This window comes from Streptomyces sp. NBC_00620 (assembly GCF_026341825.1).
GTDB lineage: Bacteria > Actinomycetota > Actinomycetes > Streptomycetales > Streptomycetaceae > Streptomyces.
On the sequence record NZ_JAPENY010000002.1, the window covers coordinates 1,615,704 to 1,673,374 of the forward strand.

Sequence of the window (57,671 nt, forward strand, 5' to 3'; positions counted from 1 at the left end):
GGGTGCTCGTCAGGGTCCAGGACCGTCCGGTGTCGTCGCTGATGGTGTCGCCCTCTTTCACCGGCCACGTCTGCGGGTCCAGGCGCACGTTCCATGACCCGTCGGGCTGCTCGAGGACCGACCCGGGCCAGGTTCCGCGCGCGGCGGGGCGCACGTTGGGGTTCGGGGGGACGGGCACACCGTTGGCGTCGCGCTCCCACGGGTGGGCGAGCACGTACACAGTGAGCAGCGCGTTCGACATGACCACGGCCACGGCCAGCAGTTCCCTTCGTCAGCGACTGCGGTAGCGGGCGGAGGAGTACGGCCATGGCTCGCGGGTCGGCCGGTTGAGAGGCTGGAACAGGCGGCGCTTCAACGGGGACAGGGTGTCGATGGTGGGCGGGGCGCCGGCCTGGCCGGTGGCGGGTGTCGACTCGTAGGAGATCGACTGTCCCTCCGCGCTGACGGAGGAAACGCGGCGGCTCTGGGATCCGACACCGCCGGGGCGTTGCCGCTCGGACTCAGCAGCGTGAGCAACGACGTAACGCACCACCGGGTCCTCTGCGGCGCCGTCGAGGCCGATGATGAAGTCGACGTCGTACGTGCCGTCGCCGCGGTCCCGGTACGCGGAGACCTGCACCAGATCATCAACCTCGATGGGCCATGACTCGGCGTCGTTCAGGTCCTCGTGGGGGCGCCAGTACGGTGTGATGGCGGTTCGGGTGACGAGTCGCGGAATGACGGGCTGGCGCAGGTAGGCGACAACGTCCGACTGTGCCTTGCGGATTGCCGTCTCGAGGGCATCGCGCTGCGCGGGCGTGAGCGGGAGAGGTACACCGAGGTCGTCGGCGACTGCTTCCGGTGAGGCAACGAGGCCCAGCCCAAGGGGAAGGTCCAGACGCAGGGACTGGTCCTTGACGGGCTGGGCGCCGCCGCTGGGGGTGAAGGTGACGATGGCCCAGTAGCGGCCGGGCGCCACGTCCGGCAGCGTGAACCGGTATGCCCCGGGCCGCAGTCGGGTGCCCGGCCCTGCCGCGGCAACCTCGGTGGTGCGGTCCGGGCCGATGTAGAGGACGAGGCTGGTGACCTGCCCGCCGGCCGGTTCGGGGTCGTAGTGCGCCCCGCCGTACATGGGTTCGTAGTCGTATGCCGACACCCCGGGCCTCCCTTACTGCTCGGTGGCGGTAGCGGTCACTTGGGCGACGAGGCGTTCGCGGATGCGGGCTGCAACGCTTTCGGAGACCTGGGCGCCCTTGGGCTGCAAGAGGCGGTGGATAGGAGTGCGGTGCGGGCCGAGGAACGTCCGCTCGACCAGGCGCACGGTGCACACAAGGGTGGAGCCGTACTCAGTGAGGGGCCGGAAGACCGCCTCTGGGTCGGTCGGGGGCTGCTTGGTGGCGTCGTCGAGGATGACCTCGGAGAGGTTCTCGTCGTCGGGGATGACCTCGGTCGGGGTGGCGTAGACGGGCTCTTCGGGTGCGGCCGGGGGCTCGTGGACGGCCGGCGGCTCGAGCGGGGCCGTGTCGGGTGCCGTCGGGGAGCTGTCGGCGGCCGGAGTGGGCTCGTTGGCCGCCGCGGTGGTGGAGTCGGCGGTGGCCGCGGTCTTCTCGGCAGGGGGCTTGCGGGTTGCGGTTCGGCTGGTGGCCATGGGGTGGCTCCCTCTCGGGGTGATGTTCCGGTCGGCGCGCACCCTGCACACCGGGCGGCGCTTGTGTCGCGCCCTGCCTCGAGCAGCCGGGCGCACGCGAGTTGATCCCAGGGCAGCCCCTGCGCATGTGCGGAGGGGCTGCCCTGTTACGCGGATCAGGCGTAGGTGTAGCCGCCGGTCTTGGTGACGTTGCCGGCGTCGTCGACGAGGACGACGTCCTTCGCCCCGGCGGTGCCAGCCGGGGCGGTGACGGTCAGCTTCTTGGCGGACAGGATGGTCAGGGCCATGCCCGCCGTCGCGCCGAAGTTGACTGCCGACACCCCGTCCAGGTTGGTGCCGGTGATGGTGACGACAGTGCCGCCCGCCACCGGTCCCGTAGCCGGGCTGACCGTGGCGATGGTCGCGGCCGGGTACAGCTTGTCGATCTCGGACTGACGCAGCACGGCACCCGCCTTGTAGGCCAGGGTCTTGATCGACCCTTCGGGCTGCTGGTCGCCATCGGTGGTGTACGGGCGGGTGCTGTAGATGTCCTGAGAGACGACCTTCTCCGGATCGGTGACGGCGGTCGCCGGGAACGCCGCCTTGGTGATCCGGGTGCCGTCTGCCTTGTAGAGGCCCATGAGGGGGTCCTTCCTCGTGTGATGGTCGCGGAAGGATGAGGTACGGGGTCGGCTTGGGTCGCGCACTACCGGGATCCGGCGCACTTGCCCAATTGGGCAAGAATGATCTTGATGTGGTGTCGCTAGGGTCGCCCGCTGCTGTACTGCTTGCCGGGGCCGCGGCGTCGCTCGTCCTGGGCACGCTGCAGCTCGCTGAACCGCTTGCCATCCTGCTTCTTCTGCAGGTGCTTGATGTTGTTGGCAGGCAGTCCGACGCGCTGCGGCCCCAGGATCGATATGAGGTCGCCCAGGTCGCCGCGCGACGTGTACCCGGCCCGCTCGACGGATTCCTCGTCGGGGAAGACGTCGACGTGCCGCTCGGTCTCGAGGTCGATCAGGTGGTCCTCACGGCCGCCGAGGGAGTACACCCACTTGAAGTTGGCCGGCGGGTCCGGCTCCACGTACTCGCGGAAGAGGGAAACGCTCTTGGTGTACGCGTAGAACGTCACGTCGGGCGCAGACCTCATAATGCGGAGCCAGGCCTGGATGTACCCCGGGCTGAAGAAGTCTCCAGCGTCGTGACAGCGGACGTACTTCCCGCCCCGGTACCGCTTGTGCTCGAGCTCGGCGGTCATCGCCGCTTCCCAGCCGGGCAGGTCGTCCAGAACCATCATCAGGTTGGCTTCGTGGGCGGCCTTCACGGTGCGGAACTGGTAGGTGCCGGTGCGGGCGTAACACAGCGGGGCACAGACCGAAGCCCCCGGGCACGTGTTGTAGTTGCGGCCGTCCGGCAGAGTCCCCGCCCACGCGGGCAAGGTCCACTTGAAGGTGTCGGCGTATCCGCCCTGCTTGTAGGTGGTCAGAAGCCACTTTCTCGTTGAAGTCATGGCGTAGACCGTGAGGTTCCGCCATGGCTTGCGTCGCGCTTACCGCACGAAGGGATGCCGCTACCTAGTCGGCGGCGGCCTCCAGGAGGGCCCCGACGCTGCATCGGGGGCCTCGGTGAGCGGCGGGGGCGCCGGTGAGGGCATCCAGTTCTTCCGCGAGGCCTATGGGTTGTTTCTCAATCACCAGCGTCCTCCGTCATCGTGATGGTGGTACGTGGGAGGGGGCGCCCATGATTCGGGGCACCCCCTCACTCGCCTCTGGATCAGCCGGTGGGCGCAGTCCAGGTACCGATGACGAAGCTCTCGGGGCGCGGGACCTCGAGGGCCAGGCGCTCGTCGGCGCGGAAAGTGATCAGGCCCTTCTCAAAGTTCTCGGCGTTCTCCGAGGAGACGGTGACCGACACCGTCTCGCGGTCGTGGAGCTGTGCGCCCAGCCCGAAGGCACCGATCAGGAAGTCGGTGTCCGCCATGGCGGTCGTCTCGACCACGTTCAAGCGCCACACCTTTTTCTCGGCGCCGATGGCGACGGCGATAGCGACGCGGAAGGCGCCGTTCTTGTCCTCCTCGACCTCGACGTGCTCCCACATCGTCGGGCTGAGGACGATGCCGGTCGGGTCGTACTCGGCGAGCAGCGCCTTGGTGATGGAGCGCCGGATCTGTACGGAGTACTGGTCGGTGGCGAGACCCGTGTACTGCTGGACGCCCGGGGTGTTGTAGAGGCCGGTGAGGGACTGGCCGTCGCCAACGGAGTGCAGAAGGTCCCAGTCCTCCGAGTACTTGACGCCCTCGACCATGCGGGTGTTGATGAACGTCTTGAGTCTCGGCTCGTCGCTGAGGATGTTCTTGTGCGCGTCGAGGAGGTGCGCGACTTCCGCGACCGGGTACATCACCGGCGTCAGCGTGAGCTTCGACCGCGGGGCGCGGCCCCAGGTGTCGGTGTCCGCGCCGGTCGCAGGGGAGACACCGTCGGCGGCGTAACGCTCCTTGACCTGCTTGGCGTTGTTGGTCCAGCCGGTCTCACGCGCGCCGTAGAGGACGGCCTGCTTGGTCGAGGACTTCGGGAACAGGTCCCGAATGTGGAACTTGCGGAACGGGCGCTCGGCGATGCCCAGGTTCTGAGCCGAACCGAGGGTCTGGTGCGTGACCGTGCCGGCGGACAGGGAGAAAATCGACTTCCCCTCGATGTCGGCACGGATGTACGGGCGGTCCCGGAACCCGCCGCCGGTGGCACGCTGGAAGGATTCGGAGTCGACGAACAGGTCACCGAGGGACTTCTCCTCCATCGTCGGCCGCTGGCCGAAGTGGGTGGCCGCGGCCGGTGGGGCGTCCGGGGCGTCCAGGTACTGCCTGATCTCGGTCAGACCCTGCTCGGCGTCGATCAGACCCTTGATCTCCTGCGCCTCGCGGGACACAGTCCGGAAGGCGGTGGCCTGCTCGGTGGAGACGACGAACTGGCCGCCGTCCTCGACCTTGAAGGTCTGGCTGATGCGCTCAGCCTCGGCGGACTTCTCCTGGAGCCGGCGCTGGAGTTCTGTGATGCGTGCGGTGGCGGGCATTGCTTGCTCTCCCTGGTGCTGGGTGCGGTTGACGTGCGTCGCTCGCCCGGCCAGCACCGGGACGCCTCAACGCGAGGCGGAATGGAAGAGGGAGAGAGCAGTTAACGTCGCGTGCTGCCTGCTCCAGATGTCTGGAGCGGACAGCACATGGGGTTTGACCTGGTGTTTTGTTGTTGTGTCGGTGAGGCTCGCCGCAGGCGTGGGGGTGATGCTGAGTCGCGCGACTCAGCCCTGCATCAGAGCGAGTGCAGACTTCACTTCCTCCGCGTCCAGGCGCACGGTGTCCTCCGCCTCGGCGACGGATTCCGGGTCGGCGTCCTCCTCGTCGTCGTCGAAGGTGTCTTCGTCCCAGAGGTCCATCCCGAGCGGGTTGGCCGCAGGTGTCGGCCTGCGGTCGGGCTTGGAGTCGTCGGAGGTGGCGTCGAGGCCCTTCGCAGACAGTGCCTGGATCAACTCGCGCACCCTGTCGCGTACGCTCTCGAGCTGCTCCGGGCCCGCGGTGGTGCTGCTGACGCGCGCGGTGGCGTCGGTGATCGCGCCGATGGTGGGCTGGACGACCCGGGCATCGACGTCCTCGGCGTCGGTGGCTGCGCGGTGGGCGGTGGTTCCCTCCGGCACCACGATGGTGGCGAGTTCGACGGGCTGAGGCTTGTCCAGGGTGATGTCGCCCGTGCCCGTGACCGTGTACGGGATCGCGTAGTGGCTGCTGCTGTTCGGGCTGGGGCCTTCGGTGTGCACGGACACGATGACGTGGTCCGGGTAGGTGCCCTCAATGCACGTCCACGTGTCGCCGCCTTGGTCGAGGAGTTCGCGGACACTGTCGGCGAGGCGGGTGCGGAACTGCTCCTGAGACTCGGGCAGGGGCTTGGGGGACATTGCGGAGACCTCCGAGAGGGGTGTGAGACGGCTCTTGGCTTCGGCGACCATGGAGCGGGCCGACTTGTGCTCGATGCGCGGCAGGCGGGCCCGAGCGGCGTTCACCGCGGCGCGCGCTGACTTCTCCTCTGCACCGCCAAGGGCGCGGTAGCGGGCCATCACTCCGTCGGCGAATTCCTTCGGGGTGGCGGCGGGTTTCGTGGGCGGGCCTTGCGGAAGGGTCGCGCCGGCCAGGAGTGACCAGGGAGTCTCCCGGCACTCGGGGCGCAGGAGCGGCATGTCGGGGAGTGCGGTGATCGGCCACCAGGCGGTGACTTCTGTGGCGTCGCCCTTGGGGTCGTCGGGGTTGGCTATGCGCCGCTCGTCGTGGGGACGGTTGAGCGGCATGTGGGACTCGCCGGGGATGACGGCGACGTAGCCGCGGTAGATGCCGGTCGGGGCCGTCCACGAGCCGACGATGCTGGTCGTCCCGGGGAGTGTCGAGCCGGTCTCTTCCTCCCACTCGCGCAGCGCGGCGGCGAGTGCGTCCTCTCCGTCCTCCAGGTGCCCGCCGGGGAACTCCCACATCCCGGCGGCCGGATCGTCGTCGTCGAGAGCGCGCTGGATCAACAGCACCCGCCCGGTGCCTTCGGCCTTTACCGCCAGGCCCGCGACCTTGATGGTGTCCTCGATCTTCGGTGCAACGACGTCGATTTCGACGCTCGAGGGTGTCGCCTTGTACTCCATGCCGTCGTGCTCGGTGGAGGACTTGACCTCGAGTGCCCGGGTCAGGGGGTGCGCGCCGTGCAGGACGGGGCTGACTTCGAAGAGGTCGAGTTTGTGGATGACGCGGACGCCGTCGCCGCGGCGGGTGGCTCCGTCGGTCGGTACGCGGTAGCCGATGGAGAACGCGGCTTCACCGTGTTCGTGCCATTGCTTGACCTGCTCGTAGGTGTCGCGGCCTTTGGTGGTGCGGCGGTTGTAGGCGACGGTCGCGACGAGCGCGCCGGCCTCCTTGGGCCAGTTGGGGATGTCGGCGAAACGGCGGTCGCCGGGCAGCCACTCCTCAACGTCGAGGACGACACCGACGGCGTCTTTCCACTCGTGGTGCCAGGCGGCTTTGACGCGGCGGGTGGCGAGGGTGTTGGCGAATGCCCCCGGAACGATGAGGTCGTTGACCTCGTCGACCACGCCAGTAACGGCGTAGATTGCCCGGCTGGTGCCTCGCAGCGTGCTGGGGTGTGACGATCTGGTGGGTGGAGCGCTCGGCACGGCGGGAAACCTCCGGCGGTGGACAGTGGGCCGCCGGGCACCGTGCCTTTTGCGTCTGCCTACTGTCCTGTGCTGGCCGCAGGCTCCGGCCGCGCGCTCTCAGCCTCTGAGCGGGCCATGGACCAGCCGCGGGACCAGTAGCGGTAACCGAACTGCTGCTCCCGGTCGCCGAGTCGGTTGTAGGGGCAGGCGTCGGAGGGGTCTCCGGCCCCGTAGGCGGCCTTCCCCTCGTTGAGGAGGGTTTGGCAAGCCTGGCGATTGAGCTGCACTTCGTCGCTCCTCACTGGTTCGCGAACATCGAGTCCTGGACACCGCGGTCATTCGGTTGTGCTGGATCGCTCGGTGCGGCCGGGCCGGCGGCGCCGCTCTCTTCGGCTCGGCTGTGCGTGCGGGTCATCTGCGCGTCGTCCACCTCGATCGCCCACGTGTCCGGGGAGTTGTAGCGCCACACCTGGCCCGTGGAGTCGCGTACCCACCCGGTCAGTGTGCCGTCCGGTGCCTGATCGAGCCAAGCCTGTTCTCCTTCGCTGCCGGTGTACGCGGCGAAAGCCCCCTCCGGATCGGTCTCGTCGCCCTCGTCGTACATGTCACCGGACCAGGGGCGAGCGTCGTCGGCGGGGGGCGGCGGGGCCTCGCCCGACAGTTCGCTGCCGCCCTCCTCCGAGATCGCGGCATCCTCTCCTGGAGGCCCCGCGGGATCTGCGGGATCGGTGTTGGCGCCCGGGTCCTCGGCGGGGTCCGTGGGGGGCTCGATGGCTGGCGCGCCGAGGTCGGCGCCTCCGAGCTCGTCCTCCTCGGCGCCCGCTTTCTCGTCGTCTTCGTCCCCGAACGGCTGACCGCCCTTGGGGAGAGCCTTGATGGCGAATCCGTATCTGGTCACGGGCGGAGGATGGACAGGCGGACCGGCTTGTGTCGCCGCCATGGCCACCCCCAGCCTGACCAAGATCATTCTTGCCCAATTGTGCAAGCCTCCGGATCAGCTCCCCGGAACGCGTGCCTGCCTCGGCGCCCCCGGGCCCTCCTCGATGACGTTGCTGTGCTCACGCAGCACGGCAAGCACTGTCGCTTCGTCGTCTCCGGACACGGCCCGCACAGGACCCGTTGGAGAGAGGGGGACCGGCTCGCCCTGGTGGAGCTCCACGAGGGCAGCGGCCCGGTGCGACCCGATCACCGGGCGATCGGACCGCCCGGTGATCTGCACCGTGTAGGTCGCCCCGTCGTCGAACGCGCCGGTAACGGTGAACGGCATCGCTGCCTCCTATCGCGTGGCGAGCAAGCCCAGGAGGAACGCGCGCAAGTCGTCGTCCTGGTACCAGTCGCCGGTAAACATCGCCTGAATGGATCTTGCGAGGGTGTCACCGGTTTCCGGTTGCGTCTGCTGCCGGGACAGCAGGCGGCTGAGGGCGCTGCGCCGCATGCGGCGGGCGCCGGGGCGGCCGGTGTGGGTGCGCGTGAACCAGAACGCCCGCTGAGCGGCGTCCAGGTCCCCGATGTGCTGGGCAAGGTGCTGCGCCAGGGCATGCCCGGCGGTCCCCAGCCCGTCGTCTGCGAGGTCGGCGACCGTGATCCGCTGCCCCTCCGGCTCGTAGCTGCCCTGTGTGCCGCCCACAGCGGTCACGCGGCGCGCGGCGGGGGTGTTGAGCCACGTGCGCGGGATGAGGTGTTGCACGCCCCGCACTGCCCGTTCGGCGTCCGGATCGGTGTCCGGGCCGAAGACGATGCCGGCGTTGCCCTCGGGGCCCATCTCACGGACGTCGGCGAGGGCGGCCGCCACGGCGTCGGGCACCGCGGCGGCGTACCGGGTCCGCAGGTCCCCCCACTCGCGGCGTGCGTCCCTCAACTCCATGCGGGCCGCGGTGATCTCGACCTCGAGGTCCGGGTCATCGGGGATGGTGGCGCCGCTGCGGGCCGCCTGCAGGTTGACGAGGCGCCGCTCGCTGGTGGCCACGTGGTTGTCGGCGAGCTGCAGCGTGGCATGCGGGTCGTCGCCGAAGTCGTCGCCGAGGGCGGCCGCCAGACGACGGGTCACGTCCTGGTCGACGTCGTTGCCGGCTGCCCGCAGGGCAGCCATGTGGCGGAGTGCTGTCAGGCCGGGACCGCCATCGGTCGCCCGGTCGGGCGTCCACTGAATACGGTCCGACCGGTCCGGGAGCCGTCCGGCAGCAAGCTGACCCCACGTGGTGGGACGCCACCAGGTGACACGGCGGGAGGCTTGGCCGAACCGTCCGGGCTCCGGCATCAGCCCTGCCCAGTGGGCGACCCGGGCGGCCATCGACTCGCCGTCCGCCGCGGGCAGGTTGACGGCACGGTGCAGGCGGGCGAGGCGCCGGGACTCCGGCCAGTGCCTTACCCGGGTCACCAGGCGGCCGATGAAGGCTCGCAGCCTTGCCAGGCGTTCCCGGCTGTCCTGCCACTTCTCCGCGATCTTCCGGGCTGCGGCCTTGACTATCTCCGCGAGGCGTTTGGCGAGACGGATGAGGAGGGCGACGATCCGGGCGAGGAGCCCAGGCTGCCGTCCCGCGGCCGGTGATGCGGCGGCGATGCGCTGCGCGATCCGGCGGGCGGTGGCCTGCCGGGACCCGTTGAGATTGCCGGTCAGAAGACGTGCGATCCTCTCGGCGTCTCCGGCGTTGAATCCGGCTGCCTGAAGCTGCTGCAGGAGTGTGTTCACGGCATCGTTGGTGTGCCCCGCGACGGCGCGCGCCACGTCCCTGTCGCCGTCGGCGTCCGGACGTGTCTGGCGGTCGCCGATCTGGTTGGGGATGAGGCGCAGCAAGTCCCGCGCCCGTGCGGCGAGTTCCTCCTCGGTCTCGTCTGGCAGGGGTTCGAGGTCGTTGATGGTGCGCAGGGCTGCTTTCACGGTCGCGGTGTGGGCGTCCTGCCGCGCCTGCTTGAGTGCCGCCTTCGCGGCGTCCCGCTCGGGCCCCGTAATGCCTGCGGCGTTGAGGGCGTCGTTCGCCTCCTGCCGGGCCGCCTGTCGGGCATCGCGCAGGGCCTCGGCGGTGAGGCGCTGGGCGATCTGCTCGCGCAGGGCGTGGATGTCACCTGGGGGTTCGGTACCGGCAATCGCTTCGTCGATGATGCGCGCGGCGACCGCCCGGGGGTGGTCGGCGACGATCCGGTCGGCGGCGGACTGCGGGATCGGGTTGGGGTCGCGGGGGGCTCCGGCCGGCGGAAGGGCCGGGGTGGGCCGGTTCCGCTCGTACACGTTGACGTCACGGCCGTTGTGCAGCCCGAAATCATGCACGTTGCCGTCGTCGTCAACGCCGGTGAGCTGCATCCACCAGCCCTGACGATGCGGCGGGCTGATGATCGTCAGCCTCCGGTGACCGTTGAACTGGTAGCCGGTCCGGGAGACCGGTGCGTCGATGACGTCGCCCACCCGGAGGCTTCCCGGGAGAACCCTGGCCACGGGCAACATCGGCGCGTCCGGCGTGCTCGAGGGGGCCGGGCTGCTCGGGGTACTTGGAGCGCTCGGGCTCGGCGTGTTCGGAGCGGCAGGGGCCGGCGCATCGTCGTCGACGTCAGGCGGGGTGGGGGCCTCGGGTTCCGCCTCGGGAAGCAGCCACACGGGCATGGCTCCATGTACGACCCGGCGCCGCCACTGCTTGTTCTCGTCCTCCAGGAGCAGGCGGCGCACACCGCCAGGGCCTTCCTCGGCATCGATGACGCGGAAGACCCGCACCCGGTCGCCGCGGCGTTCGTCCGGCATGGCCACCATGTCGCCCTCGCCGAGCTGCGCCACGTTCGACGGACGGGGCCGGTCGAGGCCGGCGGGCGGGGTCCGGCCAGCTGCCTGGTCGAGGTGGTCAGCAGCCCGCAATGCGGCCCGTCCTTCCGCCGTCGACGGATCGGCAGACGCGCGGAGTTGCGTAGCGAGCGCGGTGGCTTGTTCCGGCGTGACGGGGAGGTCCGAGGTGATACGGACCGCAGCCTGATGTGCGTCCGGGTCGTCGTCCGGGCCGTCGGCCTGGTCATCGATGACGGTCCGGTCGCCCATCGTGAGTTCCGGGTCGCCCGTCGTGCCGGTGACGGGATCCACGGGTTGCGGCGGGTCATGAACGGTCAGGTCGTCGTCCGTATCGGGGGCGTCTTCCGGCCCCAGTTCGGGACTGCTCGAGTCGGAGCCCTGGGCCCTCGGAAGGACCGCGGAAGCATCCAGGTCGATCTGCCCCATCTCGCCCGTGGTCGTGTCGGCGTACTCGATGGTGACCCGGTCGCCGTCGCGCCTGGTGCCGGTCACGGAGACGGTGGCGAGTTCGCCGTCGAGGTCCAGGACCACGACGTCGCCCTCCTTCAGGTCGGCGGCGGCCGGGTTGTCGATGCCGGTCACCGCGGCTGTGTCGGGGGCGTCGTCGCGGACTTCACCGGAGACACGGAGGTCTCCGGCGCTGCGCGTAACGGTGCCTTCGGCAGTGGTGATGGTGACGCGGTCGCCGTTGACCTCGTCGACAGGTCCGAGCAGGGCGCCATCGGTGTCGGTGACGACGTGCCGCGGGGTCACGCGCTGACCGTACGCCGTCCAGCCGTCGGGGCGGTCGCCGCCGGTCACCGTGAGGGCGGTCGGCGGGAGCGCATCGTCGGTGTCGCCGTTGTCCCAGCGCACCGCCACAGTGGTGTTGGTGGCGCCAGTGATGGTGCCCTCCCGGCGGCGAAGCCCGTCGACGCCGATGACGGTGCTGCCGGGGAACAGGCCGCGGCCGTTGCGGTCCGCGGGGATCACGTCGGGCAAGCTGCCGGTCTGGACGCTGCTCTGGGCGCCGCTGACCGGTGACCCGGGCACGACGTCGTCGGGCGCCTCCGCACGCGCCACGGTCGCGTTCAGCGGCGTGAAGACGTTCCCGGCCTTGCCGGTACCGTCTGGGTTCTCGGTGACCCAGGTCCGCCACATGTGCTCGGTTCGGCCGCGGCGGGTGACTTCCACGCGCACGGGCGAGGTGAAGACGTACCCGGCTCGAGTGACAGCGCGGCCGTTCTTGGTGGCGCCGTCCATACGGACCATGTCACCGGGTACCAGGTCCCCGACCCGGGCCCAGTGTGCGGGCTTGCCGCCGACGGGCTCGGGCGTGCCCTGTGGTTCCTCTGCCGGGGCTTCTGGGGTGGCAGGTTCTGGCGTGTCGGGCGCACTGTCCGGGGTGGGCTCCGGGCGCGGTGTGGGGGGCGGGGTGGGCGACGGCTCCGGCTGAGGCGTGTCCTTCCGGTCGTTCTGCTCTTCCTCACCGGGGCGTGGCCGGCGGAATGCCGTGGGCCGTTCCGGGGTGTTGCGGAAGAAGAACGAGTCGAATATGGACTGCCTGGTCGGCTCCTCCTTGGATGGGTCGGTCTCCTCAATCCGTTCCTCGGTCCTCACGCTGTAGTCCGAGCCGTTCGTGAAGGGCCACGTACCGGTGCGGTTGGATTGCCGCGCTTTCAGGGGCTCCCTAGCACGACCGCGGTTGGTCACCGGCCGGTCGAAGTCAGCGACGCTGAGAGCCGTGATGTCGTCGCCGGGCTGAACGTCCTCCACATCGACGGGAATCGTGTAACCGTCCGCCTCCTGCTGCGCACGCCACGCGTCGTAGTAGCCGTCAATCGCGCTTTCCTGAAGGTGTCGGCGCTGGGAATCCCGCTGCCAGAACTTGTCCAGGCCCTCATCCGCGCCGCGATCGGTCATCTGCCGGGCAACGGTGGCCCCGAGCGATTCCCCGTCGGGCCCCCGGAAGGCAAGGGCGCGCTCTGCGGCGTCCGGCGCGTCCCACAGGAAGGGGCGGCCGTCCTCGTCGCGGACACCTTCCAGAACACGCGCAAAGGCAAGCGCATCCTCGCGGTTGAAGGCATGTGCGAGCACCTCCATCGAACCGGGCGCGTACACCCTCCAACCATCGCCATTCGGAAGCCATTCCATGATCGCCAGGCGTCCGCCTTCGGACATTTCCAGCGTCGGGCCATTGGCAGTTATCGCCAGATTCTGCGGATCCACGGCCATGGTGGGGTGGCTCGGCTTATCCAGCTCACCGCGCCTGATCCGCTCACGGATCTCGTCGACGTTGGTGAAGCGCGGTGCGCCCGTACCCATCTCCGCCACGTCGTCGGCAACGCCCGCCTCCGGTACGCCGTCGGGAGCGACGTCGGGCTCCGGTACATCGTCGGGAGCGACGTCGGGCTCGGGAACGGTGTCGGTGTTCGACTGCGCGGCCGCGGCCTGCTGCGCCTCGTACTCCTCCTTGTAGCGGCGCTCTTCAGCGCGGCGCTGCAGCTTGAACTGGTTGAAGGTCTGGCGGCCGCCGTTGTTGTCGAACCACTCGAGCAGCTCGGGGCTGGCGTACTTCTCCCACAGGCCGAAGGCGGACAGGCTTCCACCCGAGAACAAGTCCCGCTCGCTGGGGAGGCCATCGGCGTACTTGTACTTGCGCTTGAAGAAGTAGCCGTTCGTGAACTCCAGAGCGGCCTGGTAGCGGGCCTCGTCGATGTCGGCGAACTCCGCGCGCAGAGCCTCCTCACGGGTGCGCTGGGGACGTGTGAAGTCGGTGTTCCCGAAGCCGAGGGCGTCGTCCATGGCCTTGCCGCGGCGCTCCGCATCTGCGGCGTCCGCCGGCGGGGTGTCCGGCACGGCGTCGCGGACGCGCTGGTCGGGATCGTCACGGCGGTCCATCTCCGCCATCACGCGCAGCATGTCGTCTTGGGTCAGGGGCTGACTGACGAGCTCGTCGAGGTCGAGGTCGCTGAGCTGCGTCAGGTCCTCAGGCAGCTCAGGGGCCGCCGTGGTCGCACGCTGCTGCTCGAAGTCGTCCCGGGCGGCGCGGAGAGCACTCGGCAGGTTGCGGCCTTCACTGTCACGCCACTGCGCCACGGTGCTGGGGCCCCACGCCTGGTGCCAGTCGAAGGGCTGCCCGTCGCTGCCGGCGAGCGCCTCGAACCGTCCGGCGAGTGCGCGGGCCTCCTCCTGGTCGTCGGAGGTCAGCGTGATGCCGGGCAGGTTGGTGCCGTTGCGGGCCTGTGCGAAGCGCCACAGGGTGCTGCCGTCGTCCTGCGGCTCGGGCCACGTCACGAGTCCGCTCTCGGGGGACAGCGTGAGGCCCTCACGGTCCGCGGCCTGGGTCAGAAGGGCGCGCCGCTCGGGGGTGTCCTCGGCCGGGCTGAGGCCGTCGCCGTTGCGCCAGGCGTTCCGCAGGGAGGCGACGCCGCTGTGCCGGGGGCGGGATCTGCCGCCGTCACTGTCGTCGTTGCCCGTGGTGGTGGGGTCGTTGGACTCCGGCAGGTTCAGGCGCGGCAGGCCGGGCCCGCCAGGACCGCCCCCGGGGCCGCCGTTGCCGCCCCCACGTTCGCGGCGACGACGCCGACGCCGTTGCCCGTTCTCGTCAGTCTCGGGTGCGTCCTGTTCGTCGTCGGCGCTGTCGGGGCCGTCGTCGTTGCTGCTCGAGTCGCTGCTGTCGCCGGGTGGTTCGGGCGTGCCTGTGCCGCTGGCGTCGGGCTCGCCGTCCGGGTCAGCCGCCTCGCCGTCGATGTCCCCGTTGCCGTCGCGGCGCTCCTCGTCGTCCTGTCCGCCGCCCTGCTGGTCGTCGTCTTCGTTCTCCGGGGTGCCCTCTTCTTGGGTCTCGTCGCGGCTGTCGTCGTCCTGTCCGTCGCGGTTCTCTCCGTCGACGCGCTGGTTGTCGCTGTCGTCCTGCTCGCCGCGGGCGATACGCGCGGCCCGTCGGAACAGGTCGGCCGCGTGCTCGCCTTGGGGGCCCGCGAGTTCGTACTGCTCGGCGAGCGCGTCCAGGCGCTCGCCGATACCGTCGAACGCTCGCGGATCGTGGTCGCTTCGTGCCAGTGCCCCTTCGATGTCGTGGCGAAGCTGCCGCATCTCGGGCAGGGAACCGCCGTCTGTGACGTCGGTTGCTTCTTCTACCAAGCGCAGCATGCGCAAGGTCCGTATGGTCAGCGTGGCCACGTCCGCGGGCGGCGCCTCGGAGACGTGGGTGTCGCTGCGCTCCAGGTCATCCACCGGCACGCCGTGCTGCACCAGGGGCTTGCGGTTGACATAGTGGAATTCGACGTCCGCGACCCGCATGGTGTTGTGCGGATCGAGGCCGATGGGTGTGTCGTAGATCTTCTTGATCACGCCCCGGAGCCCGGGCTGCGGGGTGTAGGAGACCGACTCTCCCTCCGCCAGCGGCTCCCCGCCGGGCCTGTCCGTGTCGTCGGGTGCCGCGTGTGGGCTGTCGTCGGGTCCGTCGGGACTTGCACCGACGTTCTGGAAGTCCGGGTGGGCGAGGGCGGCCTCTGCTTTCCTGTGTGCGGCCGTGGCCCACGACTTGCGGTTTCTGGTCTCGTGCGGCAGATCCGGGTTGGCGAACTGCCCCTCGAGCCACGCGGCCTCGTCGCGGATGCGGCGGAGGTCGCCCTGCAGGTCATCGCTGTTGCCGTCCCCCACGCGCCGGATCAGCACGCCGAGGTGCAGGATCCGCTCCGGGTCCTCAAGTCCCTCCAAACCCCGCAGGGTGGCGATGTCGTCGCCAATGTCGGCCATCTGGAGACGGAGTTCGTGCCGCCACTCCGGCGTCGGCTCCGGCCGCGTACGGTCATCGGCCCACGCGAACGTGTCGTCGGGGCGGCTCAGGAAGAGGGGGCTGATGTCCGACCGTGAGCCGTTGAGGTTGGCGACGGAGACGACCATCGTCCCGTTGTCGTTCCGGTTGACGCCGGTGACGCGCATCGGGGCCCGCCACGCCACGGGGTACGGCCTGCCGTCCCGGCCGCTGTGCGTGATCGGCACGCGGATGATGTCGTTCTCGGCGACGTCGTCGCGGTCGCCGAGAACCCATCCGTCGGGGATCTCCCTTCGGGCCTGGTCTTGCTGGGCTAGCCGGTCGGCCTGCTCGCGGCGGAAGTCGTCGACCCGAACGAGGTGCGCCACAGCACCATCCCGGGTGGAATGCATCAGGCCTGACGAGCCGCCATCGGCGTGGTTCCACTCCCACTTTCCGCCCAGCTTGCGGACCGTGCCGACTTCCGGCCGGCCGTCGACGTTCACGGGGTAGGCCCCGTCAGCGTTCCGTTTGCCGATCTCCGCCCGTGCGAGCGCTTCGGCCTTCTCCCGTGCCTCTTTCTCCCGCCGCCTCTGCTTGTCGTTGTCGTTGCTGCGCTTACGGGCCTCGTCCAGGAGGGCTCCTCGCCGGGACCCGATTTCGCGCGCCACTTCACTCGCTTCACGAATGGGCAGTGACGGCCCTTCCGCACCCCTCACGACGTGCCGCAACCGCCACGCCTCCATGGCCTCCAGCTCGGCCGCGATGGCAGCGTCATCCATGTCCGCCGGCGACGTCTCCCCGATCGGGGCGGGTGGCACCTCGAGGGTGTCCGTGGACGAGTCGGCGGTTCTGGACTGCTCCGGCCTCTGCCAGGCGTCCCACTGCTCCTGAGTGAACCGCTCTACAAGTCCGCGCGGCGGCATCGTGACGGTGTGCTGGCTCTGGTCGTTCTCCCACCTTTGCCGGTCGTCGTTCCAGCGCAGGCTCTGGTACGTCACCAGCGTTCGGCCCTGTTCTCCGGACGCCGAGGAGGCCCGTCCGCGGAAGGTGCCGTAGTACGTGGCGAGGCTGCGCTCGCGGTCGGCGGGGTTGTGCGCGTCGAAGCGGACCAGGTCCCCGTCATTGAGATCCCACGGGTGGAACAGCGTGCCGCCGTTGGGGCCGTCCCCCAGCGGCTGCGGGTCACGGTCGGGCAGTGCAGCAAGGGCCTGGTCCAGGGCCTGACCCAGGTCGAGGAGGGCCGACCGCGCGGCAAGCGCCTCGGCGGCGTCGGGCACCAGGTCCGGGCTCAACCGGCCGAAGACGAAGTCGAGTTGCTCACGGACGCGCCGCAGGTCTTCCCGCGCGTCACCTGTGGGCGGGTCTCCGGCGAGGATCCCCTCCAGGGACTGCCGGATCTTGGCGTGGTCTTCGCGGAGGCGCCGGACGCTGTCCTTGTCCTGTCGGGACAGGCCGGCGAGGCTCGGGAGCTGCGGGAGCTCTGGCAGCCCGTCGAGGACCATGCGGGCCGCCGCTGTCTCGTCGCCGACAGCGTTATCGGCGGCACCGTTGGCGATCAGGTCCGGTGGTCCGAACTCGTCAGTGGGCCGCGGGGCGTTCGGGTCCCCACCCGCGGCCGGAAGCTCGTCCTGGCCGAAGTCCTCCGGCCGCATCTGCTGCCAGGGCATGCCGCCGCCGGCCTCGCTGCGCTCACGCTCGGGCACCGTGCCGGGCTTGGACGCGCCGAACGTGGCGTCGGTACGCGGCACTTCAAGCGTGACGTCCTCGTCGCCGCGGCGGCCGGACAGGATGACCTGGCCCATGCCGTCGCGGCGCACCTCAGTGACCTCGAGTGGTTCCGACCAGCCGGTGATTGTGCGTCCTCGGCCGGTCGGGGACGGGCCCAGTTCGGGCACGCGGATAGTGTCGCCCGCTTGGACGTCGTCCCACGCCGAATGCTTCCAGCCCTCCCCGGCCCGCTCGTTGCGCGCGTCGTTGAGCTTGTTGAGCGCGGTGATGGCGGCCGCGCGGGTTGGGACGGTGAGGGGGGTGTCGACGCCCTTGTTGGGTGTGCGGCCGTCACGGTCGACGAAGCTCCACTTCCCCTTTTTCTCCTGGTAGACGATGCCGATGGGCGCGCCGTCCCTGCCCTGGACCTGCTCGGCCTTCTTCGCGGCGAGCCGGGCCGGGTCGCGTACAAGGCCAGACTGGTCGCGGCGGTTGATCTCGTCTCGTTGGCGGGCATAGATCCGGGCGGCCTGAGTTTCGGTCAGAGCACGGATGCGGGCGGTGACTTGGCGGCGCACGGTCCGGGCCGTCGGGTCGTTGCCTTCTGGCAGGGTGGCGTTGCGGAGGTGAGTGAGCTCCTCCGTAATCTGCTCGTCCCGCATCACAATGGGGTCGGTGGCTCCCGGGCGGGGGGTGCCGTCGTCGGCCGGCTCGTCGAACATCGTTCTGATCTCGCCGCCGCGGCGGCGGGCGAGAACGCTGTCGTACGGCGTGGAGCCGCGGGATTGCAGGCGCAGGTTCTTCGGGCCGATCGAGTCGACGGTGTCCCAGCTCCGTCCGGTCCACACCTCGTCGCCCGGCTGGAAGTCGGTGACCGCCCAGGTTCCGGCCGGGGCGGAGTAGCGCCCCTTGAGCTGTTCGAGTTGCTCCTCAGAGAGCTCCGGCTTCTCGGTGCTCTCCTCAGGGGCCTGGTAGGCGACGTTCCGCCCATCCAGCCACTTCTTGAGCTTCTGCACCCTGTCGTCGCGGCGGGACAACGTCATGTTGCTCTGCAGGTAGAAGAACCGTGGCTTCGTCCTGTCCCTGCTGGCCTTGAAGCCCAGGCTTCGCAGCACGGCGAACCATTCGTCGCTGACCATGCCGTTCGGCGTGGGGAAGCGGACGACGGTCCCGGTGCCGCTGTGGTCGATGGTGATCTGGTCCGGGGCCGTGGTGGGCTCGGCGCCCGCCGGAGCGTCGGCATCGTCCGAGGCCGGGGTCTCCGCCTCCGGTCCTTCGATCTCCGGGTCGTCGTCCGCCGGCGTCTCGCCCTCCGGGGCGTCCGTGGACGGGGCATCGCTCTCCGGGGCGTCTGCGTCGAGAGTGTTGCCCTCGGGGGCGTTCGCCTCCGACGCCTCGGAGGCTTCCTCGTCGGGGTGCAGCACGCGCAGCTCGTTGTCCGGGTTGAGGAAATGCTCCCGGCCGTCCTCGTCGACGACGCGTACGCGTCCGCGGCCGGTACGCACGGGCTTGTCGGCCACGGTGTGCGTGCGCCCGTCTGCGGCGACGAACCGGTCCCCGACCTCGAAGTCCAGGGGTGCACGGGTCTGCGGGGGGCGGAGCTTGCTGGTGTCGCGGCCCTCGGCGGCGGCGATCATGTCCGGCGTGCCAGTCGGGTCGTCCGGCTGGTCATACGGGTTGTCCGGGTCCGCAAACGTCGGCTGCGGGGCGTCAGCCTGGTCAACGTTGAACAGGCCACCGGGCTCCTCCGCGGGCGCCTTGGGCTTCGGCTTCGGCTCCTCCTTCGGCTTCCGGCCGGCACGGCGGGCTTCCTCCGCCTCGAGGACCCGCAAGCGGGTGGTGTCGACGCCATCGAGCTGTCCGCCGTTGGCCATCTCCCGCTCCATCAGGGAGACGATCTCGTCGCGGATTTCGCCGTCGTCCATCGCGGACGGGGCCTTGGACGCGCGTGCGGCCGCCGCTGGTGCGTTGACCTCGTCGGGGCTTAGCGTGACCTCGTCCGGGCCGTCCGGGGGCGGGGTGCTCTCGTCGGCCGCGGCCTGCGCGGCGTCCGGCCGCCAGGGGCGGAATCCGTTCTTGGTCCGCAGCTCGCTGGCCTGGAACGTCTCGGACCGGCCGAGCGGTGCGTCGTCGTACAGCGGTTCCTTGCGCACGTTGATCGTGCCGTCGTCGTTCCCGCTGATGACGATGTACGTCTCGCCGAACCGGGTGGTGACCGGTTCGCCGACGCCAAAGCGGCCAGCGATGTCGCGGCTCACGCCCTGTGGAGTCCGGTAGTACGTGAGCCTCCCGTTGGCGTCGGTCTGCTGCTGAAGGCTGGGATCGTAGGCTTCCGGCTCGCCTGCAGGCTCGGCGTTGCTTGCGCCTTCCCCGCTCTCGTTCCCGCGGCGCTCCAGCTCCGCCTCGATGGCGGCCATGCGCTGCCTGCGGGCCTCGGCGACGTTGTCGGTCTCGTACGACGAGCGGGTGCGGGCGAGCTCGGCCTGCTCTGCGCGGAGTTGCTCGTCGTCGAGGTCCGCGACGGGCCGGCGGGATCGCAGCTGCGCCAATCCCTGCTGCTCCTGGGCAGCGGCCCGGCGTTCCCGCTTTTCCTTGATCGCATCCGCGGTATGGCCAGCGAGTTCCTGGTCGAAGACCTCAGTAAGGGAGCGATTGTCCTCGGAGCGCCAGTCCGTGACCGACAGGTCCGGGTCAGAGAGATCCAGCGGTTCGCCATCCCGGCCGCGGACCGCAGACGCGACCAACTGGTTGACGACGTCCTGGGCGTCGCGCTGCCTCGCGAACGCCCGCCCGAACGGCGTGGCGTTGCCAGTGGCGACAAGCTGCCACAATCCATCTCGTCGCTTGGCGAGAACGACCTGTCCGTCCCCGGCCAGCTTGAGCTGACGATTGGCCAGCAGGACGTCGAGGTTCTTCTGATCCCTCGGAGACGCGGTCTCCCGCAGGGTTGTCCAGTGGGTGCGAACGTCCTTGAGGGTCTTGAACCGTTGCCCCGGTGTAGCGCTGGGAGGCGCGGCAGTCGCCTTCCGTGCCCCGGAGGGGGCGGGATCGTTGTCGAACTCGGCGCGAGCGCGGACGATCGCGGCCCGGATGTCCTCGTCGTTGCTGGAGCGCCAGCCGCGGGCCGCCTGGTCGAGGTCAGGATCGGAGAAGTCGAACGGCGCGTTGCCCGTGCCGCCGGCGCGGATGGTGTTGTCCAGGTGGGCGGCGAACCGGGCGGCATCCTGCGGGCTGTCGAAGTCGCCAGCGGCGTCCATGCGCTGCCCAGTGCCGGTAGGGGTCAGGTACCAGCGGCCGGTCTCGTCGTCGCGGAGGATGACCAGGCGGCCGGACGGGGTGACCTGCAGATCGTCGTCGAGTGCGACGGACCGCAGAAATTGGGCCATCTTCGGCTTCTGGCCGGGCCGGTCGGCGAGCTGGGTGAAGTGGCGGCGGACGGCAGCGGTATCGGCGAAGCGGGCCCCGGCCGCATGCTGCTGATTGGGCAGCGCATCAGCGCTGACGGGGTGCGCGCCGTCGGCGGGTTCGTCCTGGTCGTCATCGTCGTCGGGGCCGTCGCCGTCGTCGTCACCGATGGGGCGGCCCTGGTCGTCGCTGTCGTGCGGATCGTTGGGGGTGTCGGGGTCGCCGTCGTCGTCCCGGGCCACGCCGTTGCCGCGGCGCGGGTCCTTGTTCCGCTTTTCGTCCTCCGCGACGACCTTGCTTTCGCTTTCGGTGGGCGCGGAGCCGTCGGGGCGGGCGACCATGGACACCCACTTGGCGCTGGTGGTGTGCCTGCGGCCGTTGAACTCGTTCGGGCCGGTCTGGTCCTCGACGAGGATCCGGTCGTTGGGGAGCGCGCGGACAACGCGCGCGAGCTGGCCGCCCCACAACCTGACGGTTCCGCCAGTCTCGATAAAGCGGCCCTTGCTGTCGCGCGGGTGCAGGGCGGGGTTCCATTTACGGCGGGCGGCCTTGACCTCGAGGTCGGCGCTTAGATCCTGCAACTCAGCGTGCGCAGCAGCGGGGCGATTCAGCATGCCGCGGACCATGCACATCGCTGGTGGTTAGCGTCGCGCCCTGATCCGCCACTACGCTGCACGCGCTACGGATTCATCTCTCGCAGCACCGGGGAGTCTTCGGCCGTGCCCTCCGCCTCCAGCTCTGGGTGCGACCGTCGGGGCTCCCCGTTCGCTTACATCGTCTCGGTGAGGATGTGGATGGCGAACCAGCCGGAGAATCCGAGCCAGACGACAGCGAATATCGCTCTGCCGACCTTGCTGGTGCGGGTGCGGAACAGGCGGCGGAAGTTCTCGGAGAGGGTGTCGCCGTCACGCTTGTTGGCCAGGGCGATGCCCTCGGCGACGGCGAAGAACACGGTCCAGGCGATCCAGGCAGTGGTCCACATTGGGGGCTATTCCTTGTCGGTGGCGTAGTGAAGTCGGCATCGGCAGTTCACGGTGAGGGCAATCGGCGCGAAGGGGTCGCCGGGGTAGCGGAGGTTGAATCCGTCGACGGTGTACGGGGTGCCGACGGTCAGCGTCCTGCCGTGCAGGGCCTTGTGCGCGGGTCGCACGCGGGCGTCTCTGCGGGTGACCCAAGTCCGTACAACGCCGGGGCCGGCGCTCTCCGCTGCGGCGTCTGCCGCGCCGTTGACGGTTGCGACGGCGCACGCTTCGGCGACTCGGGCAATCAGCGCGGGCTCGGCCGACTCGTAGAAGCTGATCACGGCGTGCTCGAGGTCCGAGATGCTCTCGGCCTCGTGCTGCGCGGCGCGGAGGGTTTCGGCGAGCTCGCCGAGGAACACGGTGACGGCCTCGCCCGCGTACACGGCGGTCACGAGGGCGGCCGCGTACGCGGCGGGGGAAACGGTATCGGTGCCGGCGAGGGCCTGGCTCACCTTGCGGGCCGTCGCAGTGGCGGTCTGCTGCAGGATCGGGGCCAGGGTGTTGGCGGTCTCCTCCGCCCAGCGCGCGGCGCTGATGACGCGGTCCTGGTCGAGGTCCGCGTCACCTCGGCGGACGTCGTTATCGTCCTCCGGCTCCCAGAAGCGGGTGTACTTGCGGAGTTTCGGGGCGCGAAGCCGGGCGAGAATGACGCCTTCCTGGCGTGCCAGGAGGGCGGTGATGGCGGCGGCCACGGCCATGGAGAGGCTGTCGAAGTCGGCGTCGCTGACTTCGTATCCGTCGTCCTGGGGAAGGGCCTTGGCCTCGAGGCGGCCGCGGGCCGCCTCAACGTCAGCGGCAGCCTCTCCGGGCTGGGACTGACCGGTTGCGGTGCGGGCGCGCGCGACGTCCGCGGCCGCATCCCCAGGGACGGTGTCGGTCATGCCGACGCGCGCCTGGGCCACAGCTTTTGCGGCCGTCCCTGCCGGGCCCGCGGGCAGCGCGAGGGGCGCCTGCGCTTGGGCTGCTGCGACGGCGGCCGCGGCGTCCTGGCCGGGCTCCAGTGCGCGGGCGTCGGCGACCGCCGCGGTGGCGGACTCGTCAGCGCCTGCGCCGGGCAGCGGGGCACCGGGGAGGACGCCGGCGGCCGGATCCGGGCCGAGGCCGAGAGCGGCAGCATCCTGCTCGTTGGCGGGGATGGGCGCCTTCTGCGGGCTGATCCACAGAGCGCGGGACTGGGGGACGTTGAACGCTCGCCGCCCGGCAAGTTGCCGGTACTCGTCGATGGTGATCAGCCCGGCCTCGAACTCCTTGCGGGCTTCCTCGCGTGCCTGGCGGCGGGGGAACTCGAGGGCCTGGACGCGTGAGGTGTCGTATCGGACGGTCCAGTCGTCATCAAGGTCCGTGTCGAACGCGGAGGCGATCAGGTTGAGGTGGGGCAGCTCGGTGTGGTCCCAGAACGTCCACTCCTCGCGGTCCGCGTTCGCGTACGTCCGCTCGGAGGCGTTGCCGACGATGGACTCGGGAACGCCGAACGCCGCGAGGATCTCACCCTTCGAGGTGCTCGCCAGCGTCTCGTAGGCCATTTCCCGCGGCCGGGCGGAGGTGTCGACGTAGGTGACGCCGCCGGGTCCGGTGCCGACGAGGGTTAGCTGACCGGCGTTGTGTGCGCCCGGCGCGAGCCGCCTCTGGATCCGGTCGACTTCCCGCGCGTCGACGCCGTCGAGGTCGATGCCGATGACACCGCCGGGGCGCCCGTCGTTGTCGATGAAGCTGATGTTGTAGGTGCGGGCCTTGACGTCCAGGTCGACGGACAGCCCTGCGGCCTCGAGCGGGGTGACGCCGCAGAACGGATCGGTGGGGTGCGGGTCGCGCAGCCAAATGACGTGCTCCAGCTGCAACTCCCGCATCTGGCCGGCGTAGTTCGTGAACTCGAAGTGCTTGATGTAGTCGCCGTTGAGGTCGTCCGGGATGGTCTGGACGCGGTCCGGTGGCAGCAGGTCGAGGCGGGTGAGAGTGCCGCCGCGGCTGTAGGTCTTCTCGATGAACGCGCCCTTCTTCGACAGAAGGAGTTGCGCGCTCAGCCGCTTCTTGAAGACGTCGCCGGTTTCGAGCGGATTGGCCTGCACGTTCAGCAGCCGCAGAAGCGGGTGGTCGTCGAGGGTCTCCGCGAAGCGCCGTTCATCACCGCCCCGCCCGATCTCTATGGGAAGGGTGCTGGCGTGTTTGCTGATCGCCTCAACGCTCTTGAAGGTCCAGATGGAACGCTCGTAGCCCTCGACGATGACGCGTTCCATGTCCCAGCCGTCAGCGCGGCCGGGCGTGCCCCACACATTGGAGACGCCGGCGTACGACATCGACACGTACGAGTTGCCTGCGAGGAGGTCCTTCGCCTCCGTGGCGGGCGGTGGGGGCGGAGCCGTTCGTGGCACGAGCAGGCCCCGGAACGCGGGGAAGAACTGGCGGGGCATCAGACTCCCCCGTGCTCACGGGTGGCGAGCCACAGACCGGTAGTGACGGCCGACAGGGAGATGCCGATCCAGCCGAGGGGAATGCACAGAGCAAATGCGCAGCCGGTCAATCCGCCGTACCCAGCGACGCAGACCCCTGCACGGAACACGTGGGCCCAGCGTGGTGCGGACGGCTTCGGAGCGATCCGGAGGCCTGCGGCGAGAATGCCCACCGCGGCGGTGGACAGGCCTGCAGCCCAGTGGAGTGCCCCCAACGCAACGAGGACGCCGAGCGTGCCGAACGCGGTGAGGAACAGGCCGGCGGCTTCGCGAGCGAGCGCCCAGGAGGGTCGCTGAGTCGTAGTCACGCCGCGCACCCTGGAGGGCGTGCGGCGTTAGTGTCGCCCGGTCAGCGCGGTGGCCGTGAGACACCGGACATGTAGGCGCCGATGCCCCGGCGCTGGATGGTGCCGCCGGGAATGAGGCGCGACTTCTTCGGCGGAGTAGGGATCTTCCTCTTCGCGCGTGTGGTCTGATCGCCACCGATCAAGTGCCGGTTGTCGATCTTCTCGGCGCAGTCCTGGCCCGTGACTTCGTCGTATGGGCGTCGGCATCCCCTGCAATAGACCTCGAGCGCGTCAACTCGCAGGCCCTCAGTCGCCTTGAAACTCCCTCGGTAGTCGGCCGTCTTCGCAATCTTCGGTGTGACCGCGATTTCGGCGGCCACTACCCAGACGTGCGAGAGGTTGGGGGCCTCTGGCTCCTCTGGGTAGAACGGCTCGAGCGGGGGAGCGGACTCGGCGGGCCCTTCGAGTGGCGGAGCGGCCTTCTGCTCAGGTTCGGGCGTTGTATCGGGGGCGAGCCAGGAGAACAGGCTCTCCTGCAGGTGCGACCGGCCGATCTCGGGTGAAAGGGGAGCCGTCGCTGTAGTCACCGTTCCTCCGAAGCGCTGCGGGGTTGACGCAAAGCTCAAGCCCCTCGTACCGCTCCAAACGCCGACGGCCGTGTTCTGTTACAGGTAGAGCTCGGCGCCCCCTTTTTCCTCCCAGCCGTGCACGGTGAACGGGTCGCCCTTGAGGTAGCGCGCGACCCCCAGGGCCTTGTACGGAACGGTGTTGTCCGGGAGTCGGTCAGGCAAGTGCCAGGACAGGACCGAGCACTTGAGCGATTCGGCGCTGTACGGCTCGCCATCCCAGGAAGTGACGGTGAAGAAGCAGCCGATACTCCGTGTGCACCTGGGCTGAGGCAGTGCATGGCATGTACGGGACGAAGGGTGGCAGGGTCGATCTTGCCGGAGGGAAGGTCGGAACTTACGGCGGCCTACTCAGCCGTCACGACGATCAGTCTGAGGACTTCGTCACGGAGCTTAACCATCGCCTGATCGGTGGGCGCTTCGGCAGTCAGGCGGACGACGGGGGCGATGTTGGAGGGGCGGAGGTTGAACCAGCAGCCATCGCCGAGGGAGACCGATAAGCCATCGAGCCGGTCGATGAACCCGCGTCCCTCGAAGGCCTCCTCGACTGCTTTGAGTACCGCAGTGGCGTCTCTCACCTGCCGGTTGACCTCTCCTGAGGAGGCGTAGCGCCGGTAGGGGGCGATTGCCTCAGACACGGGCTGGTCGCTGTGGCCGAGGGCGTCCAGAACGTGCAGGGCCGCGAGGGGTCCGGAGTCGGCGTGCCAGAAGTTGCCGAAGTAGTAGTGGCCGGACGCCTCCCCGCCGAGGGCTGCGCCGTGGGCCTCCATCGCTAGCTTGACGAAGGCGTGTCCCACACGAGAGCGGACGGGTGTGCCGCCCGCTTCCGTGATGGCTTCGATGGTGGCGGCGGACGTGAGTACGTCGTGGACGATCGTGGAGCCATGTCTGCGGGCGAGGAATCGCGCAGCCAACCAGGCAAGCAGTGCGCAGGGCGATACAGGGGCACCGTGTTCGTCGATGATGAAGCAGCGGTCGGCGTCGCCGTCGAAGGCGATCCCGAGATCGGCCCCGCAGCCGACGACGGCGGCTTGCAGGTCGGTGAGGTTGGCAGGGTTCATGGGGTCGGCATCATGATGGGGGAAGGTGCCGTCCAGGTCGAAGTACAGGGGGACGACTGCGAGGGGCAGGCCTTCTAGGAGGTCGGGGAGAACGTGGCCCGCCATGCCGTTGCCCGCGTCGATGACGACCTTCAGCGGGCGCATGCCGACGAGGTCGACCAGGCCGCGCAAGTAGTAGGTGTATGCGTCGTGGAGGTCTGCGGGGTGTACGCACCCTGCGGAGGTAGGGGCCTGGGCAGAGTGTGACTGGTGTGGGAGCCGGCCGGTATGGAGGTAGGTGTGGATGTCCTCCAGTCCGGTGTCCCGGGCGATCGGGCTGGCTCCTGGGCCCACCAGTTTGATGCCGTTGTCCGAGGCGGGGTTGTGGCTCGCGGTGATCATCGCTGCGGGCAGGTCCAGGGTGCCGGAGGCGAAGTAGAGCTGGTCGGTACTGGCCAGACCGAGGGCGATGACATCCGTGCCTGTAGCTGTGACGCCACCGGTGAAAGCGGCGGCCAGGGCGGGGGAGGTGGCACGCATGTCGTGGGCGACGACGATCGTCTTGGCCTCGGTGAGGTAGGCGAAGGACTGGCCCACGGCGCGGGCGAGCTCGGGGGTGACGTCGTCAACGTGACCGCGGATGTCGTACGCCTTGATCGGGTGGCAAAGGTGCATGATCCCCTTCTTCGAATCTGTCCCGGTGCGACGGGCCGCCTGTGCCTTGCGGCGGACTGGGGTGTTGGTAACAACGCTGCGGGTGTTCTGCGTGGTGGTGGTGAGTCCCGGCATGATGGCTGTTTCTGCCGACTTCTCTGGATGCACGAGGGACAAGCCGTATGACGAACACCGCTGAGGTGTCCGCGGGGTACAAGCGCGACTGCTGGCCGATGGCCTCGGGTGTGCTGATCATGGACCGTGACGAGAAGGTCCTGCTGGTGCACCCGAACTACCACAAGGACCGGTGGCTCTTCCCGGGCGGGGGGATGGAGAGCGCGCAGCAGGACACCCCGCAGCGGGCTGCCGCCCGCGAGGTCGCAGAGGAACTGGGCGTCGCTTTGCCTGTCGGCCGGATGCTGGTCTCGGACTGGGTGATGAAGGAGGGACGCTTCTTCGAGGAACAGGTCTTCGTCTTCGACGGCGGTGTGGTCGACGAGGAGACCAAGGAGCGGTTCCGTACGCCAGATGACGAACTGCGCGGGTGGGCGTTCCTGGACCCGGGTGAGGCGGTGGCCCGGCTGGCGCCTCCGGATGCCCGTCGGCTTCAGGAGGCGCTGGCGGCGAAGAAGTCCGGTGTCCCGGTCTACCTTGAGCACGGGCATCCCGCCCCTGAGCAGGTCACCGGGCTCGTCCCCTAGTCCCACCCTGGCGGCGGGTCCGGGCGTGCGCGAGGACCAGGTCCGCGAGCGCGTCGGCGGCATCGGGGTGTCCCAGCGCACGGGCCTTGGCCGCCATATCGGCACGCAGCGGGGCATCAGCGATCATGGATTGCAGGCTCTCGCCCAGTCGTCGAGCGGTGACGTTCGGCCTCGTGATCGCGATGGCTGCGCCGTGTCCAGCGAGGTACTCGGCGTTGTGGCGCTGTTCGTCGGCGGCCGTGGGCTCCAGAGGGATGAGGACGGAGGGCTTGCCGATGGCGGTCAGCTCGGCGAGGGTGCCGGCGCCTGCCCGGGAGACGATCAGGTCGGCCGCGGCGAAGACGTCGGCGAGTTCGCCGTCGATGTAGGGCACGGGCCGGTACCGGTGGGCCAAGTGCACGTCGAGGCCAGCGGCGTGGCCGAGCATCCGCTGATGGTGGTCGGGGCCGCACTGGTGCAGGACCTGGCAGGTTGGGAGCAGGGTGGGGAGGATGTCGGTGATGAGGGCGTTGATCTGCGCGCTGCCCTGGGCGCCGCCGGTGACGTAGATCAGGGGCACGGCCGGGTCGAGGCCATAGGCGGCTCGGGCTTTGCCTGCGTCGCCGTGCAGCAGGGCGTACCGCACGGGGTTTCCGGTGGTCTTGGCTCGTGAGCGGGCGCGTCGTGGCAGGGCGTCGCGGGAGGAGTCGTGGCTGAGGGCGACGGCCGTCGCGACTCGGGCCAGGACGCGGTTGGCCAGGCCCACGGCGGTGATCTGTTCGTGCATGACCAGGGGACGGCGGGTGAGGGCGGCGCCGAGTCCGACGGGGACGGCGACGTATCCGCCGGTGGACAGGACGACGTCGGGGCGGTGGCGGGCGAGCGAACCGGCGGCTTGGAGGATGCCGTAGGGGACGCGGGCCATGTCGGTGAGGGTGCGTAGGACGGCTGCCGGTTTGAGGGAGCGGCGGACCTTGCCGGTCGCGATCGGGCGGAAGGTGATGTCGTGCGTCTGGCAGATGCGGGCTTCGAGGCCCTGGGCGTCGCCGTACCAGGTGACGTTCAGCGTGGTGCCCTGCTGTGCGAGGCGGTCGCGGAGGGTCGTGATGGTGGTGAGGGCGGGGTAGGTGTGGCCGCCGGTGCCGCCGCCCGTGACGGCCAGGTTGAGGGTGCGGTGTGAGGTCATGATTGGGGGCTCTCGGGGTCGTGGCGGTGCCGGCCTTGCGTGCGTGGCACCTTCGTGAGCGGTCGGGGGTCAGGCTGCTGCGGTGGGGTCCTGGGGGTGGAAGCGTTCGTGGGCGCGGGCGAGGCTGGTCTCGTCCTTGACGGCCTCCCAGTCGCTGACGGTGTGTGCCGTGCCGTGGTGGCAGCCTGCGAGCGCCTGGTTGATGGCCTCTTCATAGTCTCCGAGCTGCCGTGTCGCCTGGGCGATTTGGGCTATGAAGGAACCTCCGGCGAGGTGGTGTATCCAGATGTTGACGAGGCGGCCGGGCGGGCAGCCGCCGTGCGGACGTTCGACGATGCGCAGTAGGTCGACGGTGCCCGGGTGGAAGTCGAGCATCCCGCCGACGAAGGTGTGCTCCAGGACGAACGCGGCCACAGTCACCCCCAGGGCGGGGGCCGTGTCGGCCATCGTGGCGTAGGTGTCGTCGGGGACGATGTCGGTGATTCCGCACAGGAATGCCGCCTCGCGGTCCGTGATGCGTTCGAGGCCGGTGGCAGCCGCGGCGTGAGCGTCCGGGCCCTCTTGAAGGACGACCTCGATCTGCTCCGGGTCGGGTACGGCTGCGGCGATCTCGTGGACACGGTCTTCGTTGTGCCGTCCGGCGACGACGACGATCTCGGTGACGCCGGCGAGGCGGGCCTGCCGGATGTGTCGGGCGAGCAGCGTCTCGCCGCCGAAGAGGAGGGTTGGCTTGTCGCGGCCGAGGCGGGTGCCGCGGCCTGCGGCCAGGAGTACGGCGGTCGTGGTGCTCATGGGGAAACTCCCTGGGTGAGGGCGTCGGTGACGAGCTCGGCGACGCGGTGGACGTCGGGAATCCGTAGCGTGGGGTGGTAGGGGATGCAGACCATGCGCTCGAGGACCTCGAAGAGGTCGGCCTGGTACAACCGGTCGCTGGACAGGGCGGGGTAGCCGGTCCACGGCCAGTCGAACATCACGGTCGTCGCGATGCCGTTCTTCGCCATGCGTTCACGGGTCTGGCGGGCGATGGCGGGCGTGGAGAGGTCGATAGTGAAGCGCCCCCAGGTGTCTTGAGGGGTGCGTCCGGAAGGCAGCGCCGGGCAGCCGCGGGCCGCGAAGAGGCCGGTGTAGGCGCTGGCGAGGTGGTGGAGTGAGGCGCGGGTCTCGGCGCGGTGCTGCCATTGCCAGTAGGCGACGGCGGCTGCGAACTCGGTGATGGCTCGTCCTCGGTGGAAGCGGTCACCACGGAGCCATCGGTTCTCTTGGCCGCTGTGGGAGCGGCGCCCGCGCACGTGCTCGGCGTCCGCCTCGTTGCGCAGCAGTGCGATGCCGCCGCCGTCGCCGCTGATCGGTTTGGTCGGGGCGTAGGAGAACAGGGCCATGTCACCCCAGGTGCCAGGGCCGTCTCTGGGCTGGTCACCCGGGAGTAGGTAGGCGCAGTCCTCGATCACGGTGCAGCCCGAGTCGCGCAGAGCGCTGATAGCGCAGCGGGCGTACGGGGCGACCATGCCGACGTGGTGGACCCACACAACGATGGGCCGGACCGCGGTGGCGACAAGTTCGGGCACATGGCCGGCCATGGCCAGGTGTACCGGGTCGACAGGCACGGGCCATAGGCGGGCGCCGAGTTGGTCCGCGAGTGCTGGGATGGACGGGAAGCAGTTGACCGGGATCAGTACGTCGCGACCTCGAGCATCGGATGCTTCGAGGAGGAGCTCGAGGGCGTCCATGCCGGAGGAGACGGCAACCGCGTGGCGGTCGAACGCGGACGCGACGGCCTGCTCCAGTCGTTCAGTCAGTGGCCCGTCGACCATGCGGCCCGATTTGAGCATGTCGGCGACCTCCAAGTGGGTCTGCCGCCGGACCGTGCGGGAAAGGTGCGTGTGCCAGATCGGGACGTCGTACGAAGTGGTCACTGGGCCGCTCCGGCGAAGAGACGGGCGCCGCGCAGTACGGCACGGGCCTCTTCGGGGCCGGTGTTGAGGAGCAAGTCGAGGGCGGATAGGTGGCTGAGGAAGCCGTGCCGGTCGTGGAGCTGCTGCCAGTGTGGGTGGGTGAAGTCCTGCCACAGCACCTCAACCCCGACCCGGTTGAAGGGCTGTTCGTCGAGGTAGACACGGCAGCCGTCGCCAGCCAGGTAGGCGTCCGCGCCCACTGCCCGGCACAGGTCGGCCAGCCGCTGGCTGCTGCTGCCGGGCACGTTGAGGCTGCTGGCCAGCACTGTCGGGGTCTCGATGCTGAACTGCCGCCCGAAGGCGAGCGTGCATCCGATGCCCAGCTCGCTGAGCGCCTTCCACCGCTGGCAGTAGACCTCCGCGGTGACAGCGGAGAGGAGATGGCGGTGCGGGGCCCGCGCGTACGCCTGCTCCAGGGTGCGGATGTGCGCGCGGTCCCACCGCCGGGTGTAGTCGATCTCCGTTTCGCGCAGCGTGCGGAAGCCGGCGTGCCGTACGGGCACGGTCAGCAAGTGGCGCCCCTGGGTGGTTTTGATGCAGTTGCGGTTCTGCCAGCCTCCGCGGGTGAACTGGGCGTCGTCCAGCAGGATGAGGAGGTCGGCTTGGTCCCATTTATCGAGGTAGCCGCAGTACGGCAGATAGTGCGGTTGGTGGATCGCCACGGTGAACACGGCGCACCCCTTTTGGCTGTTGTGTCGGGCCGAGGGTCGGGTTATGTCAGGTCGGGCACGAGACGGTCGGCCAGGGCGAGGGCGTGGCCGATGGTGGTGCTCATGTCGTCGTAGAAGGTGGTGCCGCGGCCAGCGAGGAGCACGTCGGACCGGGCAGTCGCCAACTGCCCATATTTGGCAGCAAGTTCGGTGTTCGGCGGGCTGCGCAGCACGAAGTCGATCTGATGGGGGCCGGGGCCGGCAGATTCGAATCCGACCAGTACGGAGCCGGTCTTCTCCTGGCCGTGGTTCCAGGGCAGCAGGGCGGGGGCGTGTGAGCGGTAGTGGGGACTGGTGCCGTCCGGGTAGGTGACGACGGAGGCCCGTTGCGCTTGCTCGGCGTCGACGAGCCGCCAGTCCACATGGAGGCTGCGGCGCTGCAGCGGGCCGAGCTGGTGGCCGAAATGAGCGTCGATCGGGGTGGTGACAACCATGAGCCGCTGATATCGGGGGCGCGGCGGGCGCAGATAGTCGCGGCCGAGATGGACTTCGATGCGCGAATGGTCGGCCAGCGGATCGATCAGCGCGCTGTAACTCCCGCAGGGCAGGCCCTGCCAGCGGGCGCCGGGGTGGTAGCCACGGCTCGGGGTGAAGGAGATGCCGAACCGGTCAGCGAAGACCTCCGGCGAGAGCTGAGCGGGGTCGGTACCCCATTGCGCGCTGACATATCCGCGTACGAACGTCTCATACAGTCGCGTCCCGACCTGGGCCAGCGCCAGATCACGCACACTGTCCACCGGTCCGTCGCGGTACGGCGCCGCGTCCGCCTCGACGGTGGCACGGGCCTGATCGGGGGACAACTTGCGTCCGTAGGCGGCTTCGATGGCCTCCAGGCCGAGCGGCAGCGGTACGAGCTGGCCAGCCACGGCCGCGTGCACGGTGTGCTCGTAGACCACCATCCGTACGCGGCTGGTGATCCACCCCCAGACCCGCGGGTCGGAGGTGGCCACCACGTGGGTGCCGTACGGGTTGTACTCCACACCCGTGTGCGCATCGCGCTTCGACCAGCACAGGCCGCCCAGGTGGTGTTCGCGCTCGATGACCACCACGCTCGCCGCGCAGCGGGTGGCGATTTGCTCGGCCAGGACCAGCCCGAACAGGCCTCCGCCCACGATCACGACATCGTGTGTCCTGGCCCTGATCACAGGAACCACGCGTGCCGCTGCTCGAACTCCTCCTGAGGGGGCACCCCAGCCTCCCCTGCCATCCACTGATCCACGGTTATGGACTGCTTGATATGGCGGCATCCCAGCGCGTAGCAGCGGGACAGGCCCATGTTCGCGATCAGCCGACTGGCGACCTGCTGATGCTGCTCGCTGCCCCAGATGTCCTCCAGGTTGCCGTGGTTGAGGTCCCCGATGAGGTACTGCTTACTGCCCCACTGGGGGCCGCAGATGTAGACCTCTCCGTTGGCCAGCACCCAGCAGTTGACGCCGGTGGCCACCGTCCAGCAGTGGGAGTGGGTGCCGGTGACGCCCTTGTTGTCGTCGCCGAGGATCAGCCCGATCTTGTCCGCCCACTCCGTCAAGTCCCGCGCGGCGGCGAAGGCCTCTAGATCGGCCCGGAACTGGGTGCGCTGGGCTTCGTCGAGGACGAAGCCGCCGCCGCGGCGCTCGTAGTCGTCGGCCAGCCGCAGATGGATGGAGTCGAACCCCACGCCCTCGGCCCAGGTGTAGATCTCCCGCAGCCACCGGTAGTTCGTGCTGTTGATGATGACCTTCGCGTTGACGGCCGGTGTCGTCAGCCCCGCGGCCTGGCGCGCGGCGAGGACCGCACGGACAGCCTTCTCCATCCGGCACTGCCCGTGTTTGACCTTCGCGACGGCCTCATAGGAGGCGTCGTCGTACGCGAAGACGGCGACCTCGACGAAGACCATCTTGTCCAGGACCTCGGGGCGCGCCAGCCCCTTGCCCATCGTCATGTTCGACGCCATGCCCGCCCGGGTGGTCTCGCGCGGTAGAGCGGCGATGAATTCGGCGATTTGCCCGCCGCGCCACAGCAGTGGCTCGCCGCCCCCGCAGTACTGGACGCCGCGCACACCCATATTCGCGATCGAGACGTGGAGACGCTCCATCATCTCCAGTGGCATGCTGGCCTGCCCGTACGCGTGGTTGCGTTCGTCGGCGTTGCAGTGATCGCAGGCGACGTTGCAGTCCATCGTGCCGTAGACCTCCAGTGTCCACGGCGCGGGCCGGATCTCGATCTCCCCGTGGACCGGCAGGGTCGAGGTGTCGGTGGCGGCGTAGAGGGCCTTGTGCGCGGACCAGTACGGGCGGGGCTGTGCGGTGGCGGTGATCAGTTCGGTTTCTGTGGTGGGACGAGCCATCAGATGCCTCCGGCGGCAGAGATCGCAGTTAGAAGAACGTGCCGTGCGGGGCCTCGAACTCGGTCAGGAATTCGAGCATTCGGTTCTGCGGGTGGTGCACGCAAAACGGGCAGGACTTCAGCACCAGTTGCTCCAGGACCTGCCGTCGCTGCTCGCCACGCCAGACCTCGGCGAACGTGGAGTCGTTGATGTTGCCGATCACCCCGGCGATCCCGTCACCGGCGTCGGTACGGGTGCGCTTCTGGGCGCACAGGAACACGTTGCCATCGGCCCCGATGGCGGGCTTGAACTGCTGCCAGTGGCAGCGCCTGTATCCGCGGACCTGGTGGGTGTTGTTGTCGAAGATCCGGTCCACGATCTGAACGTCGAACCGCTCGTCGTCCAGATCCAGTGCCCGGCCCAACTCGGCCAACATCCGCTCGTGCAGCTCAGGCCCGACGGCGACGCCGGAGTACGACTTGTACTGGATGTAGTCGGCCCCGCAGTCCTTGACCAACTCGCCGCAGGCGACCAGGTCGTGCACGTTGTCGTCGTTGACGAAGAACCCGGTGCCCACCGTGCACGGCCCGTCGGCCTCCGCCAGCGCCCGCAGGTTCGCGATGATCCGATGATGGTCGCTGTTGCCGTGCAGCCGCGCGTGCAGCGCGGGATCGGCCGCGTCCAGGCTGAACCGTACGTACGTGGCCGCCTGCTTCAGCCGGGCGCCCAGCTCGGGAAAGACCCGCGAGCCGTTGGTGACCAGCCCCACCGACATCCCATGGCCGGCCGCCAGCTCAACCGCGTCGACCGTTTTAGGGTGCGTCATGGGCTCACCCCCGCCGACGAACAGCAGCGACGTCACCCCCAGCTGCGCCAACTCCTCGACCAACGACAACAGCCGCTCGGGGGCCATCCGCTCGCTGCGCTCCTTGGAGTGCAGGCTGCTGTAAATACAGAACGTGCAGTGGTGATTGCAACTGTTCGCCGGATCGATCTCAACGCTCGTCGGGAACGGATCCTCCCCGGCCGCGTACGCCCGGATCGTGTCCCGCTGCTCCAACAGCCGCAGCGGATCGAACAAGAACCGGTACCGATGGCTACGCTCGATCTCCGCGTAGCGGTAGCCGAGCGCCTCGGCCGCAGTCCGAGCGCCGGACGTCAGTTCGGCGACATCCTCATGGACGACCTTCTTGGCCGTTACGAGGAGGGGCAGTTCACTTCGCATCTGGTGCCTCCTTCAGTCGGTTCGAGTACGACCGCGTGATCGAGGGAATCAGCGTCGAGGTGTGGACTCCCGGCCCCGTGCCGGAGACCCCATGGACGGCGAGCCCGGGATTGGGAGTGGCCCTCGTTCCCCGGACCGCCGTCCGGTCCGGGGAACGAGGGGGCTGGGGCGCTGCGTGAGGAAAGAGGAGCGCGGGGTGGTCGGGCCGCACCGTTGTCGTCCTTGATCTAGAGAGTGGCTGGGCTTTGTGCCGGCGTTGGGGCGGGGGCACTGGGCCGGGTGGGCAGAGGAACGCTCCCGGTACAGGGGTGCGTGATGGCTACCACCTGGCCGAGAAGGGTCGCGCTGTCGGTCCGGATCAGGGTCTCGGGGCCGTTGCTCTGAACGGTCAGGAGAGCACCGTTGCGCAGAGCGTGGCCGAGAGTGGGACCGAGCATGACCTGCTCCTGTAGCCATTCGCTTTTCCAGAAGGGCCGGCGACTCCCTTGTGGGTCATGGCGGTCAGGCATGCGCGAACCCTCGTTCCCGGTCGACGTCGGTGACCTGGTGCCGTACTTCCTCTATCTCGGTCTCGGCGACGTGGGAGTAGTGCTGGACCACCGATGTACCGAAGGCGCTCTCGGGGATCGAGTGGCCGTGGAAGCTGGCCAGGGCCTCATCTAGGCCGCGCGGGACGGGCGGTGCGTCCAGGATGTCGTAGGCGTCGCCGGTTACTGGGGCCGGCAGTTTCGGCTCCCGGGTGATGCCGTGGACGATCCCCGCGAGCACGGCCGCCAAGGCGAGATACACGTTGGCATCGGCTCCCGGCAGCCGGATCTCCAGACGCGTGCTCTCGTGGTGACCTGCAATGCGGACAGCGCAGGTGCGGTTGTCCACCCCCCATGTGTAGTTCGTCGGCGCGAAGGAGTGCGCGGCGTAGCGCCGGTAAGAGTTGGGGGTGGGAGCGTAGAGCGGCGCCAGGTGCGGCAGTGCGGACATCAAGCCTGCAACGGACTGGCGCAGTAGGTCCGGCAGTTCGGCCCCCGCGTCCATAGTGAAAGCCGCGTCACCGTCGCGCCAGAGGGACACATTGAGGTGCAGACCGGATCCGATGCCCGTGTCGGGGGCGGCCATGAAGGTCGGGGTCAGGCGACGGACCGCGGCGAGATGACGCACGGCGTGCTGGTGGACGGTGTACGTGTCGCAGGCCCGTATCGGGTCCCCGTAGGGCCACGAGACCTCGATCTGGCCCGGCGCTCCTTCCGTTTTGACCGCCTCGACCGGCGAGTCGGCCAGGTACAGCGTGTCCTGGAGGTCGTGGAAGAACTCGGCGAGGGCGGGCGGGTGGTCGAGCGCGTAGTCCAGATTGTGGGGTGAGACCGGTGTCAGGCTCCGGTAGCCCCTCCTGCGGTTCTCCTCGCCGCTACCCTCGTAGAGCATGAACTCGCTCTCGATGCCCACCCGCACCTCCATCCCGAGGTCTTCGAGGGTCTTGAGCTGACTGCGCAGCATCCAGCGCGGCGCGACGTCGACGGGACGGCAGTCGGCATGGGCGGCGTCTGCATGGACGACAACGGTGCCCGTCAGGTAGCTGAGACGTCTGATGGCTGTCATGTCGGGGATGAGTCGCAGGTCGCCGTACCCGGTGTGCCAGCCGGTCAGGTCGAAGCCGGGCAGCGGCGTCATGTGGGCGTCCGTGGCCAAGACGTAGGCGCACATCTCCGGTCCGGCGGGCAGCTGGGAGAGGAAGTGCAGCGCGTCAATGCGCTTGCCCTTCAACCGTCCCAGCAAGTCCGGGACGGCGACCATCACGGTGCGGATCTCACCGCCTTGGACAAGCTCAGCGAGTTTTACAGCGCTCATGCTGCTCTGGCCGGGCATCAGATCACGCCCCCGGCGAGTGCGTGGTTCTCGGCCTCGCTTCCGAGCGGAGGGATCTTGTAGTTGCGCTTGCCTTGGGTGATCCACATGACCCAGGCGAGGAGAAGGACCGCGATGAGCGTGACGCCCGCGTAGTTGAAGGACTCGACCGTGATCGGCGAGGCCTGGGGCAGGCAGAACACGACGGTCAGGACGGTCACATAGACAACGGAGATCCAGCCCAGCGGCTTGCTCCAGCGGCCCAGACTCCACGGGCCGGGCTGGAAGCGGTCACCGGCCCGAAGGCGAAGGTAGACCGGGATGGCGTAGGCGGGTGTGATGCCGATTACGTTGATCGCGGTGACCGCGGCGTACGCAGTTGGCGAGTACAGGCTCGGCACGGCCAGTACCAGGGCGGCACCCACACACAGCCACACAGCAGGTATCGGGGTGCGGGTTCGGTGGCTGACGCGCCGCCACGTCGAGGAGAACGGCAGCGCCTTGTCGCGCGAGAACGCGTACGCCATGCGCGAGGCGGCGGCTGTCTCTGCGTTGCCGCAGAAGAACTGCGCCCCGATCACGACGAGCAGCAGTCCCTTGGCAACGCCCGTGCCCAGCACGTCGATGAAGATCTGTGCGGGCGGCACGCCCGTGCTCGTCCCCAGCGTGCCGTCATAGTCCTGGATGGCGAACAGCATGCCGGCCAGCAGCACAAACCCGGCAGCCCAGGACCAGGCGATGGCGCGGACGATGCCCTTGGGCGCTGCCGTCTGCGCCTGGGTGGTCTCCTCGCTCAGGTGGGAGGAGGCGTCGTATCCGCAGAAGGTGTAGGCCGCCAGAAGGCAGCCGAGGGCGGCCACGTATAGGGGGTTGGTGAAGCCGGTGCCGTTGTTGAAGTGTCCGAAGACGAACTCGGCGCTCTGGTGCTCGGCCGGGGCGAGAGTCAGCATTCCGACGATCAGCAGGACACCGAAGACCTGCCACCACACCGAGATGCTGTTCAGGACGTTGACCAGGCGTACCCCGAACGAGTTGAGCAGGCCGTGCAGCAGCAGGATGACCGCGAAGGTCCCAAAGGTCGTCCAGACCGTGGGGACCAGGCCCCATTGCAGGTTGGCGAACGCGCCGACGAACAGCGCGGCGCCGTAGTCGATTCCGCAGATGGCTCCGATGAGGCCGAGGAGGTTGAGCCAGCCCGTCACCCAGGCCCAGCGAGGGCCGCCGAGACGGTCGGCCATGAAGAACAAGGCGCCTGAGGTGGGGTAGGCGGAGGTCACCTCGGCCAGGCACAGGCCCAGCAGCAGCGTAAAGAAGCCGATGGCGACCCAGCCCCACATCATGACGACGGGGCCACCGGTGTTCAGGCCGAAGCCGAAAAGCGTCATGCCGCCGGCCAGGATGCAGATCACGCTGAACGAGATCGCGAAATTCCCGAACCCGCCCATCCTCCGGGCCAGTTCGGGGGTAATGCCCTGCGCGCGCAGCGCAGCTTCATCGTTGATCTGGACAGGGGCTCTTCTCGGAGACAACGGAGAAATCCTCTGATCGAAAGGGGAATGAAGGGAAGGGCCATGCAGCTGTCGGGCAGTGCTGCGGCGGTGGTGCTCGGATGCTCATCGGTGGCCGCCCGTGATGCTGAGGGCTCTGCTGCGAGCCGAGCGGAAGTCGCTCTGCCACCACTGGGGGTTCGGGGTGACGAGCGCCCATGGCGCGGTGGTCATGTAGGGGCCGATTGCCTCGAACACCTCGCCCGCGCGTCCCACGCCGGTGGCGGTCAGTGCGTAGGCCAGATAGTGCAGGTCCAGCAGTGAGCATGAGAGTGGGTCAGCGTGGGCGAACCAGACCTCCAGGCCCTTCCGGGCGTAGTGGGCCTTGTCGGCAGTGCTCCAGTACGCGATCACGCTGGCGGTTTGCTGGTGCTCCAGTTGCAGCCGGTAAGTCTCGACGTAGGCGTACAGCGGCAGCAGATTCAGCGGCGATTCTGCCGGTGCGAACGTGGTCACCCACTGGGCGAAGTCGAGGCCTCCCCCCCGGCCACGGGCATGAAAGACGCCCAGCATTCGGTGATACGCCTCGCGGTTGCCGGGGTCCCGCTCATTCACCCAGTCCAGCACCCTCCACGGTCCGGGAGGCAGCATCCTTTCGGGCGGAGGACTCCAGTGCACTCGATGATGAGGGAACCGCTCGTCGACATCGGTCTGTGCGAGCGCCAAGTAGCACACGTACGGCACGGGATCGGCGGGCCACCGATCGGCTGCGGCCTTGCACGCCGCGCGGGCAGAGTCGACCGCGCTGATGATTTTCTGGCCGGACAGCCCACTGCGGTGGGCGTTGAGTACACGCTGTGTCAGCACCCGGGCCCGCATCATCAGCGCGTCCGGGTCGGAGGGTTCCTCGGCGTACCACTGGTCGATCGCCTTGTTGTTGGCGGAGCCGACGGCCAGGACCTGACTGCGGGACGTACGCAGCGCCCAGTCGCCGTACGTGGCACGTAGCAGCCGTTTCGCTTCGAGGTACCGGTCTATCCGCAGGTCTTCGAGGGCTAGGCGCAGATCTTCGTCCGGGCCCGCGGCGTGAACGATCAGGTCCATGTCACTGCGGGGCATCGATACACCCCCGCATCAGGCGAGGATCTTCAGGCAGGAGGCGGTCCAGGCCTGGTGTGCATAAGGGGGACATGGGGGGTGAGTCCTCAAAACGGGGAATCGGAGGCCGCTGGGCGACAGCCGACCTGTCTGGTTCTTGGGGGAGCCAGAGAGCCGATGACTGTGGCCCAGCGGCCAGTCAGGGGGAGGCGCGTCAGAGCTGCTGGCGAGCCGCTGGGGCAGAGGAAAGCGCGGTAGGCCGCATTGCCGGCTGGGTCATGAGTGGTCTCCGGGAAACAGGGTGAGCCAGACGTCTTTGCCTCCACCGGTAGCCGGGGTGACGCCGTACTCGTCCGCGCAAGCCGCAATGAGGCTGACGCCCCGCCCGTCCTCGGCGTCAGGGGAGGCAAGCGTCAGTTGCGGATGCGTCGGATCCGAGTCGTGGACACAGAGGAAAAGTCCATCCCCCGGGACTCGAGTGAGAACGAGCCGCGCGCTCGGGGTCTGACTCTTCCCGCTGGGCGGGACGTGCTTCACAACGTTCGTGAGCAGTTCGGACAACACAAGCACGGTCCGCTCGACCAGCGGCTCAAGGCCCCACAGGCGGACGTGGGCACGCACGATGGTTCTCACAAGGCCGACCGTCTTCGCGGTCACAGCGAGGTCCATCTCGAGCTGTCCGGGGCTGCTACGCGTCATGGCGGAAACACCCGTTACTGGCGGGGCGGGCAGTGCTAGAAGGATGGTCATCTCTCAGATCCACTTCGGTCTGCGAAACCTCTCTACCGAGGCCCGGCAGCGGTGTGTACTGGTGTGGAACCGTTCAGCAACCATTCAGTCAGGACGCGAGGCCCGCGTGCAGATCCGGATGCGGACAACTGAGGAATCCGCATCGCGACCCAAGGGACCCTGATGCCGCAGCCAGAGAAGGAACTCACCCCCGACGCCTCACCCCAGGAGTGGTTCGGTGCCGAACTCCGGTACTGGAGAAAGAGGAAGCCGGGACTTCGTGCTGCCCAGTTGGGGCCGATGGTGCAGGTCAGCCCGTCCGTCATCTCGAAAATCGAGAAGGGCGCGTATCGCTGTCACTCCGAACTCGCGGCGCGCCTAGACGACGTCCTCGAGACGGGTGGAGTGCTCGTGAGGGCCTGGGGAATGGTCTTCGGCGATGCGGATAAAAAGCGAGGCGATGCGGATAACGCGGCCTCCAGCCCAGTGGAGGGGACCATTCAGGTCCGCCATGGCCGCATCCTGGGCAGAGACCCTTCCCCGCACTCTGGGAGTCCTGCGTCTGTGGACCGACGTCAATTCCTCGCTGCCGGCAGCCTTGCCGCAATCGCTCCGAAAGACCTTGCCAACCTGGTCGCTCCCGCGGCACCGCCAGAACTTCCGAAGAAGATCACCCCACGCGAGATAGAGCAGCTCCATCACGCTGCCGACGTCCTTCACCTCGCGGACAACACACATGGCGGGGGAGGCCTGGTCAGCGTGATGGCCAGCCGCACCATGGAGTGGGCTGTACGCCTACTGTCCGTTAGGTGCCCCGACCAACTGCAGATCGCGTTCCTCTCCGCTATCGCGCGGCTCGGCATCGTGGTCGGCGCTTCGCACTTCGACGCCTACGCTCACGACGACGCCCGCGTCGCCTTCAAGGTCGCATCGGAATGCGCCACCGAAGCCGGGGACTGGCACCTGCGCGCAAAGACGTACTCCTTCCTCGCCCGCCAGGCGATTTGGATCAACGACCCCGACAGTGGTCTGACCTACGCAGACACGGGCCTGGTGCGCTCAGAGCGGCTCACAGCCACCGAGAGAGCCATGCTGCACAGCGCCCGCGCCCGCGCCTTCGGAAAGATGCACGATGTGCCAGGCACCATTGCCGCTGTAGGCCAGGCCGATGAAGCCTTCGCTCACTCCAACCCGGCTGAGGATCCGCCCTGGATGGCCTACTACGACGAGGCGCAGCACGCCGGGGACACCGCCCACGCCCTCTACGAGATCGCCGTCCACATGCGTCAGGACCCGGGACAGGCCGGACGACGCTTCGAGACTGCGGTTGCAGGCCACGGAGACAGCTTCAAGCGCTCACGCGCAATATCCCGCATCAAGTTGGCGTCGCTCGTCATGGCGAAGGGTGACCCCATGCAGGCCGTAGCCATTGGCCACGCGGCACTCGACGATGTCGGCCTACTCACTTCGCGTCGAGCTGCCGACGATCTCAGGGAACTCGGCCGCTTCTCCGCCCAGCACCGCGGCCTGGAAGCGGCCGTGGAACTACGCCAGCGAATCAGGGGAACCCTGCAAGCATGACGATCTCAGCCGCCCCTGCCCCTGAAGCGCTGGAGGAAGCTTGCCGCATCGCGGGCTTCGACCCCGCTGGTGCCGAACCCATCCGTGTCGCCGAGAACGAAATTTGGCGCCTTCCCAACCGCGTGATCGTGCGAATCGCGCGGGCAGGGCAATGGGATGCTGCGGCCCGTGAGGTGCGCGTGGCGGAGTGGCTGGCCGACAACCAGGTACCTGCCGTCCGAACGCTATGCGTCGACCAGCCCGTTGACGCGGACGATCGTCCAGTGACCTTCTGGGAAGAACTTCCGGAACACGTAGCGGGATCAGTCATGGACGTGGTGACGCTCCTCAAGCAGCTTCACGCCCTGCCTATCCCTGATCTGCAGCTTGGCCGGCTGGACCCTTTTGTACGGGTCGCCGACCGGATTGACGCAGCAACGTCCCTATCTGACGACGATCGCGGGTGGCTGCATCAGCAACTCGCGGATCTGCAGGCGCAGTGGCTGAACCGTCCCGAGGGGCTGCCTGAGTGCGTCGTGCACGGTGACGCTTGGGTGGGGAACACAGTGCGCACGGCAGCCGGGCCGATCCTGATCGACTTCGAGCGGGTCTCGGTTGGCCCCCCAGAGTGGGATCTCGTCTCCACCGCGGTAAAGATGACCACAACCGGCGCCGTGTCCAAGGCCGAGTACGCCGAGTTCTGCTCCGCGTACGGCACGGATGTAACGCAGTGGGAGGGCTACGAATTGCTCGCTGGGGCCCGCCAGTTGCGCATGACCAGCTATGCCGCCCAGCACGCCGCTACACGGCTGGAGTGGCAGGCGGAAGCGCAATACCGTGTTGACTGCCTGCGCGGCCGCACGGCGCCACCCCCGTGGGGGTGGAAGGGCATCATGTAGGCCCAATTCCTCCGACGTCGTGCACCGGAAACTTGCTGAACGGGTCGTTCTCGGCGGCTTTGGCCGGGCGCACGTACACGGTGCGGGGTCACTGGGACTGGGGCGAGTACGGCAGGCGTTGGGGATTCGTCAGTAAGCTTCATCGGCCGCGGGTTCGCAATCCGAACAGACTTGGGGGGATTGTTCGGGATGCACGAGAGAATCATTACATATTTCACAACGCCGCCACGTGGAGTAATCGGCCGCACATCCGAAACAGATAGGGGTGGAGGCATTCCTGTTCTTCGCAACTTCGGCGCGCATAACGACGGCGTAGTGGTTGCAAGAATCACAGGGAAATATCTCGCCACCTGAATTGACCTCCTTGTACCAGACGGCCAGTTCGTTGGGGGTGTCCCACTCTTTCATGCAGAATCGGCAGGACAGGGGCTCATCTCCGAGGACGATCGCCCATTGGCCACACTCCGGACATTCCACGGTGCGGTCAACCAGATACTTAAGTTCCTCCTCAAGACGGGCAGATCGTTGAGAGACGAGCGCCTTGATATGTAGCAAGCGAGTGCGCAACTGATCCATCGTGGTCTCAACGAACGGGCCTTCCTTGGAGAGGGCCGGTCGCAGCTCTCTATGGATGAAGTTCAGCAGGAAGTCGAGTACCAATGCCGCCTGCGCTTCAACGGCGTAGACGCTCGCCGTATGACCGAGATGCGTCAAAGCGTTTCGAGTGTCGGCCAGATTAGTGATGGCCTGCCTTTGTTCCTTGGTGATTTGAAGATTGGCAATGTTGTTAAGTCGGTCGACGGCCCCGAGGACCGTACAGCTAGAGAAGCTGCCTTTCTCGTAGTCGACTCTCTTAGCTTTTCCTGGATCACTGAACACAAGGCTCCAGTGCTCCCGGATGAGGCGGGCCTTGAGTAGGACCTCGACGGCTGCCTGTAGGTGGAGCACTGCGTACTTGAGGTCTCGAGCGCCCGGCGCACCTTCTCGCTGGCTCAGATGGTCGAAGGCGCTGAGGAGGAAGTCCATGCCGTTGCGGACGGGCGTGAAGTCCATGTCCCGCCGTCGGCGGACCACGAGCTTCTTCTGCTCGGCGTCCGGCTTTTCAGTACTCTGTCGGTCAGCCACCTGTACCCTCTGAGTTGCGGTTCCTGACGTGCCGCGGTATCGCTTACAGTCTTCCCTGAGAGCGGAGAGAAACCGCCCTGATCCGGAAGTAGGAGCCCTCTGTGCGGAGCCGTCCGGACCGTTGAAGCTCGTTGCGTACGCCCTCGCCCTCCTGGCCCACACCTTCTCGGGACTCTTCGGCCGAGGTGCGCGGTGGTTGGGCCGCGGGTTGGTCGCTTCGGTCGCTGTCGTGGCCCCTCGCGTGGCGTAACAGGCCCCGAGGTTCGAGGCGTTCGCTTCTTCGCGGAGAGCTGTCCTGTCGCAAATGATCTGGTCCGTAGCCAGGAGGCTGACCTGTGGCGACCCGATGAGTTGAGACGTCAGGATGTCGGGCTTCTCAGTTGATCTCGGTCCGCAGGCGTGAATGTTGGCCGTCGTCTCAGTCGATCTTGGTGAGGGCGCAGACTGGCGCTCCGCGGGGCTCGCTGGCGTGTCAGCGTTTAAATGTTTCCGCTGCGTCACCCGAGTAGGGTTATGCGAAGTAATCCGGCTAGGGCGTGCGCGATGGGTAGGGGCAAAGTTGTGGACGACGAGATTTCCCCCGTACTGAACGACACCTTGAGCCCGAGATTTCAGGCGCTGAAAAGTTTCTCTGCGCGAATGCGTAGAGAAATCCGGGTGGGCTCGCTCATCTGGGATGAATCAGACCTGGACGTACGGGCGCTAACGATCAATAACTGCATGCGAAGACAGCGAGACGCCATCGAGGGGGCGATTGCGCTCGGTGACGCCAGGCAGGGCCATCTAGCGGTGGCCTTCGTGCGAGCCTTCCTTGAGGAACGAATGTGGGTTACATTCCTCGCTTCCATGACGCACAGCGAGGCGAATGGCCTGCTGCTGGTAATGGGCCGCTGGGACGCTCGGCGGGCACTGATCGCGCAGCGGGACTACATCGGCGATCTCGATATGACGTTGCACCTGTGGTTCCCGCCGGGATTTGTTGATGCTCACGCTGCGACGTTGGACGACGTCAAGAATGAACTGCGCCAACTTCGCGGCCGGTGGGGGTGGCAAGGGATACTCCCCTCTGCGAAATGGGTGGCGGAACAAACATCTCTCCTAGAAGAGTACGAATATTTGCATTCTGCGACCAGTCGCGCGCTGCACTTTTCCGCCGGAGAAGTACTACGGAGAGGGTGGGGTGTGCCAGGCGGTGCCCTTGTCACCGACAAGGACGAGTTCCGTGAACACCTCGCGGAGTTCGCCTACGATCAACTATGGCGGCAGCATATAGGGACCATCATCGGGGCCGCCGACTTTCTCGGCGATGCGTCGATCAGCGTGCCGGACGATTTTTTTTCGGAAGAGAATCGCATAAAGTTGATATCGGAACTAACAAATCTGGGACGCGTCCCCCTCGTGCACGCGCACGAATGGAACCTGGCGCCTCCAGCGTCAGGAACGCGTATCGCGTGGGCAGCGGTCACGCTCGCACAATCAGCCGATGCCGGACTCGACGAGGCAAGTGAAACCGGAAGTCAATGAGGTCTTCGCAACGGTGATTTCAGTGCTGCGGCCACGGGCGTGCAACCGTTGGCCGCACGCAATCGTCCTTCGTGTATGCCTCAGCCGAGCCGCAACCGAGCCCCTTCTCCTTCATGGCAGCGCTGCGGGCACGGCGCAGACCCCAACAGCGATCCCGACGGCTGCCCCGGTATCCACGTATCCGGCCACACCGCTTGCCTCGCCCACCTGGCTACTGCCGACCGCGACGCCTACCTCGCCGGTCTAACCCCCGGCGCCAACGTTGATCACCGTGGCACCCCCTTCACCCAGCGGGTCCTCGCTGACTTCCTGTACGCCCTTCATGACCCCGCAACCGGAGGGACACACCTCGGCGTTGCCGACTTTGGGTGGGCGACCTTCGAGGGCATCGCCTTGTTCCATTCGGCGACCTTCGAGGATGACGCCAACTTCGCGTCGGCAACCTTCAAGGGTGACGCCAGCTTCGGGTTGGCAACCTTCAAGGGTGGCGCCGGGTTCGAATCGGCGCGCTTCGAGGGTGACGCTCTGTTCGTGACGGCGACCTTCGAGGGCAACGCCGGTTTTGGATCGGCGAATTTCAAGGGCATCGCCGGGTTCCTGATGGCGTGCTTTAAGGGCACCGCCAGATTTGAGTTGGCGCACTTCGAGGGTGACCCCATCTTTGGGCTGGCGAGCTTCGAGGGCACCGCCAGATTCGAGTCGGCGACCTTCGAGAGCGGCGTCGACTTTCACGCGACGACATTCAAGGGCGATGCCTGGTTCGTGTCGGCCAGCTTTAATGACACCGCCGACATCCGGTCGGCGAACTTCGAGGGCACCGCCGGATTCATGTCGGCGACGTTCGAGAGCCCTGTCGACTTTCAGGCGACGATATTCAAGGGCATCGCCGGATTCGGGTCGGCGACCTTCAAGAGCGGCGTCGACTTTGGGCTGGCGACCTTCAAGGGCGACGTCGAGTTCAGGTCAGCGGCCTTCGAGAGAGCGTCAATCCTTGGGCCGATGGTGTGTGCCGGGCAGGTCACATTGTCCGGGGCGACCTTCGGCGGCCCGGTGACACTCTCGTTTGCCACACGGCGCCTGGAATGCTGGCGGACCCGCTGGTCATCGACTGCTGAGATACGCCTGCGCTACGCCACGGTGGATTTCGCTCATGCGGTCTTCGAGTACCCCCTCACGATAGCTGCGGAGCCGGATCCGTTCGTTCTCGCCGACGGCCGGCAGCTGGCCGAGGGTCCATTTGCGAGTGCACCCACCCCTGGGGTGAGACTGGCGTCGCTGCGCGGAGTGGATGCTGCCCATCTGGTCCTCGCCGACGTCGATCTCGCAAGATGCCTCTTCGCTGGCACAGTGCACCTGGACCAATTGCGTCTGGAGGGCGCCTGCACGTTCGACACGGTCCCGCCCGCCGTGCACTGGCGACGTTGGCCGCCCGTACGGTTCACCGAGCGCAGGGCCCTCGCCGAAGAACACCACTGGCGTGCCAGCCAGCCGGGGGCAGTCCGGGGCTGGAACGTAGCGGCACTAGGCGCCGGACAGGCCGGGCCGCTGCAACTGGCGCCGGTGTATCGGGCGCTGCGCAAAGCGTTCGAGGACGGAAAACACGAGCCCGGGGCCGCGGACTTCTACTACGGGGAGATGGAGATGCGCCGCCACGCTAGCGACATCCCCCGCAGCGAACGGGGCCTGCTGACCGCGTACTGGGCGTTGTGCGGCTACGGTCTGCGCGCCTCCCGAGCCCTGGCCTGGCTCGGTGCCGCCATGCTTCTCACCATCGTGCTTCTGATGGCCGTCGGCCTTCCCAGCGACACTCCGAAGCAGACAGCGACCGGCACCGTGCCGGTCGGCGGAGGCAAGGTGACCTTCGAGATCGACAATGACGATCCGGAGAACCCCACCGGCAACCGGTTCACCGGCGAGCGCTTCGAGAAGGCGCTGAACGTCACCCTCAACTCAGTGGTCTTCCGCTCCGCCGACCAGGACCTGACCACCGCCGGCACCTACACCGAGATGGCTTCCCGCCTGACCGAGCCTGTCCTCCTGGCCCTCGCGATCCTAGCCGTCCGCAATCGAGTCAAACGCTGACCTCGTGCACCCAGGCACTCAAGCAACCGGTGCACCCGAACCGCCATGAGCCATCGCACGAAAGATTTCAGTGCCAAGGTCACAGATCCGCTCACTGAAATCTTTCGTGCTGCCAGACACCGGCGGAGAGCAACCGCCGGAAAGGCCCGAAAGAAGGAACATCGTCATGATCCGGCGACCCATTACGAGTCAGACTTTCCGAGCTTCTGACCAGCGAAGACGCCGAGACTGTAACAGGAATGGCGATTCGCCGTAAGAAGCGTGAGGGCTGGGTGCCCTCACCCCCGGTACGGCGCAAGGAGATGCCCCTCCATGAGCATCACCTCCGGTCTCACGCTCACGGTCTATGGACCGGGCGGGCAGCCCCTTCCGCGGACACGAGCAGTTCGAGCGCTGTTGAGAAGACCGCCGCTACCTGCCAGGAAGTGACCGCGTACGAACAGGTCGGGAGAGACCTCCAGACCATCGCGCACCACAAGTCCCGCGCCCCCAAGGGCTGCTGCGCATGACCTTGCGCCCGGAGCCCTACCGGGCACCGAGCCTTCCGGATTCAGACCGGGAGGCCTTCACCCAGATGATTTGCGAACTCTTCGACGTGCCGCGGCACTTCATCTCCTGGAGGCCCGACGCGAACACGAGCACCGAAGGACAACAGAGATGAGCACCACTCTCGTTCCCGTTCCGGACGCGGAAGCGGATGACGATCAGGCGCAGCTCACTGAGCTCGAGGCCACCATCGCTTTGATCGCGTGCGGCCTCCGCCACGGCAAGAGCCGCGCATGCGACCGACACCGAAAGAAGGGCGAGACGCTGCTGCGGATCGCCTCGACGGGGGCCGTCGACGCCCTCGCTGCGGCGATTTGCGGCTGCGAGCACCGCCGTTCGTGCGCGCCGTGCGCCTCTAAGGCCCGCCAGATCATCGATGCGTACAACGAGGAGGCCGAGTGACCACGGCCGGCGCCCTGCGCGACGCGGTTGTCTTCGACCTCGAGGGCGGCCTCATCGACGTCTCCGCTGTCCGTCACCTATTCCGTGGAGCTGGTGGCTCCAGCGCTGCGACGTCTGACTTCGATGTTCAGCCCGGCTCTCACCTGGACGTCAGATGTCCTCACTGGTCACAGGCTTGTTTCGTTGACGCGACGCGAGAGTCGGCCGTGGCACCTTCTGAGAATGCCCAACGCATTGTCGCGAGACGTCACACTCAAGTTCATGACCAGGCACGGAGCCATCACGCTGGCGATGTGCGGCAAGGGGGTAACCCCCCGCAAGCAGGACGCCCGCATGGTTATGCTCAACGGCTAGCTGAACAGCGATGAGGGGGAGCGATGAGGCTTGCACGCGGTGTGAGCAGGGTCGTGGCGGCTCTGCGGCCGGGCGAGGCCCCCTCCGAGATGCGGGGTCTGGCGCTGGAGCTGAGCCGCGCGCTGCGCACGAGGATCGAGAGAACCCCGGTCGACGTACGGGAGTTGGCGGCGGCACTGTGCGAGGAGATGGGCGGTCGCCGCGGCGGCCGTCCCGTGCGGCTCCGGTTCGAGCGGTTCCCCGACGAGTTCGAGGTCACCGGCTTGTGGCTGGAGTTCCACGACTTCGACCTCATCGTCATTGAGGAGCGGGCCGAGACGGTCCAGCAACTCGTGATTCTCGGCCATGAGTTGTGGCACATGAGGCAGGGACACCACAATCATCACGTCGACGGGGCGGCCGCCGCGGCACGCACCCTGTCGGACGGCACCGGCTGGCAGGAGATCGCCCTGACCGTCGCCGCCCGAAACGGGTCCCATGCGGCAGACGAGGCCGAGGCCGAGGATTTCGGGCTGCGTCTGGCGAGTGTCTTCCGCTCGTGGGTGACCGGCCTTGGTACGCGATCGGGTCCCGTCGGCCCGGTTGGGCGGGACATCCAGGCGTCGCTGGGCTATCGCGGACGGGAGGACTGATCGGTGATGAGCCCTTCCCGTTTTCTCGACGACCCTTACATCGCCTTTTGGATACCTGCGGGGGTCCTGACCGCCGCTCTTGTGATCAAACTGCCCAGCATCGTCAGGCTCTGGAAGGATCCGCTGCTCAGAGCTGTCGGTGGTCTGCTCGTCCTCGCCTGCGCCATCTTCGTATTCGCGGCGCCACCGACCATTGCCTGGACCAACCGGGTCACCGGCGTGCCGAACATCTCCGCTCCCCTGGTCTACAGCATCCTCACCGCGTTTGGCGGATCCTGCCTGCTGTTGATCGCCTCATGGAGAAACGGCATCTCCGATCGGAGTGAGATAACCCGCCGTGTCATGCGGTGGGTTGTCGTCGCCTACTCGGGTGTGATCACCGCCCTGTGGGTGCTGTTCGCGCTCGCCGGCGTCCACGAGGAGCGGCTCCGGGACTTCGACACTTACTACGCCACCACACACTTCATGCGCGAGCTGATCCTGCTCTATCTGCTCGCGCATTCCATGGCATGCCTGATCACCGCCAAGCTGATCTGGAACTGGGTCCGCACCGATGGTCTCGACGCATGGCTGCGAGGCGGCCTGACGTGCCTGGGTATCGGCAATGCGATGAACCTGATCTTCGACGGCGCGAAACTCTCGGCGGTCGTCGCCCGGTGGAGCGGCCACGACCTGGACCGGTTGAGCACCGATCTCGCGCCGCCTGTCGCCAGTGTCGCCGCCGTCCTGATCGCGGTGGGCTTCGTTCTGCCCCACATCGGCCAGTACCTGCACCGCCGTGCCCTCATTCGGCTCAGCCACTGGCACCTCCGACCCCTGTATCTGCTGACGCGAGCCGACAGCGACGACCGAGTCCCCTTCACACTGCGGGCCACCCCCGAACTGCGCCTGATGCGCCGCGAGACGTTCATCCGGGACGCGCTGCTCCGCCTAAGCCGGTATGTCGACGAGGACCTGGGCCGACGGGCCTACGACGCGGCACTCCGTCTGGGACACGAGGCCGGCCGGGCGAAGTCGCTCGCCCACGTCGTGACGATCCAGGACGCCATCGAGACCAAGCGACGCCCCCGGAAGGGCGACGCCACAACCCCTTTCAACAGCCCGGACATCGTGGACCTGTTGGAGGAGATCGAAGCCGTGTCCCGGGCCCTCCCCAACACCCACGACATCAAGGCGGTCCGCGCGCTCGCGGCCGCCACAGCAGAGAGCGTGCCTCCCGCATGAATGCCAGCCCCACGAGTGACCGACCCTCCACCGCAGGGCCCTTGAGATCCGCCGTCGTCCTCGGCGGCAGCCTCGCCGGCATGCTCACGGCCCGCGCCCTGGCCGAGTTCGCCGACGTCGTCACGATCGTCGAGCGGGACGTACTACCCAAGGGCCCCGAGCGCCGCAAGAACCTGCCCCAGGCCCAGCACGTCCATCTGCTGTGGTCCGGCGGTGCACGGGCGGTCGAGGAACTCCTGCCAGGCTTCACCGGACGACTCGCCGAAGCCGGGGCGCACCGGCTGGCGCTGACCACGGACATGGTCGCGCTGTCGCCCCAGGGCTGGTTCCGTCGCTGGAAGGAGTCCCACCACATGATCCTCAGCAGCCGTGACCTACTCGACGCGACCGTCCGTGCGCAGGTACTCGGCGACGACCGGATCAAGCTCGTCGAGCGCGCGGAGGCGCTCAGCCTCGAAGGAACCTCCGCCGCCGTTACCGGAGTCCGCGTCCGCCACGACGATGTCGAGCGCGTCCTGTCGGCCGACCTGGTCGTCGACGCCACCGGACGCGGCTCCCGTGCACCGGAGTGGCTGGCGGCACTCGGCCTGGCCGCGCCGAAGCAGCGCGAGGTCAACTCCGGCCTGGCGTACGCCAGCCGGATGTACCGCGCCCCCGAGGCCGCGCGGTCCGGCTTCCCCGTCATCAATGTGATGGCTGCCCCGGACGAGGGGCGCCCCGGCCGGTCGGGCGTGCTGATGCCCATCGAGAACGGGCGCTGGCTGGTCACCCTGACCGGCACCCGCGGCGGTGAACCCTCCGCCGACGAGGGCGACTTCGAGCGGTTCGCCACCGAGGAACTGCGCCACCCCGTCATCGGCGAACTCATCGCTGGCGCCGAGCCGCTGCCCGGCGTCGCGTTCACCCGGTCCACCGGCAACCGCCGCTACTACTACGAGCGTTCGCGGCCCTGGCCCGACGGCTTTGCGGTCGTCGGCGACGCGCTCGCCGCGTACAACCCGGTCTACGGGCACGGCATGTCGGTCGCGGCGCAGAGCGCCGTCGCCCTGCGCCAGGTGATCCGCCGACGGGGCTGGGGTACCCCCGGACTGGCACGCGCCGCACAGAAGGCCGTGGCCCGGCCGGTCAACGCGGCCTGGGACCTCGCCACCGGCCAGGACGTCTTCTACCCGGGCGCCACGGAGAACGGCCCCACACTCAAGGACAGGATCGTCGCCGCGTACGTCGACCGCCTCCTGCTCACCGCCACCGGCAACGGCCGCATCGCCCGCCGCTTCACCGACGTGTCGTCCCTGGAGCGCGGCGCGCAGATCCTCCTCACCCCCAGCGCCCTCCTCGCCGCCGCCATCGGCCCCCTCAAGCCCCAGCTCACCGCGCCACCCCTCACTGCCGCGGAGCGGAAGGCCGCCGCCCCGCTGGTGTAGTAGGGGCGGCGGGCGCCGATCGCCTGGAGGCAAACCGGTCAGGCCGCCTGTACTGACGGCTCGAGGCTCGGAAACGCACGGTGGCGGCCCGCCCTGTAGTTCCTCGGTATCGGCGGGCGTGTGCCAGCCCTCGGCGAGATGGGCGCGTAGTGGGCCCGAGTTGAGGACCGCAACCGGTGAGGAGGCCGCTTCTCGACCGCGCGTGATCCCCTGCCAGATGGGGCCCTGCCCGTCGGCCAGGGCCCCTGTCATTGGTCGTGTCCGTGTCACGTGACATGATCCCCCGTCATGGGGAGACACACATGGGGGAAGTCGCTCGCGAGCATTCTGCTCATAGCCGTGGCGGCGGCCGTGAGCGGCTGCAGCAGCGCGGAGGCCGAGGACAAGAAGCCGGCCACGACCGCGGCCTCACCGACGGTGAGCTTGGATGAGGCGACGATCGACTTCCAGGCCGCGGTGGACGAGTACGACACGGTCGGCTGCGAGTCTATGGAGCCTGGGACCTGCTGGGAGCAGATGCAGGCGGTCATGGAGCCGACCAGCACGCTGCGACAGGCAATGAACACCGAGGAGTCCGTGGGGCCGGAGTTCTGGTCGGAGGCGTACTCGCTGATCGACATCATGGAGGAGGGCATGGCCGTGGGGGAGGACGAGTTCACCAACCGGCCGAAGGTCCTCGGCTCCGCCCATGACCTGTATGACTGGCTCGACGAGCACCCCGTCAAGTAGCCGGTTGGACTCGGCTCCGGACAGACGAGAGCGGCCCCGTACGGGGCCGCTCTGGCGTCTCGGCTCATGAAGCTGCGGACCCTGCTCCCTGTAACGGAACGCGTCGCCACTGTGGGGAGAGCGCGTCAGGGGAACGCTGCGGTTAGGCCTCAGCCTGCACCCGCGCACCCCCGATCTCTGTAAGTAGGCGGGTAGCAGTACGTCGTACGTACTTGTGGATATCGTCGCGGGAAAGCACCGTGAGCCTGGCGTGTACGGTGGCGTCGCCCGCCCACCCCTGGGCCAGCATCCGGGCGGCGGCACGCCTGACTCGTGTGCTGTCGTGCTGAGTAAGAAGGATGAGCGCATTTCGAGCGGTGGTGTCGCCCGCCCACCCCTGAGCCAGCATCCGGGCGGCGACATGTGGCACGCGCTCGTTGCCGTCGCGGAGGAGACTTATGACCGCGTCACGGGCTGCTGTATCTCCGTGCCAACCCTTTGCAAGGACTCGGGCGGCTGCGCGCCGAAGGCGCTCGTTGTCGTTGGAGCAGAACTGAATGACAGTGTTGAGAGCGGCGGTAGCACCCGACCGACCATGTACGAGTCCCTGGGCGGCAACACGACGGGCGTGTTCGTCGTCGCCGCCGATGAGCTCGACAAGGGCATCACGGCTGGCGACGTCGCCTGCCCACGCCTTCCGTAGCATTTCGACCGCTCTACGCCGGATGCTTTCGGTGGCGTCCTGGTCGTGGACCTGGTCCTGGTCCTGGTCCTCGAAGAGGTGTCCCAGGATGTCGTACGTCGTGGCGTCACCTGGCCACCACAAGACAAGGCCTTCGGCAGCAGCGTGTCGGACTTCGCTGCCGCCGTTAGCGATGAGACGGGCAAGGAGGTCGCGAACGACAGTGTCACCGGCCCATCGCTCCGCAAGGATTTGCACAACGACGCAATAGGTGTCCTCACCGTCGCCAATTAGGCGGATAAGGGCGTCGCGCGCATTGGCGTCATCCGCCCAGCCGCGGGCAAGCCCGTCGAGGGCGTCGACGTCAAAGTCCTCGCCACTGCCGAGGCGGCTGATAAGGGTGTCACGGACGACGTCATCTCCCGGCCACCCCGCTACCAACACGTCAACGGCTCTGCCTCGGGCCGTCGCGTCCTCGTCGTTGATGAATAGATTGGCAAGGGCGTCACGAACGACGGTGTCGCCCGCCTCTGCCTGTGCAAGGCCGTCCACAGCCACGCGTCGAACTGTCGGGTCCTCGTCCTTGATGAGGCGAAAGAGGGCCTCTTTCGTTTCGACGTGGCTGGGCCAGTCACGGCAAAGTGTGCGTAGGGCGGTTCGCCGGTTGTCGGTGTCAGTGAGATGTGTTGCGGCCACGAGAACCGACAGCTCATCCCCACCCCCGGAGTGAAGAGCCGTGGGGGTGAGGGCGTGCTCCAGGTCGACCGCTGCACGCTCCTCGCTGAAGTTCAAGGCACGGATCCTATTCAGTGCGGCGGCGATGTCATCGAGGGCTGGCTGGGCAAGAAGGTCCTGGGGGACTACGGGCGTTCGAGGTTCGGGGTCTGAGGCCGGGGTGGTGAGGTCGCCGGCATCGGGGTGGAGCGACAGGCGGTGCATGTCCAGGCGGGCTTGGTCCCAGAGCCCTTCCAGGGCGCGAATGCGTGCCGCAGCACGGTCGGCTTCGTCGTTTGCAGCATGCTTGTGGGCGATGGCTTGCTGGGTCTCGTCGCGTAGCCGTTCTAGATCGGCCGTGCTGGTGTTGCTGTGGTAGAGCCGTGCGTGGAGAGCGTCATGGCTGGAGATGATGTCCCGCAGCGCGCTGATGATTGACCACAAGGTCTTCATGAGGAACTGGGCATCCCTCAAGGCGTAGCCCAGACGTGTCTCGGTGTGGCGGGCACGCTCAAGCTCGACTTCGAGACGAAGCGAGGCGATCGTCCCCTGATGCACGCCGGTCGGTGTGGTGTCGCTGCGTTGCTCAGGGGGGTGCGCAAGCTGGCCTTTGCTCGCGCTCTCAAGAGCCGCGAGCAAGGACTTGGCCGTGGCGAGACGTTCTCGGTGCTGCTCTGCTGTCAGGCCAGCAGCTCGGCTGGTGATCAGCAGGAATTGGCAGGTGAACGGCCAGGGCGGACTCGGCAGGGCATGCGCACTGAACAAGCGGTCGATGTGCGACTTGGAGAACGTCATCTCTCTGATCAGATATGGCGTTTGGCTGCCAGTGCTCGACGATGCCGACTTCTCCTCCTGCTCTCGCTGGGCGTGAGCGAAGCGGGCAGATATCTCGCGGGCACCCAGGCCGGCTTCACGAGCCTGGCTCCGCAGGAAATTCGCGTACTTCCACCGCGGTCCCTCGCCAGAACCAGCTGTGCTAACCGTTCGCAGCTTCCCCGCCCCCATTCGCAACGCCGCCCAGACTCTCGTCCCTGGCTTCCCCACCCTGTCCCAGGGACAGATCCCCTTGCTCCGCTTCCACGCTGGGTGAACTGGCGGCGAGCGTCCCTGTCAGTCCCCGCCGTCCTGTGAGCGGTTGGGGACAGGGGCCTGGGAGCTCATTGTCGTCCCCCTCGCCCGCCTTCGAAGGGAAGTCGGGCAAAGCCTAGGAGTTGCCTCCATGCTCGCCCTGGTCTTTCCTCCTGCTCTCCACGCCATCGCGCTTTCGGCTTCGGCTGATCTCCGGGGAAACGCGGCCCACCTTGTGCTGGACGCGGTGCCCGAGTTCATCGGCTCCGTAACAACCGTCCTCACCATCACAACGATCTCCTGGGCCCTGCGGCGCGTACGCCGCGCTCTGAGCCGCCACGATGCGGACCCGGACACGTGATCCCACCCAACGTGACAACCGCAGACGCCGGTTGCTCATCGAACGTCGACAGCGCCCACGCCCCGCAGTGCGCATCGCCGACGACACCGCAGATCGCGGGACCGCGATTGCTCACGAATCCGCGGACCATACACCGGGGCGTCTAGAGCGCCGACGTCGTTGTACGCGGCCGTGTAGGTCTCGCGGTGGGTGGCGTAGTGGGCGCGGCCGGCGCCCTCGGTGAGGCCCGGCGGCAGCGCTATCGCCAGTTAGGAGGCGATCCATTCGAGTTGCAGGCGGGAGTCGGAGACGACGTCCTTCGCGGCCTAGTTAAGGTCCCGGAACACTTGAGGATTCGCGCGAGTTCGACGACGGCCGGGGCTGTCGAGGGGACGGCTGCAAACGCGACCGGGGGCGTTGAGCGGTCGCTGCTGGCGCTGAGGTTGCGGACAGTCGAACTCATGACACAAGAGACTGCCGCCTCCCTCTGACACCGGTACACCTCACCGGGTCTAGTTCAGCAGGCCGCGGCGGCGCGGCTGGTTCAGCGGCTCCGGCTCGTATAGGGACAGCAGGACCGCTTCGGCCCGGTCAGGGGACTTCATACCGCGGGCCGTCATCGACTTCTTGGACTCGACCTGGACGAAGCCGCCGGTGTTCGACAGCAGCTTCGGCGTGGAGAGCTGCGCGGCGGCCTTCTTGTCGATGCGAAGGCGCAGCCGCCCGCGGCCGGTGGACGGGTCGGGCTGCAGGAGGCTACGGGTCGCCAGCCACATTTCATCCCTCTTCCGCCATGGCCGCATGACGGCGCCCGGGTCGTCCTGGCTGGGGGACTCGGACACCATGACGCCGACGATCTGCGCCTGATGCCGACCGCTCTCCGCCCAACGCTCGAGCATGCTGGTGACGCCGTGACCGATGCCGTTCTTGTCGACCTTGACGCGGACCGGATGAGGGGAGCCGAGTGCGTCGGCGAGGCGCTGCGCGGCGTGGATCTCCTCAAGGACCTTCTCGGCGACCCTCACCTGGTTGTCGTTGACGGCGCCGGCGGAGGCGTGACGGAACTCAATGGCGTCGCCCACGGAGCGGTAGACGGTGAACTCGTCGCCTCCGTCCGCGGCGATGTCGACGCCCAAGCGTATCCAGGCGCCTTCCCGGACGGTGTGGTCTGCGGTCTCGCCTTCGAGGCCCAGGTCACATATGCGGTGCCAGCCGGGCCCGGTGGGGTCCTCGTACGACAGGGCGTCGTCAATCCATGTGGGCGGGACGACGAGGCCGCCGCCGCCCTTGGGGAAACGGGCGTACACCTTGGCGATGACGTAGGGGTGATCTTGACCGTAGGAGCGGATCGTGCGATCCACCCAGTCCTGGTCGGGCATGTGCCTGGACAGGGTGTGACGGTCGTTACTCGGGGGGCAGTCCGTGCAGTAGGGCACGCGCTCGCCTGTGATGGCGGGGGAGTCGAGGGAGGAGATCGGCAGGGTGACGGTCGTCGGTTCATCGGGGTCGTCGCCCTCGATGCACAGTCCCTCGAACCAGCTTGCGGGGTCGTCCATCGCAGGGTTGCCGATGGCGAGCATCGCGGCGTGGCCGCCGGTCAGCAAGTTGTTGGTGCCGTGGCCGATCATCGGGGCGATACCGCCCGCCTCGTCGACGATGAGGAGGATGTGGGCCATGTGGATGCCCTGCATCGCAGCCTCGTCGTTGGCGGGTGCACTGAAGCCGTAGGCGGCGACGAAGTCGTGGCCCTGCGGGGTCGGCATCTTGTACTGGACGGTGTCGCAGGTGCCCGGAAGGCCGGCGCGCGGAACCACCTTGCGGATGTGGGGCCAGAGTTGGCGCTGTACCTGGCGGAATCTGGTGGCGGTGGTGATGCACAGCGCGGTGCCGACCGGGTAGACGTTCACGAACCACACCGCGGCACGCGCGGCAAGGTGGGTCTTGCCGACGCCGAATCCGGCGGGGACGGCTACGCGTTTGTGGTTGACGATCGAGTCGAGGACGGCACGCTGCTTGCTCCACAGACTCTCGCCGAGGACGTCCTCAACGAACCCGCTCGGGGTGTCCCGCCACAGTCCGTACAGCGAGCCAGTGGCCCGTTCCACTTCCCGCATGACGTATGGGCGTTCGCGGGCGGTGATCTCGTACTTGAAAGCGCGGCGGCGCGCGGGGACGGGGGCGCGGAGCAGGATGTCGGCAACGTTGGCGGCGTCGCGTGAGACGACGCCGGGCCGGCGGGCGTACTGCAGCTCGCGGGCCGGAGGGACTACCACGGGGGATCGTCTGGTCGGCGCGGGCTGGGTGCGGGGCATGGCGGGGAAAGTGCCGTGTTCGGGGATCTAGTGTCGCGGCATTGCCGGGGCCTATGCCCAGACACAGGCCAGGCCTGTGCATGTTCCGGCACGGACCAAACGAAGACGAACGCCCGAGGAACAACGGGATGGTTCGCGCCGGAAAATAGTTGCCGGGGTGAGGCCCCTGCACCCGGGGGAGGTGGATCAGGGGCCGTCACCCCGGCCGGGGGTGCGGCCGGGGAGCTTTACCCGGGGGGAGTCCGGGCTGAGCGGCCAGCCGCACTAGTAGTACGTCGGGGGCCGAATTTTGTTACGCCTTGCCGATGTCGTGGAGCGTGACCGGCGGGATGTCCCAGAACCTGCGCCGCACGGCGTCCCGGCGCTCCCGGTCCCATCGGAGGCTGTC

43 protein-coding genes (2 of these 43 cut by a window edge) are annotated in these 57,671 nt (G+C 68.1%); 11 read left to right on the plus strand and 32 right to left on the minus strand.

Going from position 1 to position 57,671, the window contains the following annotated elements; translation table 11 throughout:
* From OG246_RS26575 to manB, 17 genes are all read right to left on the minus strand, one after another.
* Positions 1-253 carry the 5' portion of a hypothetical protein gene (locus OG246_RS26575; RefSeq protein ID WP_266468721.1) on the minus strand. The gene continues 80 nt to the left of window position 1, outside the view, so the window shows 253 of its 333 coding nt (coding positions 1-253); the start codon lies at positions 251-253; its stop codon lies off the left edge, out of view.
* An 18-nt stretch (positions 254-271) separates the two neighbouring features.
* Positions 272-1,135, minus strand: a complete 864-nt coding sequence (locus OG246_RS26580; RefSeq protein WP_266468724.1) for a hypothetical protein — start codon at positions 1,133-1,135, stop codon at positions 272-274.
* A 12-nt stretch (positions 1,136-1,147) separates the two neighbouring features.
* On the minus strand, positions 1,148-1,627 hold the full coding sequence (locus OG246_RS26585; protein ID WP_266468727.1) for a hypothetical protein: 480 nt from the start codon (positions 1,625-1,627) through the stop codon (positions 1,148-1,150).
* Between the two features lie 155 nt (positions 1,628-1,782).
* On the minus strand, positions 1,783-2,247 hold the full coding sequence (locus tag OG246_RS26590; protein ID WP_266468730.1) for an IPT/TIG domain-containing protein: 465 nt from the start codon (positions 2,245-2,247) through the stop codon (positions 1,783-1,785).
* 122 nt (positions 2,248-2,369) lie between these two features.
* The gene (locus OG246_RS26595; RefSeq protein WP_266468733.1) at positions 2,370-3,113 is read right to left on the minus strand and encodes a hypothetical protein; all 744 of its coding nucleotides are present in this window, start codon (positions 3,111-3,113) and stop codon (positions 2,370-2,372) included.
* Positions 3,114-3,376: 263 nt separating this feature from the next.
* A complete protein-coding gene (locus OG246_RS26600) occupies positions 3,377-4,669 on the minus strand; it encodes a phage major capsid protein (RefSeq protein WP_266468736.1) in 1,293 nt (430 codons plus the stop codon).
* Positions 4,670-4,894: 225 nt separating this feature from the next.
* On the minus strand, positions 4,895-6,715 hold the full coding sequence (locus OG246_RS26605) for an NUDIX domain-containing protein (RefSeq protein ID WP_266468739.1): 1,821 nt from the start codon (positions 6,713-6,715) through the stop codon (positions 4,895-4,897).
* A 140-nt stretch (positions 6,716-6,855) separates the two neighbouring features.
* Positions 6,856-7,065 carry a hypothetical protein gene (locus tag OG246_RS26610; RefSeq protein ID WP_266468741.1) on the minus strand — a complete coding sequence of 70 codons (210 nt, stop codon included), beginning with the start codon at positions 7,063-7,065 and terminating at the stop codon, positions 6,856-6,858.
* Between the two features lie 11 nt (positions 7,066-7,076).
* Positions 7,077-7,676 carry a hypothetical protein gene (locus tag OG246_RS26615; protein ID WP_266468744.1) on the minus strand — a complete coding sequence of 200 codons (600 nt, stop codon included), beginning with the start codon at positions 7,674-7,676 and terminating at the stop codon, positions 7,077-7,079.
* 96 nt (positions 7,677-7,772) lie between these two features.
* A complete protein-coding gene (locus tag OG246_RS26620; protein ID WP_266468747.1) occupies positions 7,773-8,045 on the minus strand; it encodes a hypothetical protein in 273 nt (90 codons plus the stop codon).
* A 9-nt stretch (positions 8,046-8,054) separates the two neighbouring features.
* Positions 8,055-21,014, minus strand: coding sequence for a hypothetical protein (locus OG246_RS26625; protein ID WP_266468749.1), 12,960 nt, complete (start codon positions 21,012-21,014; stop codon positions 8,055-8,057).
* Between the two features lie 155 nt (positions 21,015-21,169).
* Positions 21,170-21,382 carry a hypothetical protein gene (locus OG246_RS26630; protein WP_266468750.1) on the minus strand — a complete coding sequence of 71 codons (213 nt, stop codon included), beginning with the start codon at positions 21,380-21,382 and terminating at the stop codon, positions 21,170-21,172.
* A 6-nt stretch (positions 21,383-21,388) separates the two neighbouring features.
* Entirely contained in the window at positions 21,389-23,830 is a 2,442-nt protein-coding gene (locus OG246_RS26635) for a phage portal protein (RefSeq protein WP_266468752.1), read from the minus strand.
* Complete coding sequence (locus OG246_RS26640; RefSeq protein WP_266468754.1) at positions 23,830-24,177, minus strand: hypothetical protein; 348 nt, start codon at positions 24,175-24,177, stop codon at positions 23,830-23,832. Before OG246_RS26640 ends, OG246_RS26635 begins: the two co-directional genes overlap by 1 nt.
* Positions 24,178-24,218: 41 nt before the next feature.
* Positions 24,219-24,743, minus strand: a complete 525-nt coding sequence (locus tag OG246_RS26645; protein ID WP_266468756.1) for a hypothetical protein — start codon at positions 24,741-24,743, stop codon at positions 24,219-24,221.
* Positions 24,744-24,821: 78 nt separating this feature from the next.
* Complete coding sequence (locus OG246_RS26650) at positions 24,822-24,947, minus strand: hypothetical protein (protein WP_266468759.1); 126 nt, start codon at positions 24,945-24,947, stop codon at positions 24,822-24,824.
* 182 nt (positions 24,948-25,129) lie between these two features.
* Positions 25,130-26,611, minus strand: coding sequence for a phosphomannomutase/phosphoglucomutase (gene manB / locus OG246_RS26655; protein WP_323178331.1), 1,482 nt, complete (start codon positions 26,609-26,611; stop codon positions 25,130-25,132).
* 47 nt (positions 26,612-26,658) lie between these two features.
* On the opposite strand from manB, the gene OG246_RS26660 reads away from it, so the two are divergent.
* Positions 26,659-27,177: an NUDIX hydrolase gene (locus tag OG246_RS26660; protein ID WP_266468762.1), complete on the plus strand. Its 519-nt coding sequence runs from the start codon at positions 26,659-26,661 to the stop codon at positions 27,175-27,177.
* Here the strand turns inward: OG246_RS26660 and OG246_RS26665 are convergent.
* The 11 genes from OG246_RS26665 to OG246_RS26715 all read right to left on the minus strand — a co-directional run bounded on the left by OG246_RS26665 (position 27,158) and on the right by OG246_RS26715 (position 39,657).
* Positions 27,158-28,342: a glycosyltransferase gene (locus OG246_RS26665; protein ID WP_266468764.1), complete on the minus strand. Its 1,185-nt coding sequence runs from the start codon at positions 28,340-28,342 to the stop codon at positions 27,158-27,160. The two genes, OG246_RS26660 and OG246_RS26665, sit on opposite strands and share 20 nt — an antisense overlap.
* Before the next feature lie 69 nt (positions 28,343-28,411).
* Complete coding sequence (locus tag OG246_RS26670; RefSeq protein ID WP_266468767.1) at positions 28,412-29,134, minus strand: nucleotidyltransferase family protein; 723 nt, start codon at positions 29,132-29,134, stop codon at positions 28,412-28,414.
* On the minus strand, positions 29,131-30,255 hold the full coding sequence (locus OG246_RS26675) for a DegT/DnrJ/EryC1/StrS family aminotransferase (protein WP_266468770.1): 1,125 nt from the start codon (positions 30,253-30,255) through the stop codon (positions 29,131-29,133). The genes OG246_RS26670 and OG246_RS26675 overlap by 4 nt, the downstream gene beginning before the upstream one ends.
* The gene (locus OG246_RS26680) at positions 30,252-30,965 is read right to left on the minus strand and encodes a WbqC family protein (RefSeq protein ID WP_266468773.1); all 714 of its coding nucleotides are present in this window, start codon (positions 30,963-30,965) and stop codon (positions 30,252-30,254) included. The genes OG246_RS26675 and OG246_RS26680 overlap by 4 nt, the downstream gene beginning before the upstream one ends.
* A 41-nt stretch (positions 30,966-31,006) precedes the next feature.
* Positions 31,007-32,158, minus strand: a complete 1,152-nt coding sequence (locus OG246_RS26685; RefSeq protein WP_266468775.1) for a UDP-galactopyranose mutase — start codon at positions 32,156-32,158, stop codon at positions 31,007-31,009.
* Positions 32,146-33,330: a radical SAM protein gene (locus OG246_RS26690; protein ID WP_266468783.1), complete on the minus strand. Its 1,185-nt coding sequence runs from the start codon at positions 33,328-33,330 to the stop codon at positions 32,146-32,148. The genes OG246_RS26685 and OG246_RS26690 overlap by 13 nt, the downstream gene beginning before the upstream one ends.
* 28 nt (positions 33,331-33,358) lie before the next feature.
* Positions 33,359-34,534 carry a radical SAM protein gene (locus OG246_RS26695; protein ID WP_266468786.1) on the minus strand — a complete coding sequence of 392 codons (1,176 nt, stop codon included), beginning with the start codon at positions 34,532-34,534 and terminating at the stop codon, positions 33,359-33,361.
* Between the two features lie 501 nt (positions 34,535-35,035).
* The gene (locus OG246_RS26700; RefSeq protein WP_266468790.1) at positions 35,036-36,376 is read right to left on the minus strand and encodes a glutamine synthetase family protein; all 1,341 of its coding nucleotides are present in this window, start codon (positions 36,374-36,376) and stop codon (positions 35,036-35,038) included.
* Positions 36,377-36,393: 17 nt separating this feature from the next.
* Positions 36,394-37,902 (minus strand): amino acid permease, encoded by a 1,509-nt coding sequence (locus OG246_RS26705; RefSeq protein WP_266468795.1) that lies wholly within the window; start codon positions 37,900-37,902, stop codon positions 36,394-36,396.
* An 84-nt stretch (positions 37,903-37,986) separates the two neighbouring features.
* Positions 37,987-38,979: a hypothetical protein gene (locus OG246_RS26710; RefSeq protein WP_266468798.1), complete on the minus strand. Its 993-nt coding sequence runs from the start codon at positions 38,977-38,979 to the stop codon at positions 37,987-37,989.
* Between the two features lie 255 nt (positions 38,980-39,234).
* Positions 39,235-39,657: an ATP-binding protein gene (locus OG246_RS26715; protein WP_266468802.1), complete on the minus strand. Its 423-nt coding sequence runs from the start codon at positions 39,655-39,657 to the stop codon at positions 39,235-39,237.
* A 213-nt stretch (positions 39,658-39,870) separates the two neighbouring features.
* On the opposite strand from OG246_RS26715, the gene OG246_RS26720 reads away from it, so the two are divergent.
* Positions 39,871-41,268, plus strand: a complete 1,398-nt coding sequence (locus tag OG246_RS26720) for a helix-turn-helix transcriptional regulator (RefSeq protein ID WP_266468805.1) — start codon at positions 39,871-39,873, stop codon at positions 41,266-41,268.
* The gene (locus OG246_RS26725) at positions 41,265-42,146 is read left to right on the plus strand and encodes a phosphotransferase family protein (RefSeq protein WP_266468809.1); all 882 of its coding nucleotides are present in this window, start codon (positions 41,265-41,267) and stop codon (positions 42,144-42,146) included. Before OG246_RS26720 ends, OG246_RS26725 begins: the two co-directional genes overlap by 4 nt.
* Positions 42,147-42,275: 129 nt before the next feature.
* Here the strand turns inward: OG246_RS26725 and OG246_RS26730 are convergent, their stop codons facing one another.
* Entirely contained in the window at positions 42,276-43,271 is a 996-nt protein-coding gene (locus OG246_RS26730) for a hypothetical protein (protein ID WP_266468812.1), read from the minus strand.
* Positions 43,272-43,832: 561 nt separating this feature from the next.
* Between OG246_RS26730 and OG246_RS26735 the strand changes: the two genes are divergently transcribed.
* The 7 genes from OG246_RS26735 (at position 43,833) to OG246_RS26765 (ending at position 52,188) form a co-directional block, all read left to right on the plus strand.
* Positions 43,833-44,795 (plus strand): hypothetical protein, encoded by a 963-nt coding sequence (locus OG246_RS26735; RefSeq protein WP_266468815.1) that lies wholly within the window; start codon positions 43,833-43,835, stop codon positions 44,793-44,795.
* Positions 44,796-44,870: 75 nt separating this feature from the next.
* Positions 44,871-46,877 carry a pentapeptide repeat-containing protein gene (locus OG246_RS26740; RefSeq protein WP_266468818.1) on the plus strand — a complete coding sequence of 669 codons (2,007 nt, stop codon included), beginning with the start codon at positions 44,871-44,873 and terminating at the stop codon, positions 46,875-46,877.
* 657 nt (positions 46,878-47,534) lie between these two features.
* A complete protein-coding gene (locus OG246_RS26745; protein WP_266468821.1) occupies positions 47,535-47,825 on the plus strand; it encodes a hypothetical protein in 291 nt (96 codons plus the stop codon).
* A gap of 377 nt (positions 47,826-48,202) precedes the next feature.
* Entirely contained in the window at positions 48,203-48,811 is a 609-nt protein-coding gene (locus OG246_RS26750) for a toxin-antitoxin system, toxin component family protein (RefSeq protein ID WP_266468824.1), read from the plus strand.
* 6 nt (positions 48,812-48,817) lie between these two features.
* Entirely contained in the window at positions 48,818-50,035 is a 1,218-nt protein-coding gene (locus tag OG246_RS26755; RefSeq protein ID WP_266468828.1) for an MAB_1171c family putative transporter, read from the plus strand.
* 80 nt (positions 50,036-50,115) lie between these two features.
* Complete coding sequence (locus OG246_RS26760) at positions 50,116-51,459, plus strand: NAD(P)/FAD-dependent oxidoreductase (RefSeq protein WP_266470927.1); 1,344 nt, start codon at positions 50,116-50,118, stop codon at positions 51,457-51,459.
* Between the two features lie 288 nt (positions 51,460-51,747).
* On the plus strand, positions 51,748-52,188 hold the full coding sequence (locus OG246_RS26765; protein WP_266468831.1) for a hypothetical protein: 441 nt from the start codon (positions 51,748-51,750) through the stop codon (positions 52,186-52,188).
* A gap of 142 nt (positions 52,189-52,330) precedes the next feature.
* Here OG246_RS26765 and OG246_RS26770 read toward each other — a convergent pair whose 3' ends face one another.
* A complete protein-coding gene (locus tag OG246_RS26770; protein ID WP_266468834.1) occupies positions 52,331-54,358 on the minus strand; it encodes a HEAT repeat domain-containing protein in 2,028 nt (675 codons plus the stop codon).
* 424 nt (positions 54,359-54,782) lie between these two features.
* Between OG246_RS26770 and OG246_RS26775 the strand changes: the two genes are divergently transcribed.
* Entirely contained in the window at positions 54,783-54,992 is a 210-nt protein-coding gene (locus OG246_RS26775) for a hypothetical protein (RefSeq protein ID WP_266468845.1), read from the plus strand.
* Positions 54,993-55,483: 491 nt separating this feature from the next.
* Here the strand turns inward: OG246_RS26775 and OG246_RS26780 are convergent, their stop codons facing one another.
* Positions 55,484-57,283 (minus strand): hypothetical protein, encoded by a 1,800-nt coding sequence (locus tag OG246_RS26780; protein WP_266468849.1) that lies wholly within the window; start codon positions 57,281-57,283, stop codon positions 55,484-55,486.
* A gap of 292 nt (positions 57,284-57,575) precedes the next feature.
* On the minus strand, positions 57,576-57,671 hold the final stretch of the coding sequence (locus OG246_RS26785; protein WP_266468852.1) for a hypothetical protein. It continues 570 nt past the right edge of the window; the window shows 96 of its 666 coding nt (coding positions 571-666); its start codon lies off the right edge, out of view — the gene reads right to left on this strand; the stop codon is at positions 57,576-57,578.

Coding starts and splice junctions, on each gene's coding strand:
- OG246_RS26760 (WP_266470927.1), top strand. CDS start 50,116: ATGCTCACGGCCCGCGCCCTGGCCGAGTTCGCCGACGTCGTCACGATC.
- OG246_RS26585 (WP_266468727.1), bottom strand. CDS start 1,627: ATGGCCACCAGCCGAACCGCAACCCGCAAGCCCCCTGCCGAGAAGACC.
- OG246_RS26720 (WP_266468805.1), top strand. CDS start 39,871: ATGCCGCAGCCAGAGAAGGAACTCACCCCCGACGCCTCACCCCAGGAG.
- OG246_RS26780 (WP_266468849.1), bottom strand. CDS start 57,283: ATGCCCCGCACCCAGCCCGCGCCGACCAGACGATCCCCCGTGGTAGTC.
- OG246_RS26660 (WP_266468762.1), top strand. CDS start 26,659: ATGACGAACACCGCTGAGGTGTCCGCGGGGTACAAGCGCGACTGCTGG.
- OG246_RS26670 (WP_266468767.1), bottom strand. CDS start 29,134: ATGAGCACCACGACCGCCGTACTCCTGGCCGCAGGCCGCGGCACCCGC.
- OG246_RS26635 (WP_266468752.1), bottom strand. CDS start 23,830: ATGCCCCGCCAGTTCTTCCCCGCGTTCCGGGGCCTGCTCGTGCCACGA.
- OG246_RS26600 (WP_266468736.1), bottom strand. CDS start 4,669: ATGCCCGCCACCGCACGCATCACAGAACTCCAGCGCCGGCTCCAGGAG.
- OG246_RS26630 (WP_266468750.1), bottom strand. CDS start 21,382: ATGTGGACCACTGCCTGGATCGCCTGGACCGTGTTCTTCGCCGTCGCC.
- OG246_RS26665 (WP_266468764.1), bottom strand. CDS start 28,342: ATGACCTCACACCGCACCCTCAACCTGGCCGTCACGGGCGGCGGCACC.
- OG246_RS26715 (WP_266468802.1), bottom strand. CDS start 39,657: ATGACGCGTAGCAGCCCCGGACAGCTCGAGATGGACCTCGCTGTGACC.
- OG246_RS26625 (WP_266468749.1), bottom strand. CDS start 21,014: ATGCTGAATCGCCCCGCTGCTGCGCACGCTGAGTTGCAGGATCTAAGC.
- OG246_RS26745 (WP_266468821.1), top strand. CDS start 47,535: ATGAGCACCACTCTCGTTCCCGTTCCGGACGCGGAAGCGGATGACGAT.
- OG246_RS26750 (WP_266468824.1), top strand. CDS start 48,203: ATGAGGCTTGCACGCGGTGTGAGCAGGGTCGTGGCGGCTCTGCGGCCG.
- OG246_RS26770 (WP_266468834.1), bottom strand. CDS start 54,358: ATGACGTTCTCCAAGTCGCACATCGACCGCTTGTTCAGTGCGCATGCC.
- manB (WP_323178331.1), bottom strand. CDS start 26,611: ATGCCGGGACTCACCACCACCACGCAGAACACCCGCAGCGTTGTTACC.
- OG246_RS26695 (WP_266468786.1), bottom strand. CDS start 34,534: ATGCGAAGTGAACTGCCCCTCCTCGTAACGGCCAAGAAGGTCGTCCAT.
- OG246_RS26700 (WP_266468790.1), bottom strand. CDS start 36,376: ATGAGCGCTGTAAAACTCGCTGAGCTTGTCCAAGGCGGTGAGATCCGC.
- OG246_RS26725 (WP_266468809.1), top strand. CDS start 41,265: ATGACGATCTCAGCCGCCCCTGCCCCTGAAGCGCTGGAGGAAGCTTGC.
- OG246_RS26710 (WP_266468798.1), bottom strand. CDS start 38,979: ATGCCCCGCAGTGACATGGACCTGATCGTTCACGCCGCGGGCCCGGAC.
- OG246_RS26620 (WP_266468747.1), bottom strand. CDS start 8,045: ATGCCGTTCACCGTTACCGGCGCGTTCGACGACGGGGCGACCTACACG.
- OG246_RS26765 (WP_266468831.1), top strand. CDS start 51,748: ATGGGGAGACACACATGGGGGAAGTCGCTCGCGAGCATTCTGCTCATA.
- OG246_RS26590 (WP_266468730.1), bottom strand. CDS start 2,247: ATGGGCCTCTACAAGGCAGACGGCACCCGGATCACCAAGGCGGCGTTC.
- OG246_RS26775 (WP_266468845.1), top strand. CDS start 54,783: ATGCTCGCCCTGGTCTTTCCTCCTGCTCTCCACGCCATCGCGCTTTCG.
- OG246_RS26740 (WP_266468818.1), top strand. CDS start 44,871: ATGCCTCAGCCGAGCCGCAACCGAGCCCCTTCTCCTTCATGGCAGCGC.
- OG246_RS26755 (WP_266468828.1), top strand. CDS start 48,818: ATGAGCCCTTCCCGTTTTCTCGACGACCCTTACATCGCCTTTTGGATA.
- OG246_RS26595 (WP_266468733.1), bottom strand. CDS start 3,113: ATGACTTCAACGAGAAAGTGGCTTCTGACCACCTACAAGCAGGGCGGA.
- OG246_RS26690 (WP_266468783.1), bottom strand. CDS start 33,330: ATGGCTCGTCCCACCACAGAAACCGAACTGATCACCGCCACCGCACAG.